Source organism: Amycolatopsis sp. NPDC048633, from assembly GCF_040650695.1.
Lineage (GTDB): Bacteria > Actinomycetota > Actinomycetes > Mycobacteriales > Pseudonocardiaceae > Amycolatopsis.
This window is the reverse complement of record NZ_JBEZHS010000003.1, coordinates 54631-110008: the sequence shown is the minus strand read 5'-3', so window position 1 is coordinate 110008 and position 55378 is coordinate 54631. Positions and strand designations below refer to the sequence as shown.

60 protein-coding genes and 2 pseudogenes (1 of these 62 cut by a window edge) are annotated in these 55378 nt (G+C 71.8%); 19 read left to right on the top strand and 43 right to left on the bottom strand.

The features are described from left to right. Positions 1-126: 126 nt before the first annotated feature. Positions 127-558 carry a phospholipase gene (locus tag AB0C38_RS09180; RefSeq protein WP_360669031.1) on the top strand — a complete coding sequence of 144 codons (432 nt, stop codon included), beginning with the start codon at positions 127-129 and terminating at the stop codon, positions 556-558. A 7-nt stretch (positions 559-565) separates the two neighbouring features. Here AB0C38_RS09180 and AB0C38_RS09175 read toward each other — a convergent pair whose 3' ends face one another. Together AB0C38_RS09175 and AB0C38_RS09170 are read right to left on the bottom strand one after the other, a co-directional pair. Then, on the bottom strand, positions 566-994 hold the full coding sequence (locus AB0C38_RS09175; protein ID WP_360669029.1) for a hypothetical protein: 429 nt from the start codon (positions 992-994) through the stop codon (positions 566-568). Positions 995-1030: 36 nt separating this feature from the next. Then, complete coding sequence (locus AB0C38_RS09170; protein ID WP_360669026.1) at positions 1031-3514, bottom strand: DNA translocase FtsK; 2484 nt, start codon at positions 3512-3514, stop codon at positions 1031-1033. A gap of 221 nt (positions 3515-3735) precedes the next feature. On the opposite strand from AB0C38_RS09170, the gene AB0C38_RS09165 reads away from it, so the two are divergent. From AB0C38_RS09165 to AB0C38_RS09155, 3 genes are read left to right on the top strand one after another with little or no spacing between them, the layout of a single operon-like run. Beyond that, entirely contained in the window at positions 3736-4560 is an 825-nt protein-coding gene (locus AB0C38_RS09165) for a lysophospholipid acyltransferase family protein (protein WP_360669023.1), read from the top strand. Between the two features lie 34 nt (positions 4561-4594). Next, positions 4595-5209, top strand: a complete 615-nt coding sequence (gene wrbA, locus AB0C38_RS09160) for an NAD(P)H:quinone oxidoreductase (protein ID WP_360669020.1) — start codon at positions 4595-4597, stop codon at positions 5207-5209. Between the two features lie 49 nt (positions 5210-5258). Next, positions 5259-6206, top strand: coding sequence for an EamA family transporter (locus tag AB0C38_RS09155; RefSeq protein ID WP_360669017.1), 948 nt, complete (start codon positions 5259-5261; stop codon positions 6204-6206). A gap of 42 nt (positions 6207-6248) precedes the next feature. Here the strand turns inward: AB0C38_RS09155 and AB0C38_RS09150 are convergent, their stop codons facing one another. The 8 genes from AB0C38_RS09150 to thyX form a co-directional block, all read right to left on the bottom strand. Next, positions 6249-7895, bottom strand: a complete 1647-nt coding sequence (locus AB0C38_RS09150; RefSeq protein ID WP_360669938.1) for a VWA domain-containing protein — start codon at positions 7893-7895, stop codon at positions 6249-6251. A gap of 352 nt (positions 7896-8247) precedes the next feature. Continuing rightward, positions 8248-9945 carry a ribonuclease J gene (locus AB0C38_RS09145; RefSeq protein WP_360669014.1) on the bottom strand — a complete coding sequence of 566 codons (1698 nt, stop codon included), beginning with the start codon at positions 9943-9945 and terminating at the stop codon, positions 8248-8250. Continuing rightward, entirely contained in the window at positions 9942-10955 is a 1014-nt protein-coding gene (dapA, locus tag AB0C38_RS09140; protein WP_360669011.1) for a 4-hydroxy-tetrahydrodipicolinate synthase, read from the bottom strand. The genes AB0C38_RS09145 and dapA overlap by 4 nt, the downstream gene beginning before the upstream one ends. A 102-nt stretch (positions 10956-11057) precedes the next feature. Beyond that, complete coding sequence (locus AB0C38_RS09135; protein WP_360669008.1) at positions 11058-12542, bottom strand: serine/threonine-protein kinase; 1485 nt, start codon at positions 12540-12542, stop codon at positions 11058-11060. A gap of 88 nt (positions 12543-12630) precedes the next feature. Next, on the bottom strand, positions 12631-13077 hold the full coding sequence (locus AB0C38_RS09130) for a hypothetical protein (protein WP_360669006.1): 447 nt from the start codon (positions 13075-13077) through the stop codon (positions 12631-12633). 25 nt (positions 13078-13102) lie between these two features. Next, positions 13103-14344, bottom strand: a complete 1242-nt coding sequence (locus AB0C38_RS09125; protein WP_360669003.1) for an Nramp family divalent metal transporter — start codon at positions 14342-14344, stop codon at positions 13103-13105. Between the two features lie 109 nt (positions 14345-14453). Beyond that, positions 14454-14852 carry an ACT domain-containing protein gene (locus AB0C38_RS09120; RefSeq protein ID WP_360669000.1) on the bottom strand — a complete coding sequence of 133 codons (399 nt, stop codon included), beginning with the start codon at positions 14850-14852 and terminating at the stop codon, positions 14454-14456. Then, on the bottom strand, positions 14852-15604 hold the full coding sequence (thyX, locus tag AB0C38_RS09115) for an FAD-dependent thymidylate synthase (RefSeq protein WP_360668997.1): 753 nt from the start codon (positions 15602-15604) through the stop codon (positions 14852-14854). Before thyX ends, AB0C38_RS09120 begins: the two co-directional genes overlap by 1 nt. 122 nt (positions 15605-15726) lie before the next feature. Here thyX and AB0C38_RS09110 point away from each other — a divergent pair, with 122 nt between their 5' ends. Together AB0C38_RS09110 and AB0C38_RS09105 are read left to right on the top strand one after the other, a co-directional pair. Then, the gene (locus tag AB0C38_RS09110) at positions 15727-16239 is read left to right on the top strand and encodes a toxin-antitoxin system HicB family antitoxin (protein WP_360668994.1); all 513 of its coding nucleotides are present in this window, start codon (positions 15727-15729) and stop codon (positions 16237-16239) included. 11 nt (positions 16240-16250) lie between these two features. Next, the gene (locus AB0C38_RS09105; RefSeq protein WP_360668991.1) at positions 16251-17204 is read left to right on the top strand and encodes a DUF4097 family beta strand repeat-containing protein; all 954 of its coding nucleotides are present in this window, start codon (positions 16251-16253) and stop codon (positions 17202-17204) included. 128 nt (positions 17205-17332) lie between these two features. On the opposite strand, the gene AB0C38_RS09100 is transcribed toward AB0C38_RS09105, so the two are convergent. Beyond that, positions 17333-18547: a crosslink repair DNA glycosylase YcaQ family protein gene (locus tag AB0C38_RS09100; protein WP_360668988.1), complete on the bottom strand. Its 1215-nt coding sequence runs from the start codon at positions 18545-18547 to the stop codon at positions 17333-17335. Positions 18548-18606: 59 nt separating this feature from the next. Here AB0C38_RS09100 and AB0C38_RS09095 point away from each other — a divergent pair, with 59 nt between their 5' ends. Beyond that, on the top strand, positions 18607-19164 hold the full coding sequence (locus tag AB0C38_RS09095) for a GNAT family N-acetyltransferase (protein WP_360668985.1): 558 nt from the start codon (positions 18607-18609) through the stop codon (positions 19162-19164). Between the two features lie 66 nt (positions 19165-19230). Here AB0C38_RS09095 and AB0C38_RS09090 read toward each other — a convergent pair. Further along, positions 19231-19533, bottom strand: a pseudogene (locus AB0C38_RS09090) (GtrA family protein); the annotation flags it as partial. 245 nt (positions 19534-19778) lie between these two features. Between AB0C38_RS09090 and AB0C38_RS09085 the strand changes: the two are divergent. Then, entirely contained in the window at positions 19779-20297 is a 519-nt protein-coding gene (locus AB0C38_RS09085) for a hypothetical protein (RefSeq protein ID WP_360668982.1), read from the top strand. A gap of 4 nt (positions 20298-20301) precedes the next feature. On the opposite strand, the gene AB0C38_RS09080 is transcribed toward AB0C38_RS09085, so the two are convergent. The 11 genes from AB0C38_RS09080 to truB form a co-directional block, all read right to left on the bottom strand. Beyond that, positions 20302-20589, bottom strand: coding sequence for a DUF397 domain-containing protein (locus AB0C38_RS09080; protein ID WP_360668979.1), 288 nt, complete (start codon positions 20587-20589; stop codon positions 20302-20304). A gap of 23 nt (positions 20590-20612) precedes the next feature. Next, the gene (locus AB0C38_RS09075) at positions 20613-21533 is read right to left on the bottom strand and encodes a hypothetical protein (RefSeq protein ID WP_360668976.1); all 921 of its coding nucleotides are present in this window, start codon (positions 21531-21533) and stop codon (positions 20613-20615) included. Between the two features lie 19 nt (positions 21534-21552). After that, positions 21553-21999, bottom strand: a complete 447-nt coding sequence (locus AB0C38_RS09070; protein ID WP_360668973.1) for a tetratricopeptide repeat protein — start codon at positions 21997-21999, stop codon at positions 21553-21555. Then, positions 21996-22736, bottom strand: coding sequence for a 4-hydroxy-tetrahydrodipicolinate reductase (gene dapB, locus AB0C38_RS09065; protein WP_360668970.1), 741 nt, complete (start codon positions 22734-22736; stop codon positions 21996-21998). The genes AB0C38_RS09070 and dapB overlap by 4 nt, the downstream gene beginning before the upstream one ends. Further along, entirely contained in the window at positions 22733-24097 is a 1365-nt protein-coding gene (locus AB0C38_RS09060; RefSeq protein ID WP_360668967.1) for a pitrilysin family protein, read from the bottom strand. Before AB0C38_RS09060 ends, dapB begins: the two co-directional genes overlap by 4 nt. 87 nt (positions 24098-24184) lie before the next feature. Beyond that, positions 24185-26428, bottom strand: coding sequence for a polyribonucleotide nucleotidyltransferase (locus tag AB0C38_RS09055; protein ID WP_360668964.1), 2244 nt, complete (start codon positions 26426-26428; stop codon positions 24185-24187). Between the two features lie 232 nt (positions 26429-26660). After that, positions 26661-26930, bottom strand: coding sequence for a 30S ribosomal protein S15 (gene rpsO, locus AB0C38_RS09050; RefSeq protein ID WP_020646025.1), 270 nt, complete (start codon positions 26928-26930; stop codon positions 26661-26663). Between the two features lie 144 nt (positions 26931-27074). After that, on the bottom strand, positions 27075-27578 hold the full coding sequence (thpR, locus tag AB0C38_RS09045; protein ID WP_360668959.1) for an RNA 2',3'-cyclic phosphodiesterase: 504 nt from the start codon (positions 27576-27578) through the stop codon (positions 27075-27077). Then, a complete protein-coding gene (locus AB0C38_RS09040; protein ID WP_360668957.1) occupies positions 27578-28051 on the bottom strand; it encodes a helix-turn-helix transcriptional regulator in 474 nt (157 codons plus the stop codon). Before AB0C38_RS09040 ends, thpR begins: the two co-directional genes overlap by 1 nt. 95 nt (positions 28052-28146) lie before the next feature. After that, positions 28147-29130 (bottom strand): bifunctional riboflavin kinase/FAD synthetase, encoded by a 984-nt coding sequence (locus AB0C38_RS09035; RefSeq protein ID WP_360668954.1) that lies wholly within the window; start codon positions 29128-29130, stop codon positions 28147-28149. A 28-nt stretch (positions 29131-29158) separates the two neighbouring features. After that, positions 29159-30064 (bottom strand): tRNA pseudouridine(55) synthase TruB, encoded by a 906-nt coding sequence (truB, locus tag AB0C38_RS09030; RefSeq protein WP_360668951.1) that lies wholly within the window; start codon positions 30062-30064, stop codon positions 29159-29161. Positions 30065-30129: 65 nt separating this feature from the next. Between truB and AB0C38_RS09025 the strand changes: the two genes are divergently transcribed. Beyond that, positions 30130-30651 (top strand): GNAT family N-acetyltransferase, encoded by a 522-nt coding sequence (locus AB0C38_RS09025; RefSeq protein WP_360668948.1) that lies wholly within the window; start codon positions 30130-30132, stop codon positions 30649-30651. Here AB0C38_RS09025 and AB0C38_RS09020 read toward each other — a convergent pair. After that, positions 30596-31921 (bottom strand): MFS transporter, encoded by a 1326-nt coding sequence (locus tag AB0C38_RS09020; RefSeq protein WP_360668945.1) that lies wholly within the window; start codon positions 31919-31921, stop codon positions 30596-30598. The genes AB0C38_RS09025 and AB0C38_RS09020 overlap by 56 nt on opposite strands. A 130-nt stretch (positions 31922-32051) precedes the next feature. On the opposite strand from AB0C38_RS09020, the pseudogene AB0C38_RS09015 reads away from it, so the two are divergent. Continuing rightward, a pseudogene (locus tag AB0C38_RS09015) lies at positions 32052-32570 on the top strand (SDR family NAD(P)-dependent oxidoreductase); the annotation flags it as partial. Between the two features lie 13 nt (positions 32571-32583). Next, a complete protein-coding gene (locus tag AB0C38_RS09010) occupies positions 32584-32892 on the top strand; it encodes a hypothetical protein (protein WP_360669969.1) in 309 nt (102 codons plus the stop codon). Positions 32893-32999: 107 nt separating this feature from the next. On the opposite strand, the gene AB0C38_RS09005 is transcribed toward AB0C38_RS09010, so the two are convergent. After that, a complete protein-coding gene (locus AB0C38_RS09005; RefSeq protein WP_360668942.1) occupies positions 33000-34352 on the bottom strand; it encodes an MATE family efflux transporter in 1353 nt (450 codons plus the stop codon). Positions 34353-34380: 28 nt separating this feature from the next. Beyond that, positions 34381-35370: a bifunctional oligoribonuclease/PAP phosphatase NrnA gene (locus AB0C38_RS09000; protein ID WP_360668939.1), complete on the bottom strand. Its 990-nt coding sequence runs from the start codon at positions 35368-35370 to the stop codon at positions 34381-34383. Positions 35371-35395: 25 nt separating this feature from the next. On the opposite strand from AB0C38_RS09000, the gene AB0C38_RS08995 reads away from it, so the two are divergent. Continuing rightward, positions 35396-36427: an SAM-dependent methyltransferase gene (locus AB0C38_RS08995; protein ID WP_360668936.1), complete on the top strand. Its 1032-nt coding sequence runs from the start codon at positions 35396-35398 to the stop codon at positions 36425-36427. A 12-nt stretch (positions 36428-36439) separates the two neighbouring features. Here the strand turns inward: AB0C38_RS08995 and AB0C38_RS08990 are convergent, their stop codons facing one another. Next, positions 36440-37588 carry an SPFH domain-containing protein gene (locus AB0C38_RS08990; protein WP_360668934.1) on the bottom strand — a complete coding sequence of 383 codons (1149 nt, stop codon included), beginning with the start codon at positions 37586-37588 and terminating at the stop codon, positions 36440-36442. Between the two features lie 20 nt (positions 37589-37608). Then, a complete protein-coding gene (locus AB0C38_RS08985; RefSeq protein WP_360668931.1) occupies positions 37609-37848 on the bottom strand; it encodes a hypothetical protein in 240 nt (79 codons plus the stop codon). Between the two features lie 172 nt (positions 37849-38020). Here AB0C38_RS08985 and AB0C38_RS08980 point away from each other — a divergent pair, with 172 nt between their 5' ends. Together AB0C38_RS08980 and AB0C38_RS08975 are read left to right on the top strand one after the other, a co-directional pair. Then, the gene (locus AB0C38_RS08980; protein ID WP_360668928.1) at positions 38021-38563 is read left to right on the top strand and encodes a helix-turn-helix domain-containing protein; all 543 of its coding nucleotides are present in this window, start codon (positions 38021-38023) and stop codon (positions 38561-38563) included. Next, complete coding sequence (locus tag AB0C38_RS08975; RefSeq protein WP_360668925.1) at positions 38560-39183, top strand: class I SAM-dependent methyltransferase; 624 nt, start codon at positions 38560-38562, stop codon at positions 39181-39183. Before AB0C38_RS08980 ends, AB0C38_RS08975 begins: the two co-directional genes overlap by 4 nt. 79 nt (positions 39184-39262) lie before the next feature. On the opposite strand, the gene AB0C38_RS08970 is transcribed toward AB0C38_RS08975, so the two are convergent. The 8 genes from AB0C38_RS08970 to rimP form a co-directional block, all read right to left on the bottom strand. Then, on the bottom strand, positions 39263-39742 hold the full coding sequence (locus AB0C38_RS08970; RefSeq protein WP_360668922.1) for a hypothetical protein: 480 nt from the start codon (positions 39740-39742) through the stop codon (positions 39263-39265). 67 nt (positions 39743-39809) lie between these two features. After that, positions 39810-40634: an alpha/beta hydrolase-fold protein gene (locus tag AB0C38_RS08965; protein WP_360668919.1), complete on the bottom strand. Its 825-nt coding sequence runs from the start codon at positions 40632-40634 to the stop codon at positions 39810-39812. 5 nt (positions 40635-40639) lie between these two features. Next, positions 40640-41116 (bottom strand): 30S ribosome-binding factor RbfA, encoded by a 477-nt coding sequence (gene rbfA, locus AB0C38_RS08960; RefSeq protein WP_360668916.1) that lies wholly within the window; start codon positions 41114-41116, stop codon positions 40640-40642. Between the two features lie 9 nt (positions 41117-41125). Then, the gene (locus tag AB0C38_RS08955) at positions 41126-41419 is read right to left on the bottom strand and encodes a DUF503 domain-containing protein (RefSeq protein ID WP_155545954.1); all 294 of its coding nucleotides are present in this window, start codon (positions 41417-41419) and stop codon (positions 41126-41128) included. Between the two features lie 83 nt (positions 41420-41502). After that, entirely contained in the window at positions 41503-44502 is a 3000-nt protein-coding gene (gene infB / locus AB0C38_RS08950; RefSeq protein ID WP_360668913.1) for a translation initiation factor IF-2, read from the bottom strand. A 78-nt stretch (positions 44503-44580) separates the two neighbouring features. Then, the gene (locus AB0C38_RS08945; protein ID WP_360668910.1) at positions 44581-44898 is read right to left on the bottom strand and encodes a YlxR family protein; all 318 of its coding nucleotides are present in this window, start codon (positions 44896-44898) and stop codon (positions 44581-44583) included. 77 nt (positions 44899-44975) lie between these two features. Further along, the gene (nusA, locus tag AB0C38_RS08940) at positions 44976-46022 is read right to left on the bottom strand and encodes a transcription termination factor NusA (protein WP_360668908.1); all 1047 of its coding nucleotides are present in this window, start codon (positions 46020-46022) and stop codon (positions 44976-44978) included. After that, positions 46019-46552, bottom strand: a complete 534-nt coding sequence (gene rimP, locus AB0C38_RS08935) for a ribosome maturation factor RimP (protein ID WP_360668906.1) — start codon at positions 46550-46552, stop codon at positions 46019-46021. Before rimP ends, nusA begins: the two co-directional genes overlap by 4 nt. 122 nt (positions 46553-46674) lie before the next feature. Between rimP and AB0C38_RS08930 the strand changes: the two genes are divergently transcribed. Next, complete coding sequence (locus AB0C38_RS08930; protein ID WP_360668903.1) at positions 46675-47607, top strand: ferritin-like domain-containing protein; 933 nt, start codon at positions 46675-46677, stop codon at positions 47605-47607. A 66-nt stretch (positions 47608-47673) separates the two neighbouring features. On the opposite strand, the gene AB0C38_RS08925 is transcribed toward AB0C38_RS08930, so the two are convergent. From AB0C38_RS08925 to AB0C38_RS08900, 6 genes are all read right to left on the bottom strand, one after another. Beyond that, complete coding sequence (locus tag AB0C38_RS08925; RefSeq protein ID WP_360669935.1) at positions 47674-48270, bottom strand: hypothetical protein; 597 nt, start codon at positions 48268-48270, stop codon at positions 47674-47676. 112 nt (positions 48271-48382) lie between these two features. Then, positions 48383-49396 carry an aminotransferase class V-fold PLP-dependent enzyme gene (locus AB0C38_RS08920; protein ID WP_360668900.1) on the bottom strand — a complete coding sequence of 338 codons (1014 nt, stop codon included), beginning with the start codon at positions 49394-49396 and terminating at the stop codon, positions 48383-48385. A 40-nt stretch (positions 49397-49436) separates the two neighbouring features. Continuing rightward, positions 49437-50198: an isocitrate lyase/phosphoenolpyruvate mutase family protein gene (locus tag AB0C38_RS08915; protein WP_360668897.1), complete on the bottom strand. Its 762-nt coding sequence runs from the start codon at positions 50196-50198 to the stop codon at positions 49437-49439. Between the two features lie 149 nt (positions 50199-50347). Continuing rightward, positions 50348-50719 (bottom strand): helix-turn-helix domain-containing protein, encoded by a 372-nt coding sequence (locus AB0C38_RS08910; RefSeq protein ID WP_360668894.1) that lies wholly within the window; start codon positions 50717-50719, stop codon positions 50348-50350. Between the two features lie 37 nt (positions 50720-50756). Beyond that, positions 50757-51332, bottom strand: coding sequence for a TetR/AcrR family transcriptional regulator (locus tag AB0C38_RS08905; protein ID WP_360669932.1), 576 nt, complete (start codon positions 51330-51332; stop codon positions 50757-50759). Positions 51333-51398: 66 nt separating this feature from the next. Beyond that, entirely contained in the window at positions 51399-51839 is a 441-nt protein-coding gene (locus AB0C38_RS08900; protein WP_360668891.1) for an SRPBCC family protein, read from the bottom strand. A gap of 23 nt (positions 51840-51862) precedes the next feature. Between AB0C38_RS08900 and AB0C38_RS08895 the strand changes: the two genes are divergently transcribed. From AB0C38_RS08895 to AB0C38_RS08885, 3 genes are all read left to right on the top strand, one after another. After that, the gene (locus AB0C38_RS08895; protein WP_360668889.1) at positions 51863-52396 is read left to right on the top strand and encodes a TetR/AcrR family transcriptional regulator; all 534 of its coding nucleotides are present in this window, start codon (positions 51863-51865) and stop codon (positions 52394-52396) included. Positions 52397-52406: 10 nt separating this feature from the next. Continuing rightward, positions 52407-54128, top strand: coding sequence for a CocE/NonD family hydrolase (locus tag AB0C38_RS08890; protein WP_360668886.1), 1722 nt, complete (start codon positions 52407-52409; stop codon positions 54126-54128). A gap of 65 nt (positions 54129-54193) precedes the next feature. Continuing rightward, complete coding sequence (locus tag AB0C38_RS08885) at positions 54194-54613, top strand: hypothetical protein (protein WP_360668884.1); 420 nt, start codon at positions 54194-54196, stop codon at positions 54611-54613. Here AB0C38_RS08885 and AB0C38_RS08880 read toward each other — a convergent pair. Then, positions 54606-54845, bottom strand: a complete 240-nt coding sequence (locus AB0C38_RS08880) for a hypothetical protein (RefSeq protein WP_360668882.1) — start codon at positions 54843-54845, stop codon at positions 54606-54608. The two genes, AB0C38_RS08885 and AB0C38_RS08880, sit on opposite strands and share 8 nt — an antisense overlap. Here AB0C38_RS08880 and AB0C38_RS08875 point away from each other — a divergent pair. After that, positions 54844-55378 carry the 5' portion of a response regulator transcription factor gene (locus AB0C38_RS08875; protein WP_360668879.1) on the top strand. It continues 152 nt past the right edge of the window, so 535 of the gene's 687 nt are visible here — the first part of the coding sequence; its start codon is at positions 54844-54846; its stop codon lies off the right edge, out of view. The two genes, AB0C38_RS08880 and AB0C38_RS08875, sit on opposite strands and share 2 nt — an antisense overlap.

Genomic DNA, 55378 nt, shown 5'->3' with positions numbered 1-55378 from the left:
GACCCCTATACGCCCGAAATCTGAAAGTTTCCCGACAACATTCTTTCGGGCGGTGACGCGCGCCACCCGAAGCCCGATGCTGATCACGCACATTCATCCCCTGATCAGCGAGGAAACACCACAACAATGGGCACTTTGCGGAACCTGGGGGCCACCATCGCGGTGGCCGCGACCGTCGGCGGAGGTGCCCTCCTGGGCGCCGGCACGGCGGCGGCGGTCGACATCCCGACCGTCACCGACCAGTACCTCTTCAGCACCTCCCTCTCGAGCTTCGAGACGATCCGCGGCCAGGCGCCGTACAACGGCCAGCTCGACTGGTCCTCGGACGGCTGTTCGTGGGCGCCGGACAACCCGTTCGGCTGGAAGTTCCTGCCCGGCTGCCACCGGCACGACTTCGGCTACCGCAACTACAAGAAGCAGGGCCGGTTCTCCGAGGCGAACCGCCTGAAGATCGACGACAACCTGTACTCGGACCTCAAGGGCGTCTGCGGCTCCAACGTGGCCTGCAAGGCCGCGGCCTGGACGTACTACCAGGCCGTGCGCAAGTTCGGCAGCTGACGCACGCTCAGCCGACCCGGACCGTCGCCTCCAGGCCGTCCTCGCTCACCGACACCAGCTCGACCCGGCTGGCGGCGAACGAGGTCGCCTGGGGGCCGGTCCGCGGTCCACTGTGCAGCTCGGCCGTCGTGCTCTCGCCGCGGCCGGGCTCGCTCAGCAGGAACGCGAGCGTCGCCTCGCCCTGCCAGATGCAGGTCATGTTCGGCCGGCACCGCGAGTCGGAGACGACCCGCAGGTAGCGGACGGTCAGGTCCTTCCCCTGGATCGCGGCTTCCTGACCGAGGTTTAGGGTGACGTCACCCTGCGGCGCGGTGCTGACGGTCGACGGCGCCGCCGGCCGGGCCGGGACGGGCTGCCCGGAGGCCACCGAGCTCCCGGCGCCCACCGCGACGACGGCGAAGGCGAACAGTCCGGCTGCGATTCGCTGCAGGTCCATGTGCTCAGGACGGACCGAGCCCGCCGGCGGGTTGCACTACTCGTCGTCCGGGTCGGCCGGGACCGGGTCGCCGCCGCGGATCATGAACAGCACCGACTCCAGCTCCTCCGGCTTGATCATCACGTCGCGGGCCTTGGAGCCCTCCGACGGGCCGACGATCCCCCGGCTCTCCAGGAGGTCCATCAGGCGGCCCGCCTTGGCGAAGCCGACCCGGAGCTTGCGCTGCAGCATCGACGTCGAGCCGAACTGGGACGTCACGATCAGCTCCGCCGCCTGCAGCAGGACGTCCAGGTCGTCCCCGATGTCCGGGTCGATCTCCTTCTTCTCGCCGGCCTTCTGCGCGGTGACGCCGTCCTGGTAGTCCGGCTGCGCCTGCTCCTTGGCGTAGTTGACGACCGCGGAGATCTCCTCGTCGCCGACGAACGCGCCCTGGATGCGGACCGGCTTGCCGGCGCCCATCGGCAGGTAGAGCGCGTCGCCCATGCCGATCAGCTTCTCCGCGCCCGGCTGGTCGAGGATGACCCGCGAGTCGGTCAGCGACGACGTCGCGAAGGCCAGCCGCGACGGCACGTTCGTCTTGATCAGGCCGGTGACGACGTCGACCGACGGCCGCTGCGTCGCCAGGACCAGGTGGATCCCGGCCGCGCGGGCCTTCTGGGTGATCCGGACGATCGCGTCCTCGACGTCGCGCGGGGCGGTCATCATCAGGTCGGCGAGCTCGTCGACGATCGCCATGATGTACGGGTACGGCCGGTACTCGCGCTCGGACCCGGGCGGCGCGGTGATCTCGCCCGACTTGACCTTCTTGTTGTAGTCGTCGATGTGCCGGACCTTGTTGACCTGCATGTCCTGGTAGCGCTGCTCCATCTCCTCCACCAGCCAGGCCAGCGCGGCGGCGGCCTTCTTCGGCTGGGTGATGATGGGCGTGATCAGGTGCGGGATGCCCTCGTACGGCGTCAGCTCGACCATCTTCGGGTCGATCAGGATCATCCGGCACTCGTCCGGCGTCGCCCGCGCGAGCAGCGACACCAGCATCGAGTTGACGAAGCTCGACTTACCGGAACCGGTCGAACCGGCGACCAGGAGGTGGGGCATCTTCGTCAGGTTCGCGGTGACGAAGTGGCCCTCGATGTCCTTGCCGAGGCCGATCACCATCGGGTGGTTGTCCTTGACCGTGGTCGGCGCGCGCAGGACGTCACCCAGGCGGACCATCTCGCGGTCGGAGTTCGGCACCTCGATGCCGACCGCGGACTTGCCGGGGATCGGCGCCAGCAGCCGGACGTTGTCGGTGGCCACCGCGTACGCGATGTTCTTGGTCAGCGCGGTGATCTTCTCGACCTTGACGCCCGGGCCGAGCTCGACCTCGTACCGGGTGACGGTCGGACCGCGGGTGAAGCCGGTGACCTGCGCGTCGATGCTGAACTGCTCCAGCACGCCGGTGATCGCCTCGATCATGGCGTCGTTGGCCTTGCTGCGGGACTTCGGCGCGTCGCCGAGCTTCAGCAGGTCGGGCGGTGGCAGCTGGTAGTCGCCCTCCACCGTCCGGGTGACCGCCAGTGGGGGTTCCGCGGCCTTCTTCGGCTTCTTCTCGGGCACCTCGGCGGGCGGTTTGGGCAGCGCCTTCGGCGGCTTGATCGGCGTCGGCAGCTCGGCGAGCGCGGCGTCGATGTCCAGCTGCTCGGGGTTCGCGTCGCTGGCCTGGCGGCGCCGCGACGGCTTGCGCAGCCGCGCGGACTTCGGGTCGGCCTCGGTGACGGCGTCTTCGTCGGTCGCGAAGCCGGCGCCCTCGGCCTCGGCGATCTCTTCCTCGTCGAGGCCCCAGTTGCGCAGCCGGTGCGGGATCTCGCGGACCGGGGTGCCGGTGAACACGAGCACGCCGAAGACCAGCGCGAGGATGAGGATCGGTACGGCGACCCAGGTGGTGACGCCCATGGTCAGCAGGCCGCCGGAGAAGGCGCCGATGACACCGCCGGCGTACATCCGGCCGTCGTTGGTGGCCGGGAGCGCGGTGAAGATGTGCAGCATCCCGAGCACGGACAGGACGACCATGATCGTGCCGATGACCATCCGCGGCCGCGTCTCGGGGTGCGGCTCGGAGCGCATCAGCGCGACGGCCACGACCACGAGGACCAGCGGAAGCGTCACGGCCCCGGCACCGAGAACGGACCGGGTGGCGATCTCGACCCCGGCCCCGATCGGCCCGGCGGCCCGCCACCAGACCCCGACGGCCGCGACGATGGCCAGGGCGATCAGGCCCAGCGCCAGGCCGTCACGGCGGTGTTCGGCCTCGAGCTCGCGGCTGCGGCCGACCGTCCTGGCCAGCGTGCCGATGCCCTTGGCCAGCAGGTTCCAGGTGCCGCGGAGGCCCTTCCCGAAGATCCCGGGCGTCTTGCGGCGCGAGCGGGGGGCGGGCTTGCGAGCGGACGACGTACGTGGCTTCGCGGGTGTACGCGGCTTACGCGCCGCTGCCCCCTTGGCGCCGCTTCCCGTGCTTCGCTTCCTCGTCGCCGACCCAGCCATGCCCTCAACGTTAACTGGCATTGCCAGTTAGCCCCATGCGCCACTCTCAGCGCAGGGTGAACTTCTGCCTCACATCCGGGCACGCGCGGCCATCCGGGTGAACGCCCCCAAGGCCGCCTTGGGTGCGTCAGACGCACCGAAGGCCACCTTGGGGCGCTTGGGGTGAACCGATCCGGCCAGTGCACATCCGGGTGAATCCGGCGTCTGCCATGCTCTGCCCCATGGTCGCGCTGCACTCCGACAACACCTCTCGCCGGGCCCCCGCCATCTGGCGGACCATGCTGAACATCGACCGGGGGCTGGTGAACCTGGTCGGCCGGCTCACGGTGTCCGGCCGGATCCCGGCGCAGCTGCGCGGCCGGCCGCTGCTCATGACCGCGAACCACATCGGCGTGTTCGACGCGTTCGTCCTGATGGCCGCGTGCAAGCGGATCGGCATCAACCCGCGGTTCATGCTGGCCGGCGGCATCCTGGACGCCCCGGTCATCGGCCCGGCGCTGCGGGTCAGCGGCCACCTGCGGGTCGACCGGAAGGTGGCCGCGACCGCCGTCGGGCAGTTCACCGAGGCCGTCGAAGCGCTCAAGACCACGCGCGAGCCGATCATCGTCTACCCGGAGGGCCGGATCAGTCACGACCCGGGCCTGTGGCCGGAGCGTGGCAAGACCGGCGCGGCGCGGCTGGCGCTGGCGGCGGGCGTGCCGGTGATCCCGATCAGCCAGTGGGGCGCGCACGAGGCCGTCTACTGGGGCACCGAGACCGTCAACGGCCCGGCCGACCTGCTCCCGCTCGCCCGCTCCGGGCTCAGCGCGCCGCTGCGGCGGCCGAAGTTCCGGGTGCACTTCGGCGACCCCGTCGACCTGTCGGAGGTCGAGCCGGAGCGGCCCGGCGCCGGGGTCCGGGCGCACGCGAAGATCATGCAGGCGATCACCGACGGCCTGATCCCGCTGCGCGCGGGCGAGCTCGACCGGCCCCGCTTCCACGACCCGACGCGGCCGACCGACACCGTCAGCCCGTGGAAGCCTCAGCAGCCGAAGTCCGGATCCTGAGACGCCGCCGCGGCTGCCCCTAGAGTCGGCGGACGTGAGCACACGGATACTCGTCGTCTACTACAGCTCGACCGGGAACACCGCCGCCCTCGCCGAAGCTCTTGGTGCGGGGGCCCGCGAGGCCGGCGCCGACGTGCGGGTGCGGACCGTGCCGGAGACGGCGCCCGCCGAGGCCATCGCGCAGAACCCGCGCTGGCAGGCCTGGATCGACTCGGGCCCGCACCACGCGCTGGCCACGCTCGACGACCTCGTGTGGGCCGACGGGCTCGCCGTCGGCAGCCCGACCCGGTTCGGCGGCCCGGCCGCCCAGCTGAAGTCCTATTTGGACAGCACGGGTGGGTTGTGGGCGCAGGGAAAGCTGGCCGACAAGGTCGCGACGTCGTTCACGACGGCGTCCACCCGGCACGGCGGCCTGGAGTCGACGCTGCTGGCGATCAACAACGTCTTCTACCACTGGGGCGCGATCGTGGTCCCGCTCGGCTACACCGACCCGCACCTGATGGAGTCCGGCAACCCGTACGGCGGCTCGTTCGTGTCCCGCAAGTCGGCGGCGCCGGACGAGCTGGCCCTCGGCGCGCTGCGCGTGCAGGGACGGCGGCTCGCGACGATCACGACGCACGTCGCGACCGGGCTGAAGCGGACCGAGTAACCGCGAAAACCGTTTTGGCAGTGATGCGCCGGGCCCTACAGTCGCGGTGGTGACCACCGAGCTGCCCGTCCTCGCACCTCCCCGGGTCGCCCACCGCGGCCGCGGGACCACGCTCGTCCTGCTCGCGGCGCTGTTCTTCAGCACGTCGGGCACGCTGGGCAAGTCCGCGATGTCCGCCGGCTTCAGCCCCGAGCAGGTGGCCGCGATGCGGATCGGGCTCGCCGGGCTCGTGCTGCTCGCCGGGGTGGCGCTGGTCGCGCCGAAGAAGCTGCGGGTGCGCCGGGCCGAGCTCCCGGTACTGGCCGGTTACGGCCTGCTCGGCGTCGCCGGCGTGCAGCTGCTCTACTTCGTCGCCGCGGGCCGGATCCCGGTCGGCATCGCGATCCTGCTGGAGTTCATCTCGCCGGTGCTCATCGCGCTGTGGGTGCGGTTCGTGCGGCGGCACCGGCTGCCGCGGTCGGTGTGGGGCGGCATCGCGCTGGCGATGGTGGGGCTGTCGCTGGTCGCCCAGGTCTGGCAGGGCGTCACGCTGAACGGCGTCGGGCTGCTGGCCGGCTTCGGCGCGGCACTGTGCTCGGCCGGGTACTTCCTGCTCGGCGAGCGCGCGGTGGCCGACATCGACCCGCTGGGCCTGGTCACCTGGGGCATGGTGATCGGCGCGGTCCTGGTCAGCCTGGTCGCGCCGCCGTGGACGTGGCCGGTCGAGCTGCTCGCCGTGGACGTCGAGTTCGGCGCCTGGCACCCGCCCGTGTGGCTGCTGATGGTCCTGCTGGTCCTGGTCGCGACGGTGCTCGCCTACGTCTGCGGGATCTCGTCGCTGCGGCACCTGCCCGCATCGGTGGCGAGTGTGCTCGGCCTGGTCGAGCCCGTGATCGTCACCGTCACGGCGTGGGCGCTGCTGGGCGAAGAGCTCACTTGGCTGCAGCTGCTCGGCTCGGCGATCCTGCTCGGCGGCGCGTACCTGGTGCAGCGGAAGTCGGAGATCCTGACGAGCTGATGTCCGCGTTGCGCTGCCCAGGCTGGGCCCCTTCGTGGATAGTCAGCCGCCCGCGATCCGGCTCAGCGCCCCGAAAAACACGTCCGTGATCTTCGCCGGGTCCGGGGCCAGGAACGCCTGGCCACCGGTCGCCGCGGTCAGCTGGTCCAGTTCCGCCTTGTCCGCGTCCGGGCCGACGCCCACGCCGATCAGCGGGATCGGGCGGCGGGGGTCCTGCAGCTTCGCGAGCTCCGTCAGCAGGTCCGGGCGCGAAATCCCGCGCGGGTCCTCGTTTTTGCCGTCCGTCAGGACGATCACCAGGTTGAGCCGGCCCGGCTCCCACTCGCGGCGCGCCGTCCGGTACGTGTCCAGCACGCTGTCGTACAGCCCCGTCCCGCCGTCCGGGGTGGCCTTCACCTGGGCGAGCTTGTCCAGCGCACCGCTCGCCAGGTGCTGGGCCACCGGGGCCATCGGCAGCAGCTCGCGGTAGTCCTTGTCGCCGTCCAGGCGGGTCGAGAACGCCAGCATCCGCAGCTGGGTCGTGGGCTTGAACAGGTGCAGCGCCTTCGCCGTCGCCTGCATCGAGAGCTGCATCCGGTTCAGCCCGGTCCCCGGCACCTGCGCGTTCATCGACCCCGACACGTCGACGAGCACCTGCACCCGCGCGCTCAGGTTGATCCCGGCCCACTGGTTGAGCAGCTCGTCGACAGTCGCTGCGGGCGGCATGTTCGCGGCCCGGAAACCGGCGGGCGACACCCGCGGGTCGTCGGCGTGCTCTCGCAGGGCCTGCCCGCCCGCCGCGCGCAGGCCCGTCTTCGCGATGGCCTCCGCGCCCGCGTCGCCGAGCGCCGCTTCCCGCAGCGCGGTGACGATCGGGCGCTGCTGCGGTGTGATCCCGCCCAGCTCGGCGAACGGGTAGTCCAAAGTCGGCACCGCGGTCGAGTAGGCAGCGACGAGCGGCGAGGTCGCGTCCTCGATGTTGTGGCGCAGCAACGAGTTCTCCGACACGGGGAAGGTCGACACCGTGGCCGTGCCGCCGCTGCCGCCCGACCCCGGCAGCCGCGCGATCAGGTCCGTCTCCGCGCCGAGCGTGTTGGCCGAGAACTGCCGCAGCAGCGCGACGTACGCGCCCGCCGGCTCGGCGGCCGTCTTGACCGTCTCCTTCAGGCCGAGCAGAGCCAGGGCGCCGACCGACTCGCGCGCCGGGTCGGGCATCCCCGGGACGGCACCCTGCGCGCCCAGGACCTCGGCCCAGGTGGGCGGGTGGTCGGGCCAGCCGATGCCCTTCGCGACGTCCTCGGCGACGGCCAGCACCACCGGCGAGCTGGCCACCGACGCGCCGGTCTCGGGGACGTCCGCCGCGCCGAGCTCGCGGGCCCGGCGCAGCGCGAGGGTCGAGTCCGGCACCCACACCTGCGGCCGCGGGCTGCCGTCGGACATCGCGAGCCGTTCGGCGGCCGCGGCCGCCTCCCGGCTCTGGACTTCGACGCTGCCGCACCCCAGGTCGAGATCACGCGCGACGAGCGAGAGCGCGGGTGCGACGTCGGCGGACGCGGTGACGAGGACTTTCGCCGGGTGCTCGCAGGTGGGCCGGGACTTCACGACCGAAACGGTGATCCACGCCGCGGCCCCGAGGACGACCACGAGACCGGTCGCGACGGTGGGCAAGAGCAACCGGCGTCGCCGTCCGTCCGGCGAGTGACGTCCCATCGGCACGGCCTCTCTTCCCGAGGCGGGATGGGATCAAGGCTAGTCCCCGGTGAAGCGGCGGTTCGTGGTCCAGACGGCGTAACAGGCGGCCTCATACCTGAGGGGGAGGCGGTCCGTCCCGGAGTGGGATGTCCGCGCCCGGCTCGCGCGGAACACTGGGGGCCTGACCGCTTGGGGGTACGCGTGAAACCGACACGAACCGACCAGCGCCGGGCACGCCGGGCGCTGATCCGCCAGACCGTCTCCGTGGCCGTCGCCCTGCTGCTGGCCAAGGGGAAGCGCTAGAAAGCCGTGAAGGCCACCTTGAGGGACTCTGAGTCCCTCAAGGTGGCCTTCACGGCTTTGGCCGGAACTAGACCGGGATGACCGTCGGGACGATCATCGGGCGGCGGCGGTAGGTGTCGGCCACCCAGCGGCCGACCACCCGGCGGACCGCCTGCGCGATGCGGTGGGTGTCGGTGATGCCCTCGGACTCCGTGCGCGCCAGCTCCATCTCCACCAGCGGCACGACGGCGTCGAGCGCCTTCGGGTCGTCGGAGAAGCCGCGGCCGGACACCGTCGGGGCGCTGACCGGGCGCCCGGTGGCGGATTCGATCGCGACGCTGATCGAGATGAACCCGCCCTCGCCGAGGACCAGCCGGTCGGACAAGGTCGACTCGCCGACGTCGCCGACCGAGAGGCCGTCGACGTAGACGTGCCCGACCTCGACGCGGCCGGTGCGGGACGCCTTGCCGTCGATCAGGTCGACGACCACGCCGTCTTCGGCGATCACCACGTTGTCCGCCGCGACGCCGGTGCGGATCGCCAGCTCGGCGTTGGCCTTCAGGTGCTTCCACTCGCCGTGGACCGGCATCACGTTGCTCGGGCGCACCGCGTTGTACAGGTACAGGAGCTCCCCCGCCGACGCGTGACCGGACACGTGCACCTTGGCGTTGCCCTGGTGCACGACGTTCGCGCCGAGCCGGGTCAGGCCGTTGACCACGCCGAACACGGCGGTCTCGTTGCCCGGGATCATCGAGCTGGCCAGCACGACGGTGTCGCCCGCGCGGATCGAGATCTGCCGGTGCTCGCCGCGCGCCATCCGCGACAGCGCCGAGAGCGGCTCGCCCTGGGACCCGGTCGAGACGAACAGGACCTTGCTCTCCGGCAGGTTGCTCGCCTGGTCGAGGTCGACCAGCAGGCCGTCCGGCACGTTGAGCAGGCCCAGCTCGGCCGCGATCCCCATGTTGCGGACCATCGACCGGCCGACGAACGCGATGCGCCGGCCGTGCCGCTGGGCGGCGTCGAGCACCTGCTGGACGCGGTGGACGTGGCTGGCGAAGCAGGCCACGATCACGCGCTGGTCGACGCGGCGGATGACGTCGTCGAGGACCGGGCCGATGTCGCGTTCGGGCATGACGAACCCGGGTACCTCGGCGTTGGTCGAGTCGACGCAGAAGAGGTCGACGCCCTCGTCGCCCAGGCGGGAGAAGCCGGCCAGGTCGGTGAGGCGCCCGTCCAGCGGGAGCTGGTCGAGCTTGATGTCACCGGTGTGCAGCACCACGCCCGCCGGGGTGCGGATGGCCACGGCCAGCGCGTCCGGGATGGAGTGGTTGACCGCGAAGAACTCGAGGTTGAACACGCCGACGTCGCGGCGCTCGCCCTCGCGGACCTGGATCAGCTTGGGCCGCTGCCGGTGCTCCTTGGCCTTCGCCGCGAGCAGGGCGTTGGTGAACTTCGAGCCGTAGATCGGCAGGTCCGGCCGCAGGCGCAGGAGGAACGGGACGGCACCGATGTGGTCCTCGTGCCCGTGGGTGAGCACCAGTCCTTCGATGTCGTCGAGGCGGTCCTCGATCGCGCGGAAGTCGGGCAGGATCAGGTCGACGCCGGGCTGGTCGTCCTCGGGGAAGAGCACCCCGCAGTCGACGATGAGCAGCTTGCCGGCGTACTCGAAGACGGTCATGTTGCGCCCGACCTCGCCGATGCCGCCCAGCGCGACGACGCGCAGGGCCCCGGCGGGCAGTTCGGGCGGGGCGTTGGTAGGGCCTGGACCTGGGGGAAGTGAGCTCACCGAGGCAGGGTCCCAACGCTGGTGTGCGAGGTCGGCGCCACGTAGGCGGCCCTCGAATCTGCTTGTGCCACCCGCTCACCATGCCAGTCCTGGGCCGCCGTGTCGCCCAGCGGCACGCCGCCCTGCCCCAGATCGCCGGCGATCAGGGCGGCCTGCTCGGCCGTCGGGGCGACGATCGGGAGCCGCGGCTCGCCGGCGTCGAAGCCGCGCAGGCGCAGCGCTGTCTTGCTGAACGCGACCCCGCCGACCCGCGACATCGCGCGCAGCACCGGAAGCATGCCGCGGTGGTTGGTGCGCGCGGTGGACGTGTCGCCGTTCTCGTAGGCGTCGATCATCGCGCGGATCCGGCCCGCGACGACGTGACCGATCACACTCACCACGCCGGTGCCGCCGACGGAGATCCAGGGCAGGTTCAGCCCGTCGTCGCCCGAGTAGTACGCGAGGTGGGTGTTGGCGATGACCTCGGAGCCGGCGATCAGGTCGCCCTTGGCGTCCTTGACCGCGACGATCCGCGGGTGCTCGGCCAGCCGCAGCAGCGTGTCGACCTCGATCGGCACGACCGAGCGCGGCGGGATGTCGTAGAGCATCACCGGCAGCCCGGTGGCGTCGGCGACCGCCGTGAAGTGCGCGTGCAGGCCGGCCTGGCTCGGCCGCGAGTAGTACGGGGTCACGACCAGCAGGCCGTGCGCGCCGGCCGCTTCGGCCTGCTTCGCCTGCTCGATGCTGTGCGCCGTGTTGTTGGTGCCCGCGCCGGCCACGACGGTCGCGCGGTCGCCGACGGCCTCGACCACGGCGCGGATGAGCTCCTGCTTCTCCGCGTCGCTCGTGGTCGGGCTCTCGCCGGTGGTGCCGTTGATGACGAGGCCGTCGTTCCCCAGCTCCACGAGGTGCTCGGCCAGCTCCTGCGCCCGCTTCACGTCCAGCGCGCCTTCGGCGTCGAAGGGGGTGACCATCGCGGTGAGCACGCGCCCGAAGGGCCTTCCGGGCGCGGCGGTAGGTGGGTTGGACATGCTGAGACGGTACCCCGTCACGCGGGCGAAAACCGCGCCGACCTGGTCACGTCCGGCGAAGTGCGGAGGATTTCCGTGAGCTTGCCGCTCGTCGCGGAACTTCTACTTGACCTTGGTCACGATCGGCGCGGAGATGGGGCCGCCGTCGGCCTTCGCCAGCACGCAGTAGAACTCGCGCGTCGGGTACTCGCCGCTCTCGGCCGGCATGCTCTGCCACTGCGCCTGCGTCGGCACGAGCGCCCGGTACGTGAGGCCGTCGCGCTTGGTGTCGGGGACGATCGACGAGCGAAACGATGCCGCGCAGCGGGCTTCGGCGGCGGCGGTGACGGCGGCCAGGCCCGGGTAGGCGGCGATCGTCGCGTCGCTGTCGGACCAGTTCGTGGTGCCGATGGCGTCCCCGCTGTCGTAGATCTCGAGGGTGTGGCTTTCCTTGCAGTCGCCGTCGTTCGCGTCGCTGATGACGCCGCCGTCCTGGACCGGGGCGTTGTAGCAGAGGTAGCTCGAACTGGCGTCGACCCGCATCTGCCCGCCGAGGCCGAAGGTCATCGTCGGCAGCTTCTGCTCGTCGGCGGCCGGGGCCTCGAACGCCTTGCCCGCGAAGAACCCGCCGACCAGGGCACCGACGACGAGCACCGCGGCGAGCGAGATCCACAGCGCGCGCAGGTTCTTCTTCGGCGGCTGCGGTGCGATCCGGGTCATGGGGTGGACCATCGCGGTGCCGTTCGGCGGCGTCGGGCGGACGCCCTGCGCCGTGGTCAGCAGGTTCTGCGTCTGGGCGGCGGTGAGGCGCGCGTCGGGGTTCGCGACGAGCAGGCCGAGGATGGCCGCGGCGATCGGGCCCTGGCCGCGGGTCAGGTACGGGATCTCGGTCATGATCGCGTGCAGCGTCGCGGCGGTGGTCGCGCGCTCGAACGGGATCGAGCCTTCGACGGCGAAGAACAGCGTCGCCCCGAGGGACCACAGGTCGGACGCGGGCAGCGCTTCGCGGCCCTCGACGCGCTCCGGCGCCATGAACGCGGGCGAGCCGACGATCATGCCGCTGGTGGTCAGGCGCGGGTCGTCGACGGCGTGGGCGATGCCGAAGTCGGTGAGCTTCACGCGGCCGTCCGGCGCGACGAGGATGTTCGCCGGCTTGACGTCGCGGTGCACGATCCCGGCGGCGTGGGCCGCCTGCAGCGCGGCCAGGACCCGCTCCCCCATCAGCGCGGCCTGCGCGGCGGGCATCGGGCCGCGCTGGCGCACGAGGTCGGCCAGCGAAGGCGCCTCGACGAGCTCCATCACGATGAACGTGGTGCCGCCGTCGGTGACGACGTCGTAGACGGTGACGACAGCCGGGTCGTTGAGCCGCCCGCCGGTGCGCACCTCACGCAGCGCGCGCTCGGAGAAGACGGCGGCCGACTCGGCGTCGGGCAGCCGAAGCTCCTTGACGGCGACCTGCCGGCCGATCACCTGGTCCTGGGCCCGCCACACGACGCCCATGCCGCCCCGGCCGAGCTCACCGAGGAGGGCGTAACGGCCGGCGACAACCCGCTGACCAGGCGTGGCGGGCGCCTGCGGTGGGTACGGCCGGGTCTGTTCGTCGGTCACGGTGCTCCTTCAAGCGGCGGTCGCGCAGATGCTAGTCGGACCGCTCCGGAGCGTTCGGGGTTCCGTGGAATTCGTGACTCAGCGGGGTTCAGCGGGGTGACTTGTACGCCTCGCCGCGGTACGGGATCCACCGGTAGCCGGGGGCGAAGTCGCTGAACGCGGCCCGCTTGCCGGTCGCGGACCAGATGTCTTCGCTGACCACGAGCCCGGGGAAGCGCGTCAGGTCGTTCTCGGCCATCAGCTCGTCGTACGTGCGGAACCCGTCGGTCTCGACCCCGGCGAGCGCGTAGCGGTAGACCGGCGGCGCCGTGCGGAGCATCCAGTAGAGCCGGCGCCCGGCGGCGGTCAGGTTCGTCGCGTCCTCGGCGGACTCGATCCCCTTGTCGCCGAGGTCTTCGGGCGTGACGCCGCACCACCAGCCGGCGCCGCTGTCGGAGAAGATGCGGGTAGACCAGCCCCGGAAGTGGCGCGCGAGGTCCCGGGCGTGGGTCTCCCGCCCGCCGCATTCGGCGTTGAGGGCGAAGATCCAGGCCATGGCCGCGGCCTCCCTGCTCGTGGGCTCACCCGGTGAAGGTCAAGTAGATCAGCACCAGGTTGAGCGCGATGATCACCACCGCGATCAATGATGCCGCGATGGTCGTCAGCCTGCGGTTGGCGTCCGCCCCCATCAGATCACGGTCCGCTGTCAGCCGGATCAGTGGCACCAGTGCGAAGGGGATCCCGAACGACAGCACCACCTGCGAGACGACCAGTGCGGCACTCGGATCGGCGCCGAGGGCGAGCACCACGATCGCCGGGGTGAGCGTCACCAGACGGCGCAGGACCAGCGGAATCCGCTTGTGCAGCAACCCTTGCATGATCATCGCGCCCGCGTACGCGCCGACCGAAGTCGACGCCAGGCCCGAGGCCAGCAGGCCGATCGCGAACATCAGGGCGATGCCCGGGCCGAGCGCCACCCCGACCGCGCGGTGCGCGCCCTCGATGCTGTCGACGCCCTCCTGGCCCTGCAGGTTCGTCGCGGCGAGCAGCAGCATGCCGAGGTTCACCGCGCCGGCCAGCAGCATCGCCAGGCCGACGTCGGCGCGGGTGGCGCGCAGCAGCCGGCGGCGGGTGGTGACGTCCGGGAGGCCGTGCCGGTCGCGGACCAGGCCGGAGTGCAGGTAGACGGCGTGCGGCATGACGGTCGCGCCCAGCATCGCGGCGGCGATCAGGACGCTGCCGGCGCCGTCGAACTTCGGCACCAGTCCGCCGAGCGTGCCCGCCGCCGACGGCGGCTCGACGAACAGGCTGGCCAGGAAGCCGACCGCGATGACCAGCAGCAGGCCGGTGACGACGCGCTCGAACGTCCGCTGCCCGCCGCGGTCCTGGACCGCCAGCAGCGTCAGCGAGACGGCGCCGGTGATCAGGCCGCCGAGGACCAGCGGCAGGTCGAACAGCAGGTAGAGCGCGATGGCGCCGCCGACGACCTCGGCGAGGTCGGTGGCGATGGCGACCACCTCGGCCTGCAGCCAGTAGGCCAGCCGCGCAGGCCGGGACAGCCGGGCGCGCAGGGCCTCCGGCAGCGACATCCCGCTGACCAGGCCGAGCTTCGCCGACAGGTACTGCACGAGCACGGCCATCAGGTTCGCCGCGACGATCACCCAGACCAGCAGGTAGCCGTAGCGGGCGCCGGCGCTGATGTTGGAGGCGACGTTCCCGGGGTCGACGTAGGCGATCGCGGCGACGAACGCCGGGCCCAGCAGGGCCGACCCGGTGCGCAGGCGCGTCGCGAGTCTCGGCCGGTCAGCCTCGGTGACCGCCATGGCGCCTGCCTCTCAACCGGATGTCGGGGACCCCAAATCGAAGTTTAGGCATGCCGAACTTTCGATTTCAAGGGTGACGGCTCCCACCCTCGCCTCCGGGTACCCGAGCTCAGGGGTGCGCGACCTCGTGGCCGGACTCGCGCAGCGCCTTCACCGCGTGGCCGAGGTCGGTGGCGCGGACCAGGATGTGGTCGGTGTCGAACGTCGACATCGAGAACAGCGCGACCCCGGCCGCGGCCAGCTCCGAGGCCAGCGCGGCGATGATGCCGGTGAGCGTGAACTCCAGCGGCCCGCGGACCGACAGCAGCCGCCAGCCGTCCTCGGAGGCCGTGCCGCCGGACGGTTCACGTCCGGCCGGGCAGATCACGGACAGCTCTTCGGGCGTCCGGGTCACCGAGACGAACGCGGGCTCGCCGGGGGCGAGGAGCTCGGCGGGCACCGGGGCGTCGGCAGGCAGCCGCACGACCGCGTACTCACCGGGCCGGACATCGATCGCGAGACGCTTCATCAGCCTTCGAACACCTTCGGGCTCGTAGCGATCTCGGTGCCGTCCGGCAGCGTCGAGATGGTGAAGTCGGCGAACACGTTCGCCGCGGCCTTCTGCAGGTGCCGCAGGCACTCCACGGCCAGTTCGCGGATCTCGACGTCGGCGTGCTCGGTGGCGCGCATCGCGACGAAGTGGCGCCAGGCCCGGTAGTTCCCGGTGACGACGATGCGGGTCTCGGTCGCGTTCGGCAGCACGGCCCGCGCGGCCTGGCGGGCCTGCTTCCGGCGCAGGGTCGCGCTCGGGACGTCGGCGAACTTCTCTTCGAGGCCGGCCAGGAGCTCGGTGTAGGCGTCGACGCTCGCCTGTGCCGCGGCGAGGAACTTCTCGTGCAGCACGGGGTCGTTCGCGATGACGTCCGGTTCGACGATCTCGGCCTCGCGCTCGGGCACGTACCGTTGGGAGAGCTGCGAGTACGAGAAGTGGCGGTGCCGGATCAGCTCGTGGGTCAGGGAGCGCGAGATGCCGGTGATGTAGAAGGTCACCGAACCGTGTTCCAGCACCGAAAGGTGGCCGACGTCGATGATGTGCTCGAGGTAGCCGGCGTTGGTCGCGGTGGCGGGGTTCGGCTTCTTCCAGGACTGGTAGCAGGCGCGGCCGGCGAACTCCGCGAGTGCCTCGCCGCCGTCCGCGTCGGTCGTCCACGGGACGTCCGCGGGCGGGAGGAACTCCGTCTTCGCGATCAGCTGCACCCTCGGTGACACGGTTTCGGCCACGTACGCACTTCCTTCCGCAGGCTCCCCCGGCAGCCTAACCGCGCGGAGGCGCCCACTCCCGGGGGACACGTGACAGCACCGGCCTCCTTGACTGACACCACGAATGACGTCATAGTGGCGTCATGGACCTGACGCCGTACATCGCCAACCTTCGCGAGGACCTCGCGAACACGGCTGCCGCCGGGGACGAGCACACCCGGCGGGCGGCCGCGCTGCTGTCTTCCGCGCTCGAACCCGCCGTCCGCCTGACCCTGATGAACGCCCTCGCCGACCTCGCCGCCGAGGTCACAGCGGCTTTGCCCGGCCAGGTGGTCGACGTGCGGCTGGACGGCCGGGACGTCCGCGTGGTCGTTTCGGGAGCCGCCGAGGAGGCGGCGCCGCGCGCGACACCACGTGACACCACGCCGCCACCACCGATCGACACCGGTGACATCTCGCGCATCACGCTGCGCCTGGTCGAGCAGATCAAGGGCCAGGCCGAGCGCGCGGCGCAGGCGCAGGGCGTCTCGCTGAACACGTTCGTCTCCCAGGCCGTCCAGGGCGCACTGGGACACGGTTCGCTCGGCGGCGGCAGCAAGCACCACGGCAAGGGCGAGCGGCCCGGGTCGCACCTGCACGGCTGGGTCGAAGGCTGAGGGGATCGAAGATGAGTGACGAAGAGACGACACCGGCCGAAGAGACGGCCACACCCGCGGAGGAGCCCGCTCCCCGCGACGACCTGGTGCGGATCGACGAGTTCGAGACCGGCGTCCCGCTGGAGCTCGACATCGGCGTGACGATCGGCCGCGTCGAGGTCGTCCTGGAAGGCGACTCCGGCGCCCGCGTCGAGCTGCGGCACGACCAGGGCGAACAGCAGCCGTGGGTCGCGGGGGTCAACAGCCTGCTGTCCTGGGTCGGCGAGCGCTTCGGCGACCAGCTCGGGGTCGACCCGTCGGGGGCCAACCCCGCCGACGCGGTGCGGCAGAGCCGGATCGAGAAGCTCGGCAACCGCCTGGTCGTCCAGGCTCCGAAGGCGTGGCAGCTGCGCAACGTCGCGCTGTCGGTGACCGTGCGCGCCCCGGCGGGCTCGCACGTCGAGGTGCGGGCCGGCGCGGCGGACGTCACCGTGACCGGCTCGGCCGGCCGGGTCGACCTGCTGACCGGCTCGGGCGAGGTCAAGCTCGACCGCGCCGACGGCTCGGCGACGGTCCGCACCGGCAGCGGCGGCATCAAGCTCGGCCCGACGCTCGGCGGGCTGCAGCTGCGCAGCGGCAGCGGCCACGTCGAGGCGTCGTCGATCGCCGGCTCCGCGACGCTGGCCACCGGCACCGGCGACGTCTGGCTGGGCGCGGTGTCGGGCGAGGTGATGGCCCGCACGGGCAGCGGCGACCTGTCGGTGGCCGACGCGGGGTCGGGCTCGCTCGACCTGATCACCGGCTCCGGCGAGGTCCGCATCGGCATCCGCGGCGGCACGGCCGCCGAGGTCGACCTGACCTCCAGCGGCGGCCGGGTGTCCAGCGAGCTGGACGTCGCCGACAGCGCCCCCGATGGCGGAGTGAAGCTGAAGGTGCGAGCCCGCACGGGCTCCGGCAACGCCGTGGTGACGCGCGCGGCCGGCTGAGGAAAAGGGGGTGACGGGCCGTTCCCGGTGGGGGTTTCCGGGAACGGCCCGTTTCTTTGCGGTCGTGCGGTCCGGCGGAGTTTTTCGGCCGGGTCCGGCTCACGCACCCAACGCCACATCGGGGCGCTTCAGCGCACCAGTTTCGCCAGCGGCCGAGCCAGTTCTCCGCGGGTACCCACCGCAACACCGGACAGGCCCAGCCACTCCGCCATGTGCCGCAGCTCCGCCGCCAGCTCCGGGAGCACCCGCGCCACGTCCGCGCCCTCCTCGGCGAATGCTCCCTGGACCCGCAGTACCCCCGCCGCGCGGTCGGACTTCAGGTCCACCCGCGCCACCAGTGAACCGTCCAGCAGGAACGGGAACACGTAGTACCCGTACACCCGCTTCGGCTCCGGGACGTAGATCTCGATGCGGTAGCGGAACCCGAACAGCCGCTCCGTGCGGGCGCGTTCCCAGATCAGCGGGTCGAAGGGGCACAGCAGCGCCCGGCCCGTCACCGCGCGCGGCGTGCGCGCCTCCGTGTGGCGGTACGCCGTCGCCTTCCAGCCGTGGACCGCCAGCGGCTCCAGGACTCCCGACTCCACCAGCTCCGACACCGCCTGGCGCGCCGGGGCCGGGCCGAGGCGGTAGTAGTCGCGCAGGTCCGTCTCCGTCGCCACGCCGAGCGCCCGCGCCGAACGCTCTATCAGCCCGCGCGCGCCTTCCTCCGCGGAGACCGACCGGGACAGGATCTCCGGCGGGACCACCCGCTCGGTGAGGTCGTAGAGCCGTTCGAACGAGCGGCGCGTACCCGTCGTCAGCTGGCCGATGCCGAACAGGTACTCGCAGACGCGCTTGACCTCCGAGCGCTCCCACCACGAGCCCGGGCCGCGGTGCTGCGCGTCCGCCGCCACCTCGCGCTCGATGCCGCCCGCGCCGATCGGGCCCAGCTCCTTCACCACCGACAGGATCTCCTCGACCAGCCCGGGCGACTTCTCGATCAGCGGCCCGTAGTGCTTCCACCAGCCGTCACGCTTCGCGCCCGAACGGATCAGCGGCCAGTCCTCGACCGGCAGGAGGCTCGCCTCGTGCGCCCACGTCTCGACCAGCATCCTGGGCTGGCGAGCCGAATGCGACCACGCCGCGCTGTCCAGCAACGCGGGCTCGTACGCCCCCAGCCGCGAGAACACCGGCATGTAGTGCGCCCGGACCGCGACGTTCACCGAGTCCAGCTGCAGCAGTTGGACGCGCGAAAGCACGCGTTTCAGGTGCCGCCGGGACGGCTCGCCGGCGGGACGCGGATCGCTGAAGCCCTGCGCGGCCAGGAAGGTCTTCCGGGCCGTCGCCACACTGATCGTTTGCATGGTCCCGTCATGGTGCCACCCACCACCGACAAAAACGCGTCCCGCTAGATTCAGGACCCATGAGCGACGCCGCCGTCCGCCCCGCCGACCTGTCCGACGCCGCGGAGATCGCCCGCATCCAGCGCGAAACCTGGCACGCCGCCTACGAGGACCTCCTCGGCAAGAACGCCCTGGCCGAACTGGACGCCGCCGACCTCGTCGGCACCTGGACCGAGACCATCGACTACCCCGGCAGCCAGGTCTACGTCGCCACCGAAGGCGAGTTCACCGTCGGGTTCTGCGTCGCGGGCCGAGCGCCCGAAGGCGAGGTCGCCGCTGCCGACGGCAGCCTGCCCGAGGACGCGGAGACCACCGGCCTCGTCGCCACGCTGCTCGTCGAGCCGCGGTGGGGGCGCCGAGGGCACGCCGGACGGCTACTCGCGACGGCCGCCGCGGGCCTGCGGGCCGACGGCGCCACCCGCGGCATCGCCTGGGTCGCCCAGGGCGACCACGCCTCCCTCGGGTTCTACCGCCGGGCCGGCTGGAACCCCGACGCCACCGTCCGCACCCTCGACACCGGCGACCGCATGGTCCGCGAGGTCCGCCTCACCGGCACCCTCGACCTCGGGCTCGCCTGAGTCGCGGAAGATCACCCACCGCATCACGGCGTACATGAACACGCCCTCGCACGCGCCCGCGAGGACCCGGGACAGGTGGTATTCGACGCCGAGCGCCGTCAAGCCCGCGCCCACACCCAGCAAGAACGCCGCGTAATTGACAGCAATCGCGCCGATGTAAAGCGCCAGCTGGATTCCGACGGCGGCGTGGGAATGGAAGTTGAACGTCCGGTTCAGCGCGAAGCTCAGCCCGAACGCGCAGACGTAAGACAGGGTTATCGCGAGCCACACGGGCCAGCCGAGCACACCGTGGAAAACGGACAGCAGCCCCAGATCGATGCCGAACGTGCAGCCGTTGATGAGGCAGAAGCCGAGAAACGTCGGCGCCACGACCCGCGACAGACCCAGTGGCAGTACGCGCACGATCGCCCGGCAGAGGGCGCCGAATCGGTCAGCGGGCGTTCGGGAAAGGTCGGCGGCCACCCGCTCAGCGTGGCAAGGGAAGGTGACCGGAGGCCGTCTTGCAGGTGATCTTCTGGGGCGACCCCCCTACCGCATAGGGGGGTTAACCCCCGTGACTCCGCGTTTCGAACTGATAACTTGGAGGAACACGAAAGAGCGCGGGAGGTGACACGATGAGCTGGATCCTGCTGACGCTAGGGGTTGCGTTCGGTTCGGCCATCGTGCCGCTGATCAACGCCGAAGTGTTCCTGATCGGGCTGTGCGCGAGCCAGCCCGGGCTGCACTGGCTGTGGCTCGGCGCGGCGGTGGCCCTCGGGCAGATCGCCGGGAAGACGCTCTATTTTCTCGCCGCGCGCGGCACGATCAAGCTGCCGAAGCCGCTGCACGACCGCCTCCACCGCGAGCGGCCGATGACCGCCCGGCGCGTGCGCTGGGAACTGCGGACCAAGCGGCTGCGCGGCTGGATCGACCGGCTGCGCGAGCGCTGCCACCGGCACCCGCACTGGATGGCCGGCACCTACGGGGTGAGCTCGCTGGTGGGCCTGCCGCCGTTCATGGCGACGAGCGTGCTGGCCGGCGTGGTCCGGATGCGGCTCGTGACGTTCCTGACCACGGGCTTCGCTGGAAGGTGGATCCGCTTCAGTTTGATAGCCGCTTCACCCGCGGTGTTCGCGGGCTGGCTGCACCACTGAAATTTCAGTGGTGTTGCGCTGTCCAGGCCGCGCGGGCGACGGTGCATTCGCTTAGGTGACGGACTTTCGTGTCCCGCACGCCGACGGCTTCGGTGAGCAGAACCTCAACGCATTCGTCTTTGGCGGGGTCCGCCGGGAAGTCGTAGAGGGCGAACGTGCCGATCTTGCCCGGGTGATAGCCCACATCGGCTGGCACAATGCGAACGCGCATCCTGAATTTCCGCGCTTCGCGTGCTTCGCGCAGCGAAGCAGACAACGCCCGCGCACCAGGGGAAGCAGAGGTCGGTTTCATGCGGGAGATGGTGCGAAGAGCCGTCATTTCCCGAATGAACGGCAACTGTAAGCGAATTGCCCCACCAAAGCACCGCAGGCCGCGACCGCGAAAGCCCACCCGCCGATCGGTTCGGCCAGCACGGCCACCAGGAAACAGAAAGCCGCGAACCCGCCGAGTCCGCGGAGCACGCCCCGCATCGTCGCGGCCGCCGCGCGCGGGCCGCCCTGCGCCAGCGTGAACACCGCCACCACGCTCAGCGCGGTCGGGAACGGCGCCAGCACCCCGGTGAGGCCGGGCCCCAGCCGCCCGGCGGCGGCGGTCACCGCCAGGACGAGTCCCGCGGTCACCACCGCCCGGGCGGGCAGGTCCCACCACGGCAAGGTCACCGGCCCGGCCCCACCCGGCAACGAACGGCCCTCGCCGGGCACCGGCCCGACCTCGCGCGGCACCAGCCTGCCCTCGGGAGGGACCGACCCGATCTCACCCGGTACCGGCTCGCCCTCACCCAGCACCGGCTCAACCACGCCGCGCGCAGGCCCAAAGTCACCCGCCACCGGCCCAAAGTCACCCAGCACCGGCAGAAGCCGCGAACCCGCCCAAGCCGCAGCCAGGGCCAACCCCAACGCGACCCACGCAGGCACCGGCACATAAGACAGCGCCAAGTCCAACGACAAGCACACCAGCCAACCCAGCAGCACCGTGCCCGTCCAGCTCCGCACCCGCGCCACCCGCGCGAAGACCACCGCGAACGCGGCCAGCGACACCAGCCCCAGCAACGACGCCGACGCCGCCCGTGCCACGAACGTCCGGCCGTGCTCCAGGTATGTGATCAGCAGGATCGGCCCCGCCACCAGGGGCAACGCGACCAGCAAGCCGGTCAGGCCCGGCCCCCAGCGCCGGCCGGCCAGGGATGAGCCGACCACCAGCAGCGGTGCCAGGACGAGCTTCAAAAGCAGCGTCACCGGGTCCAGTCTGCCGGACTCAGCGGTCGGCGGCTTCCAGCTCCACGGCCTTCTTCATCGTCTCGCGGGCCCGTCGCCGGTCACCCGCGATGTCGTAGGCGTACGCCAGCTTGTACCACGTGCGCCAGTTCTCCTGGTCCGCCTCGACCTCCGCGCGGCGGTCCTGGAACCACGCGTCGGCCGCGTCGCGGTCCACCCGGCCGGATGGCCGGCGCGGCAGGTCCGAGACGTCCGGGAGCGCGTTCTCCTCGTCGAGCCGGCGGGACAGCCGCTGGATCTGCAGGCCGTTGCGCCAGGTCACGACGACGATCCAGATGCCCAGCAGCGGCAGCAGCAGCACGCCGATCCCGAGCGCGATGCCCGCCGCGGTCCCCGACCGGAACAGCGCGAACGCCCGGTCGGCCAGCAGGACCAGGTAGACGACCAGCGCCGCCGTCATCAGCAGCGCGACGTTACGAGCCTTCACAGGTCGAGGACGTTTTCCAGCCCGACCGTCAGGCCGGGCCGCGCCACCACCGTGCGCACGCCGAGCAGCACGCCCGGCATGAACGACGTCCGGTCGAGCGAGTCGTGGCGGATGGTCAGGGTCTCCCCCTCGCCGCCGAACAGGATCTCCTCGTGCGCCACGAGTCCCGGCAGCCGGACCGAGTGCACCCGGACGTCCTCGACCGAGGCGCCGCGGGCGCCGTCCAGCTCGGACGTCGTCGCGTCGGGCCCCGGCGTCACGCCGGCCTCCGCGCGCGCCGCGGCGATCATCCGCGCGGTGTGCGCGGCGGTCCCCGACGGCGCGTCGGCCTTGCGGTTGTGGTGCAGCTCGATGATCTCGGCGGAGGCGTAGAACTTCGCCGCCTGGGCCGCGAACCGCATCGCCAGAACCGCGCCGAGCGCGAAGTTCGGCGCGATCAGCACGCCCAGCGACGGAGACGGCTCCAGCATCGAACGCAGCAAAGCCAGCCGCTCCTCACTGAAGCCCGTCGTGCCGACCACCGCGTGGATGTCGTGCGAGATCAGGTACTTCACGTTGTCCATCACCGCGTCGGGGTGCGTGAAGTCGACGACGACCTGAGCCCCGGCCAGCGCCGCGAAGTTGTCACCCGCATCGAGCGCGGCGATGAGCTTCATGTCCGGAGCGCCTTCGACGGCCTTCACCACCGTCGCACCCATCCGGCCGCGCGCACCGAGCACACCGACGTTGATGGTCATGAAGCGATCACCTCGTGCAGATCGTCCGGAAGGTCGTCGGCGTGAGCGTACGGCCCCACGACCGCCGCCGCCGAGACCCCGCCCGGCCGCGCGAACAAAGTGCGAGCGAGCGCACACACCTCGTCGGTGGTGACGGCGTCGATGCGCGCGATCGTGTCGTCGACACCCAGGTAGCGGCCGTAGTTGAGCTCGCTCTTGCCGATCCGCGACATCCGCGACGACGTGTCCTCCAGGCCCAGCACGAGCCCGCCGCGCAGCTGGCCCTTGGCGCGGGCCACCTCGGCGTCGGTCAGGCCGTCGACGCCGACCTTGTCGAGCACCTCGCGGATGACGCCGGCGACGTCCCCGAGCTTCTCCGGCTGGCAGCCCGCGTACACGGCCATGTGCCCGGTGTCCGCGTAGCTCGCGACGGACGAGTAAACCTGGTAGGCCAGACCGCGCTGCTCGCGGATCTCCTGGAACAGGCGCGAGGACATGCCGCCGCCGAGCGCCGCGTTGAGCACCGAAAGCGCGAAGCGACGGTCGTCGTGGCGCGACAGCGACCGCAGGCCGAGCATGACGTGCGCCTGCTCGGTGTCGTCGGTGTGCAGGGCGAGCTTCGGGACGGTCTTGATCCGGGCGCGGCCCTCTCGCGGCGCGAGCGGCGTGGCATCTCCCGCCAACCGGTCGCGAAGAGCCTTGCGCACCAGGCGAAGCACCTGGCCGTGGTCGACGTTCCCGGCCACCGCCAGGACCATCCGCGGCAGCGTGTAGCGGCGCTTGTAGAAGCCCCGCAACGCCGTCGGCGACATCTCGATGATCGACTTCTCGGTGCCCAGCACCGGGCGGCCGAGCGCGTGGTCGCCGAGGATCGCGCTGACGAACGTCTCGTGCAGCAGGTCTTCGGGGTCGTCGTCGCGCATCGAGATCTCTTCGAGGACGACGCTGCGTTCCATGTCCATGTCGCGGTCGGTGCAGAGCGCCTCGAACACGACGTCGGTGACCAGGTCCACGGCCAGCGGGAGGTCGGCGTCGAGCACCTGCGCGTAGTAGCAGGTGTGCTCCTTCGCCGTGAAGGCGTTGAACTCACCGCCGACGGCGTCGACCTCCTCGGCGATCTGCATGGCGTCGCGGTTCTTCGTGCCCTTGAACAGCAGGTGCTCGAGGTAGTGCGCGGCGCCGGCCACCGTGGCCGGCTCGTCGCGGGAGCCGATGCCGACCCACAGCCCGACCGTGGCCGAGCGGGACGCCGGGACGTGCTCGGTGATCACGCGCAGACCGCCGGGCAGGACACTGCGCTTGACGACCGCGCCGTCCGGAGTGGACTCGAGCGTGCGGGTGGTGCCGACGGGCTGCTCGTGCCCGGAAACCTGCCGTGCCATGGGTTCCTTACTCACGAATGCCGTGAAGGCCTCCTTACCGGCCATAGACGCCGATAAGGAGGCCTTCACGGACCAACGAGCTTCTTACTACGCGTCGGCCTTCTCGGCGTCGGCGGCGGGCGCCTCGGCCGGGGCGGCGTCGTCTTCCTTGACCACGATCAGGCTGATCTTGCCGCGGTTGTCGATGTCGGCGATCTCGACGCGGAGCTTGTCGCCCACGTTGACCACGTCTTCGACCTTGTTGATCCGCTTGCCGTTGCCCAGCTTGGAGATGTGCACCAGGCCGTCCTTGCCCGGCAGCAGCGAGACGAACGCGCCGAACGCGGCCGTCTTCACCACGGTGCCGAGGAAGCGCTCGCCGACCTTGGGCAGCTGCGGGTTGGCGATGGCGTTGATCAGGTCGATCGCCGCCTCCGCCGACGGGCCGTCGGCCGCGCCCACGTAGATCGTGCCGTCGTCCTCGATGGAGATGTCGGCACCGGTCTGCTCGGTGATCGAGTTGATCATCTTGCCCTTCGGGCCGATGACCTCGCCGATCTTGTCCACCGGGATCTTCACGCTGGTGACGCGCGGCGAGTACGGGCTCATCTCGTCCGGGCCGTCGATCGCCTCGGCGATGACTTCCAGGATGGTGAGGCGAGCGTCCTTCGCCTGCTTCAGCGCGGCGGCGAGCACCTCGGAGGGGATGCCGTCGAGCTTCGTGTCCAGCTGCAGGGCGGTGATGATGTCCTTGGTGCCGGCGACCTTGAAGTCCATGTCGCCCATGGCGTCCTCGGCACCGAGGATGTCGGTCAGCGCGACGTAGCGGGTCTCGCCGTCGACCTGGTCGGAGATGAGGCCCATCGCGATGCCCGCGACCGGCGCCTTCAGCGGCACGCCGGCGTTGTACAGACCCATCGTGGACGCACAGACCGAGCCCATCGAGGTCGAGCCGTTGGAGCCCAGCGCCTCGGAGACCTGGCGGATCGCGTACGGGAACTCGTCGCGCTTCGGCAGCACCGGCACGAGGGCGCGCTCGGCGAGCATGCCGTGGCCGATCTCGCGCCGCTTCGGCGAACCGACGCGGCCGGTCTCGCCGGTGGAGAACGGCGGGAAGTTGTAGTGGTGCATGTAGCGCTTGTGCGTCTCCGGGGACAGCGAGTCGATCTGCTGCTCCAGGCGAAGCATGTTCAGCGTGGTGACACCCAGGATCTGGGTCTCGCCGCGCTCGAACAGAGCGGAACCGTGCGCCCGCGGGATCACGGCGACCTCGGCCGCGAGGGACCGGATGTCGGTGAGGCCACGGCCGTCCATGCGGATCTTGTCCGTGAGGACGCGCTTGCGCATGACCTTCTTGGACAGCGCCTTGAACGCGGCGCCGATCTCCTTCTCGCGGCCTTCGAAGGCTTCGCCCTCGCCGACGCCGACCTTCTCGAGCACGGCGGCCTTGACCTGGTCGGTCGCGTTGTCGCGGTCCTGCTTGCCGGCGATCTGGAGCGCGTTCGCCAGGTCGTCGGTCGCGATCGCGGCGACGGCGTCGAAGGCGTCCTGCTCGTAGGCCAGGAAGACCGGGAACTCGCCGGTCGGCTTGGCGGCCACGTCGGCCAGCTTCTGCTGGGCGTCGCACAGCACCTTGATGAACGGCTTGGCGGCCTCGAGGCCCTCGGCGACCGAGACCTCGTCCGGCGCCTTGCCGCCCGCGGCGATCAGGTCGAGCGTGTTCTCGGTGCCCTCGGCCTCGACCATCATGATCGCGACGTCTGCACCGACGGTGCGGCCGGCGACGACCATGTTGAAGGTCGCCTTCTCCAGCTGCGACCAGGTCGGGAACGCGACCCACTGGTCCTCGATCAGCGCGACGCGCACGCCGCCGACCGGGCCGGAGAACGGCAGGCCGGCGATCTGGGTCGACGCCGACGCGGCGTTGATGGCCAGCACGTCGTACGGGTCGTCCGGGTTGAGGCTCTGGACGGTGATGACGACCTGGATCTCGTTGCGGAGACCGTCGGTGAACGACGGGCGCAGCGGCCGGTCGATCAGGCGGCAGGTCAGGATCGCGTCGGTCGAGGGACGGCCCTCGCGACGGAAGAACGCGCCCGGGATGCGGCCGGCCGCATACATGCGCTCCTCGACGTCCACCGTCAGGGGGAAGAAGTCGAAGTGGTCCTTCGGGTGCTTCGACGCGGTCGTCGCCGAGAGCAGCATGGTCTCTTCGTCGAGGTACGCGACGACGGAGCCGGCGGCCTGCTTGGCCAGGCGGCCCGTCTCGAAGCGGACGGTGCGGGTGCCGAACCGGCCGTTGTCGATCACGGCTTCGGTCTCGTGCACGGTGACTCCGGTGGAGTCGGTCATAGGGTGTTTCTCCTCTTTAGTTCCTTCTATACGGCGCGAGTCTCCCACCCTGGGACCCGCTTCGCTGAGGACGCTCGAGGAGTGATGCCGGTCTTCGATCGAAGTCCCCGGGACTCTTCCCGGGAACCACTACCGAGGACCGGCGGACGGTTCCCCGGGCGCGCTCGCGCCGTTTCTTTCTCCTGCTGGACCGAGGGGGAGCGACCGGCGGTCACTCCCCCTCGGGCAACAGCTATCGGCGCAGGCCGAGGCGCTGGATCAGCGCACGGTAACGCTCGATGTCCACCTTCATCACGTAGTTCAGCAGCCGGCGGCGACGGCCGACCAGCAGCAGGAGCCCGCGACGCGAGTGGTGGTCGTGCTTGTGTTCCTTGAGGTGTTCGGTGAGGCCGACGATCCGCTTGGTCAGCAGCGCGACCTGGGCCTCGGGGGATCCCGTGTCCGAGTCGTGCACGCCGTACTCGGCCAGGATCGACTTCTTCTCTTCGGTGGACAGCGCCACTTGTGTTGCTCCTCGAAATGATCAGTGCCGTGCGGCCCCGGACGCGGAATGAACGCCGGGAAGTCGGTCACGGCCGCCACGGACTGCAGCCGGACCCGACCTTGACGTTAGCATTCTGCTAACGTCCGGCTCTGAGCAGGGCCTTCAGGCACGGTCCAGCTCGAACGCCCGGGCCACCCGGTAGCGGGGCCCGGCCGGTTCGCGCTCGCTGGTCATCAGCACCACCTGCGTGGCCGTCCACCTGCGGCTGCGAAATTCCGACAACGCCCTGGTCCAACGCCCGGCGAGCCCCGGATCTTCCCGGGGGAACCGCGCCAGCGTCAGGTGGGGCACGTACGGCCTCGCCTCGGCACCGGCCCCCGCGGCGAGCGCGAGCGGCGTCAGCTCCGTTCCGGCGACAGTCAACCACAGCACCCCGGGGAACGTCGCGGCCTTTTCCAGCCGGACGTCGACGCCCGCCCGCCCGGCCAGCCGGTCCGCCAGCCAGGCTGCGCGGGTCTCCGGGTCGTCCGGCCCGTAGTAGGCGAGGGTGACGTGCCAGCGCTCCGGCGGCTCCCAGCGCAGGCCGTCCCCGGGGTCGCCCAGGGCCTCGGCCACCGCTTCGGCGACGTCGTCCGGCGGGACCAGCGCGCTGAACAGGACCGGCATCAGGCGCCGTGGCCCGCCCGGCGCAGCAGGTCGGCGATGGCCGGGAACTCGTCGTCGAGCCGCTTGGCGGCTTCGCCCAGGTCCTCGTCCTCGGCCAGGTCGCGCAGGTAGGCGAGGACCTTCTGGTCTTCGTTGACCACCGGGATGTTGTCGCGGCCGACGGTGGGCCGGGAGTCGCGGACGTCCTCCATCGCGGCCAGCATCGCGTCACGGTTGCCGGCGGCGACCTCGGGCACCAGGATCTTGCGCTCGAGCATGATCATCCTGGCCAGCACGACCGGGTTGCCGATCTTCGCCCGCCGCCCGCTCATCACCTGGCTGAGCATGGGGGCGCTGATGCCGAGGACCTCGGCCAGGAACGCCTGCGAAACATCGAACGCGACGACGAGGCGGCGCACCCGGTCACCGAGCGGCTCCCCGTACCACTCGCGCTGCAACGCGATGTTCCGCTGGACGATCTTGTGGTCCTCCACCAGTCCCGCTCCCCTAAACTGCTTCGTGCCGCTTGCGCACACACTGTCCGTGAGCATCTTGCCATCGCTGTCACGTGCGTGAACGCGAAATCCCGCTATTCGCCCCCGGTCGGGGCGTCCGGGGGCACGTCCAGTGCCTTTCTCGTCTCGACGACGTCGTCGTCGATCTGCGTGACCAGCCCGGCCGAGTCGGCGAACCGCACCTGGTCGCGCAGCCGGGTCACGAAGTCGATCGCCACGTGCTGGCCGTAGAAGTCCTCGTCGACGTCGAGGACGAAGGCCTCGACGGTCCGCTCGCGCCCGGAGAACGTCGGGTTCGTGCCCACCGAGACCGCGGCGCGCAACCGCCGGCTGGGGTCGGCCGAGCGGGTGAACCAGGCACTGTAGACGCCGTCGGCCGGGACGGCGGCGAAGCGCGGCGTCGACAGGTTCGCCGTCGGGTAGCCGAGTTCGTGGCCCCGGCCGTCACCGCGGACGACGATGCCCTCCAGGCGGTGCGGGCGGCCGAGCGCCTCGGCCGCGGCGACGACGTCCCCGGCGTCGATGCACGACCGGACGTAGGTGCTGGAGAACGTGATGGCCGACTGGTCCTCTTCGGACAGTTCCTTGCCCTGCAGTTCGGCGCCGTACGCGGCGAAACCGAACCGGCGGCCGAGGGTGCGCAGCATCGCGACGTCGCCCGCGGCCTTGGCGCCGAAGGTGAAGTTGTCGCCGACGATCACCGCGGCCGCGTGCAGCCGGTCGACGAGCACCTCATGCACGAACTCCTCCGGCTGCAGCCGGGACAGCTCCAAGGTGAAGGGCAGCACGCAGAAGACGTCCATGCCGAGGCCTTCGACGATCTCCGCCTTGCGCCGCAACGTGGTCAGCTGCGCCGGGTGGCTCCCGGGGCGCAGCACCTCCGACGGGTGCGGGTCGAACGTCAGCATGACGCTCGGCAGCCCGCGTTCGGCCGCCGCGGCCACGGTCCGGCTCACCAGCTCCTGGTGTCCGCGGTGGACACCGTCGAACACGCCGATGGTGACCACGCACCGGCCCCAGCCGCCGGGAAGGTCCCCCAGCCCACGCCACCGCAGCACGTCAGACTCCCGTCTCTCAGACGCCACCCTAGGCGGGCAGCAACACGACCACTGCTCGGGACACGCCTTCTTCGTCGGCCGCCAGGGCGAGCACCCGGCCGTCGGGGCCGAAGAGACCGTAGGTGCCCTCGACACCGGCGGCCGGGATGCGCTGCCCGTGGCGGATCGCCTTGGCGGACGCCGCGTCGAGGTCGCGTCGCGGGAAGGCCGCGGCGACGGCGGCGTCGAGGTCCAGGCTCAGCTCGGGCTGCTCCTCGAGCACGTCGAGCGTCTTCGCCTTCGCCAGCGTGAACGGGCCGACCGTGGTGCGCCGGAGCGCCTGGAGGTGGCCGCCGACGCCGAGGTCCGCGCCGAGGTCGCGGGCCAGCGCGCGGACGTAGGTGCCGGACGAGCACTCGACGACGGCGTCGACCTCGACGTGGTCGTCTTCGTGGCGGACGGCCAGGACGTCGAAGCGGTAGACGGTGACCGGGCGCGGCGGGAGGACGACGTCCTCGCCGGCGCGGACGCGGGCGTAGGCGCGCTTGCCGTCGATCTTGACGGCGCTCACCGCGCTGGGCACCTGCTGGATGGGGCCGGTCAGCTTGGCCACCCCAGCGGCGATGGCGTCGTCGGTGACGTCCTGGGTGGCCGCGGTCGTGAGGACCTCGCCCTCGGCGTCGTCGGTCGTGGTGCTGCTGCCGAGGCTGAGGGTGGCCAGGTACGTCTTGCGGTCCAGCGCCAGGTGGCCGAGCAGCTTGGTGGCGCGCTCGATGCCGAGCACCAGCACGCCGGTCGCCATCGGGTCGAGCGTGCCGGCGTGCCCGACCTTGCGGGTGCCCATGATCCGGCGGGCACGGGCGACGACGTCGTGCGACGTCATGCCGGCGGGCTTGTCGACGATCACGAGACCAGGCGGCGGGGCGGGACGGCGGGGCGGTTTGGGGCTCGACACGCGGCAACCCTAGCGGCCACACGTCGTGGTTCGATCAGGCCGCTCGGCCGGGCCACCATGGAGGGGTGACGGAGATCGAAGTCCGGGCCGCCCGGCCCGCCGAGCTCGAAGCGGTCGCCGCGCTCCGGTGGCGCTGGGTGGCCGACCGGGACGGCCTGCCCGGTGCCGGCCGCGAGGCGTTCGTGCGGGAGTTCGCCGCGTGGGCACGGGAGAACGCGGCCACCCACCGCTGCCTCGTCCTGGTGCGCGACGACCGGGTGCTCGGGATGGCGTTCCTGGCGGTCACCCCGCGCGTGCCGACGCCGTCGGCGTTGTCGCGGGCCGCCGGGGACGTGCAGAGCGTGTACGTCGTCCCGGAAGCCCGTGACGGCGGCCTCGGCGGGCTGCTGATCGAAGGCGTCCTGCGGCTGGCCGGGGAGCTGGGGCTGGAGCGGGTCACCGTGCACTCGTCGCCGCGGGCCGTGCCGGCCTACGAGCGGCGCGGGTTCTCGCCGGCACCGCAGCTGCTGCAGGCCGAACCGCCTGGGCCGGTCAGGCCGCCACGATCGGCGTCTCCGGCAGGGCGGCGTCCCAGCGGCGGCGGGTGATGCGCACCGGCAGCTCCTCGCCGCGGGCTTCGGCGAGGAACAGGTGCGCGCGCGTCCGGCGCCACCAGACGAGCATCCGGGACGTGCCCAGCGCCAAGATCGCGACGATCGCCAGCAGCGAGATCCGGAAGCTCCCGCCGGTCCACTGCAGCAGCACGCCGACGGCGAGGGCGGCGATGGTCGTCGCGACGAAGCCGCCGACGTTGACCACGCCGGTCGCCGTGCCGACGCGGGACAGCGGGTTGTAGTCGCGGGCGAGCGCGAAGCCGATCATCGACGCCGGGCCGCCGAGGGCGAGGAAGGCGAACGCGGGCACCAGCAGCGCCACCGGCACCTGCCCGGGCCAGCTCAGCAGCACCGCCCACAGCAGCGCGGCCCCGCCGATGTACCCGCCGACCAGCGGCATCCGCAGCGACGGGTGCCGGCCGATCACGCCGCCGAGCAGCGGCCCGCCGGCCATCGACCCGAAGACGAACACCGTGAGCAGGGCACTCGCGGTGGCCATCGACTGTCCCTGCCCCTGCACCAGCCAGGGCACGCCCCACAGCAGCGTCAGGGCGTTGGGGGCGAACATCGTGCTGAAGTGGACCCAGAAGCCCAGGCGCGTCCCCGGCGTGCGCCAAGCCTCGGCGACCTGGTGGGCGAGCTGGCGCGGGCGGACGGCTTCGCGCGCCGGCTGGACGACGCCGGCCGGGACGTCGCGGACCCGGAGCGTCACGACCACGGTGTAGAGGACCGTGACGGCGCCGGCCGCGAGGAAGGTGGGGGTCCAGCCGGCGCTGTCGAGCACCAGCGAGAGCGGGACCGTGGCGGCGAGGTTGCCGATGTAGCCGACGGCCGCGGTGAACGACGTCAGCAGCGCGTACTGGCGGCCCGGGAAGTGGGCGGCGACCAGGCGCAGCACGCTGACGAAGGTGAGCGCGTCGCCGAGGCCGAGCACGCCGCGGGCGAGCAGGCCGAGGCCGTAGGAGTGGGCGACGCCGAGCAGGAGCTGGCCGGCGCCGAGCACCAGCACCGCGACGGTGAGGACGCGGCGGGGGCCGTAGCGGTCGACCAGGACGCCGGTCGGGATCTGCATCGCGGCGTAGACGCCGACCTGCAGCACGGTGAACGTCCCGAGCGCGGCCGCGCCGACGCCGAAGCGCTCGGCCGCCTGCAGCCCGGCGACGCCGAAGGAGGTGCGGTGGAAGACCGCGAGGAGGTAGACGGTGACGGCAGCGAGCCAGATGAGCCAGGACCGGGCGGTGGCGCGGCCGGTGGCGGGCGGCACAAGTTCCTCCAGGGATTCGGCGTTCGGGGCGTGCGGACGCCTGCGCTGCCGTCCTTACTACTTGTAGCGCCTAAGCAACGACGAAACATAGCCGTTATCCCGGTGGCGTTCACCACATGGTTGTATCTGAATGTTCTTCACATTCGGGGGTGGTGTCGTGACCGGGCTGCACGGGGCGCACGCGGTGATCACGGGCGGGTCCAGCGGGATCGGCCTGGCGACGGCGGCGGCGCTGGCTTCGCGCGGCGCGACCGTGTCGCTGGTGGCGCGCGACGAATCGCGGCTGCGGAAGGCCGCGGTGTCGCTGAAGTCACGCGGGGCTTCGGTGCGGACCGCCGTCGCCGACGTCTCGTCGCAGGCCGAGGTGGAGGAGGCGTTCTCGGCTCTGGAGACGGCGGCGGGCCCGTGCGACGTGCTCGTGACGTGCGCCGGCCAGGCGCGGCCGGGCGAGTTCCTGGAGCTGGACGACGAGGTCTTCCGGCGGATGGTGGAGGTCGACTACTTCGGGACGCTGCACGCGGTCCGGGCGGTGGCGCCGTCGATGGTCCGGCGGCGGAGCGGCTCGATCGTCGCGATCTCGTCGGCGGCCGCGGTGCTGGGGATCTACGGCTACACGGCGTACGCGCCGGCGAAGTTCGCGGTGCGCGGGCTGATGGAGGGCGTTGCGGGACGAGCTGAACCCGGCCGGGGTGCACGTCGCGTGCGTGTACCCGCCGGACGTCGACACGCCGCAGCTGGCGGAGGAGAACCGCTGGAAGCCGGCGGAGACCGCGGCGATCAGCGGGACGATCCGCCCGATGGCGGCCGAGGCCGTGGCGTCGGCGATCGTCCGGGCGGTGGAACGGGAGCGGTACGCGGTCTACCCGGACCGCTCGGTGGCGCTGCTGGCGGCGCTGGGCCCGTTGGCGGCCCCGTTCCTGCGTCGCATGGTGGACCGCCGGGTCCGCCACGCCCGCCGGTCCCGCGCCTGAACCCGTCACTCACGTGTCTGGAGCCGGAACTCGCGTGATTGAGCCCGGAACTCGCGAGTTCCGGGCCTGATCACGCGAGTTCCGGGCCTGATCACGCGGGTTACGGGTTACGCGGGGCGGATTGCGCCGGTGATCGCCCAGTTTCCGGAGCGCCAGCGGACCAGCACGAACGCCAGGCGGAGGACCATGAACAGGGACAGGCCGGTCCAGATGCCCGTCAGGCCCCAGCCGAAGCCCAGGGACGCCCAGATCAGCGGCAGGAAACCCAGCGCCGCGCTGCCGAGCGTCGCGTTGCGGAGGAACGCCGCGTCGCCCGCTCCCAGCAGGACCCCGTCCAGTGCGAAGACCACCCCCGCGATCGGTTGCAGCGCCACGAAGAACCACCACGCGTGCGGGATCTCCGCCAGCACGCCCGGGTCGGACGTGAACGCGTGCGGCAGCACCCACGACAGCGCCGCGAACACCACGCCCAGGAAGCAGCCCAGCAGCAGGCCGTACCCGGTGATCTGGTTGGCGACCCCGCGCGCCTGCCGCGCCGCGTTCGCCCCCAGCGCCGCCCCCACCAGGGACTGCGCGGCGATCGCCACCGAGTCCAGCACCAGCGCCAGGAACGTCCACAGCTGCAGCACCACCTGGTGCGCGCCCACCGCCTCGGTCGACGTCCGGGCCGCGACGGCCGCCGCCGAAATGAAGCACGCCTGGAACGCCAGGCTGCGCAGCACCAGGTCGCGGCCGAGGCCGAGCTGCGCGCGCATCACCTTGAAGTCCGGCCGCAGCCCGACCTTCTCCTTGACCAGCGCGGCGAAGAACAGCGCCGCGGAGATCACCTGCGCGACGACGTTCGCGATCGCCGAGCCCTCCAGCCCGAGCCCGGCCCAGTAGACCAGCACCGGGCAGAGCACGGCCGAGATCCCGTTGCCCGCCAGGACGTACCGCAACGGCTTCGCGGCGTCCTGCACCCCGCGCATCCAGCCGTTGCCGGCCATGGTCACCAGGATCAGCGGCGCCCCGAACAGCGCGATCCGCACCCACGACACCGCCGCGCCCGCGATCTCGTCGCTGCCCGAGAGCACCCGCGTGATCGGCCAGGCCAGCAGCTGCCCGGCGACCAGCACGAAGAGCCCGACGAACACCGCCAGCCACGTCGCCTGCACGCCCTCGCGGACCGCGTCGGCCCGGCGGCCGGCACCGTGCAGCCGGGCGGTGCGCGACGTCGTGCCGTACGACAGGAACGTCAGCTGGCTCGACACCTGGGCCAGCACGACGCCGCCGAGCGCGAGCCCGGCCAGCGGCAGCGCGCCCAGGTGGCCGACCACCGCGGTGTCGACCAGCACGTACAACGGCTCGGCGGCCAGCACCCCCAGCGCGGGCACGGCCAGGCCGAGCACGCGCTTCGCCGGGATCCGCTCCGGCTCCTCCACGTTCACCACGAACCGGACTCTAACCGCCGGCACCGACATTCCTGACCGGTGGGAACCCGCCGTCGGGTCACAGCAGCGGTGCCCGCTCCAGGGCGGACCGCAACCCGGCCAGTACCTCCTCGGCGGGGCCCGCGATCGTGCACCCGGCGGCCTGCCGGTGCCCGCCGCCGCCGAACTCCGCCGCCACCGCCGAGACGTCGATTCCCACCGACCGCAACGAGATCTGCCACTGTCCCGGATTGGCCAAGTCCTGTTTGAGCACCGCCGCGACGGCCGCCTCGCGCACCGAGCGGATGACGTCGATCACCGACTCGACCTCTTCGGCGCGCACCGTCCGGGCCGCGTCCTCACGCACCACCGCGTGCACGAAACCCCGGCCCTGCGCGGCTTCCGGCTCCAGCTCGGCCTCGCGTAGCACCGACGACAGCATCGGCAGCCACGTGAACGGCCGCTCGTCGACGATCCGCCGCACCACCGCTTCGGCGTCGACGCCCGCCTCCAGCAGCCGCGCCGCCATCCGGTGCGTCTCCGGGCTCGCCCGCCGGAATCCACTCGTGTCGGTGACGATCCCGGCGTAGATCCCGCGCGCGATCGGCTCGTCGAGCTCGACGCCCAGCGCGTCCAGGATCCGGAACACGAGGATCGCGCTGGCTTCGGCGGTCTCGTCGACCACGTTGCAGCCGCCGTAGAACGAGTTGGTCGCGTGGTGGTCGATCACGAGCACGGCGCCGGCGAGCTCGACGCGCCCGGCGAGCCGGCCCAGCCGCTTCGGCACCGGCGTGTCGACGCAGACCAGCAGCGCCTCGGTGTCCGGCAGGTCGTCCGGGTGGGTCAACAGGCCGTCCTCGTCGAGCCACCGCAGCGTCTCCGGGGCCTCGTCCGGCTCGCCGAAGGAGACGCGCACCTTCGCGCCGCGCTTGAGCAGCGCCCGGCCGAGGGCGAGCGCGCTGCCGAGGGCGTCCGCGTCCGGGCGGACGTGGCCGAGCACGGTCACGTCGGTGGCCGACGCGAGCAGCGCGGCCGCGTCCCGGATGTCCTGCGCCGAAGTAGGGGTCACGGTGCGTCACGCTACGCTCTGCGGGATGCCTGAGTACGTGATCCTGGTCCACCCGTCCGCCAATCGGGTCTACGCCGCCTCCTCCCCCGCGCTGCTGCGCGCCGAGCTGGCGGTCTTCGGCGCGGCGCTGTCGGTGGAGCTGTCCGGGATCGAGGAGCTCGAGCTCGGCGGCGTCGGCTACGTGCGCTTCACCAGTTCGGCGCCCCTGGGTGAGCGCGACCTCGCGCTGTTGTCGAACCTGTCGTCGCTCTACGCGCTGTTCGAACTGGGTGACGGCGTCCTGCGCCCGGTCACCGTGACGCCACTGGCGAAGGCCGACTCGGACCTGCTGACGATCCAGAAGTACGCGGGCAAGACCAACGAGTCGTTCACGAAGCTCCTGCTGAACGTCACGCTGCTGGCCACCGCCGATCCCTTCTCGGACCAGCCGAAGTACCTGCTCGACCCGCTGTGCGGCCGCGGCACCACGCTCAACCAGGCGATGATGTACGGCCTGCACGCCACCGGCCTGGACGTCGACGCCAAGGACTTCGAGTCCTACGAGGCGTTCATCAAGACGTGGCTGCGGAACAAGCGCGTCAAGCACACCGCCGGCTCGGGACAGCTGCGGCGCAACAAGGTCCGGCTCGGGCGCCGGCTCGACATCGAGTACGCGCTGAGCAAGGAAGACTACAAAGCGGGCGACACCCGCAAGCTCACCTACTTCCAGGCCGACACGCTGACGACCGACGAGGTGCTGCGGGCGAACTCCTGCGACGTGATCGTCACCGACGCGCCGTACGGCGTGCAGCACGGCAGCCACGGCGAAGCCGGCCTGCAGCGCAGCCCGCTCGACCTGCTCGCGGCGGCCGTCCCGGTGTGGACGCGGGTGCTGCGGCCCGGCGGGGCGCTCGGCATCTCGTGGAACACCACCGTGCTCCCGCGCGAGGACCTCGTCGAGGTGCTCGGCAAGGCCGGGCTCGACGTCCGCGAAGGCGGCCCGTGGGCGGAGTTCACCCACCGGGTGGACCAGGCCATCCTGCGTGACCTGGTCGTCGCGGTGAAGCCCGCCTCCTGAGTCGACAAGGCGCTACTGGGTGAGCTCACCCTTCACCGGCGCCTGCCCGTTCTCTTCCGGCGCCGCGGTGGGAGCGGGCGGCGGCGTGGTCAGGCCGCGCTTCACCGAGTCCAAGATGGACAGTCCCTGGCCGACGAGCCCGGCGGCCATCTCGCCCAGGCCGTCGGCGCCGTTGAGGATGTTGACGTTCGCGCCGGCCAGGCCGCGCCCGGCCTCCTTGACGATCTGCGGCAGCTGGTCGATGAGCATCCGGTCGAGCGCGACCCGGTTGTTCGACGCGGCCGCCTCCGCCTGGACGCGCATCTTCTCCGCGTCGGCCAGCGCCAGGATGCGGATCCGCTCGGCCTCCGCGTCGGCCGGCTTGATCACCTCGGCCACCAGCTGCTGCTGCCGCAGCTCCGCCTCGCGCTGGGCCAGCTCGGTGCGCGCGTCGATGACCTCCTGCTGCGCCTTCGCCTGCGCGAGCGGCCCGGCCTGCGCCGCCTGGGCCTGCGCCGCCTCGACCTCGGCGCGGTACTGCGCCTGCACGATCGACGTCTGCCGGGCGTACTCCGCCTGCGTCCGCTGCGACTCCTGCTCGGCCTCGGCCGCCCTCTTGTTCGCCACGGCCTGGGCGATCTGGGCGTCCCGCTGGATGGCGGCGTTGTGCGGCGCGGCCATCGCGGCGATGTAGCCGAGCTTCATGTCGTCGATCGACTGGATCTGCAGCGCGTCGACGGACAGGCCGATCTTCGCCATCTCCACCGCCGAGCCGTCCAGCACCTCGGTGGCGAGCTTCTGCCGCTCGGTGATGATCTCTTCGACGGTCATCGACCCGATGATCGAGCGCAGGTGACCGGAGAAGATGCGGCCGGTCAGCACGGACATCTGGTCCTGGTCGGAGAGGAACCGCTGGCCGGCGTTGACGATGCTCTCGGTGTCGTTGCCGACCTTGAACGCGATCACCGCCCGCACCGTGAGCGCGATGGCCTGTTTCGTGACGCACACTTCGGTCACTTCGGCCTCACACATGGAAAGCGTGAGGAACCGGACTTTCCGGAACACCGGCATGACGAACGCGCCGTGTCCGGTGACGACCCGGAACGGCGACGCGCCCTTGCTGCTCTTGCCGCCCGAAATCAGCATCGCCTCGTTGGGGGCCGGCACGCGATAACCGAACATCGACTGTCCTTAGACGAACACTAGGAAGTGGGTTCTGGCGTGGTTTCCGGGACGTCCCACGCCACGACGTCGACCGTGCGCCGTCCGCGGGTTTCGACGACCAGGACGGTCGTCCCCTTCGGCAGCTCCGTGTCGGACCAGGCCAGGAAGGTTTCCAAGCCACCCCGGATCCTGATCAGCACCTCCCCGGGTCCCCGCTGCCCGCGGGTGCCGACCAGGAGGACTCCGGTGCGGCCCGACGGCGACAGGTCGGAGTGCATGTGCCGGCCTCCCTCGTCCGCCCGCCTCGACGCGGGGCACCCCCGCTACCCCATTGTGCTCCCGGCGGGCGGGGCGGCGCGGCACTGTGAGGTTCCGATCAGGGGGCAACCGGACAGAGCGCCCAAGCGTGAGGAATCCGGGATCGGCACCGGCTTGGCTATACTCCGGGCCGTGACGGTCGAGCAACGCCCCCTGCGCGCGGACGCCCGGCGCAACCGGGAGGCGCTGGTCGCGGCGGCGCGGGAGGTGTTCGGCGCCAAGGGCGTCGACGCCCCGCTCGACGAGATCGCCCGCCGCGCCGAGGTCGCGATCGGCACGCTCTACAACCGGTTCCCGACGCGGACGGACCTCGTCGAAGCGGCGTTCCTGCCGACGCTGGTGGAAGCCCAAGCCGTCACCGAAGAGGCCCTCGCCCTCGACGACCCCTGGGACGGTTTCGTCCTCTTCCTCGAACGGTCGATCCTGATGCAGGTCAGCGACCGAGGCTTCACCGAGGTCTGCTCGCGGGTCTTCGACCCGGCGTCCGGGCTGGAGAAAGCCAAGCAGGCCAACGCTTCCCGGCTGAACCGGATCATCACCCGGGCCCAGGAGGCCGGGGCGTTGCGGCGGGACTTCCGCGGCGAAGACCTGGCGATCGTGTTCGCCGCGGCGACGGCGTCCCCCGACTGGCGGCGCGCGCTCGGCATGGTCCTCGACGGGCTGCGCGCGCGATGACCTGGCTCGCGGACACCCGCACGTCCTACGACACGGTGGCTTCGAGTTATGCCGAATTCGTGGCGGACGCTCTGTCTTCACAGCCGCACATGAAGGCGGCGCTGACGCTGTTCGCGGCCGAGGTCGACGGACCGGCGGTGGACGTCGGCTGCGGACCGGGACAGTTCACGGCGTACCTGGACTCGCTGGGCGTCGACGCGTCCGGCATCGACCTTTCGCCGGCGATGATCGAGATCGCGCGCCGGAACCACCCGGGGCCGCGGTTCGAGGTCGGCTCGATGACGGACCTGCCGCTGCCCGACGCGTCGATGGCGGGCGTGCTGGCGTTCTGGTCGCTGATCCACGTCCCGGACGACGACGTCCCGGTGGCCCTCGCGCACTTCCGGCGCGTGCTGCGGCCGGGCGGGCTGCTGGTGATCGGCTACCACGTCGGCGCGGGAACGCGGCTGAAGACCGAAGGCTACGGCGGGCACCCGATGCGGGTCCACGTCCACCTCCGGCAGCCGTGGTGGCTGGCCCGGCGGGTGCGGAAGGCGGGGTTCACGATCGAGGCGGAGTGGGCGCTCAACCCGGAAAAGGAAGTCTCGCAAGCGATCCTGTTCGCCCGCGCGTCTGCCTGAATAGGTGACCGCGAGCCTTCGACGACCTCGCGTTCGCCGAAGGCCGGCGGTCACCGGCCCGATGCGGGCCGCGTACCGGTCAGATGCATTCCCAGCGACTGCAGTTCTGGGTGATCCCGGAGGCGAACATGCTGGACGGGTAGTTGTAGACGTAACCGTGCGACTGGTAGGTGATTCCGGTTTCCGTCGAGCCGAAGTACCCGGTGTAGCAGCTGGTCTGCCCCTGGGAGACTTCGGCGTTCCCGCCGTCGGCACTCGCGCAGGTCAGGCGGCCTGCCATGCTGCCGTGCAGGTAGACGTCGATGAAGGCGTTGGCCCACTGGCCCGCCCCGAGCGCCTTGTCGAGTTTGAGCTGCGCCCAGTACTGGTTGCACGAGTTGACGTAGGTGTAGACCTTGCCGATCACGGCGCCGTTGCCGTGGTTGACGACGTCGGCCGACCGCAGCACCCAGCCCGCGGTCGCGCAGCTGCCCGGGGCCGCGGACGCGGTGGAACCCGACAACAGCAGGCCGCCCAGCGCCACCGCGAGACAGAGCCAGACATGCAGGATTCTCTTCATGGGTAGAGTCCTTCCGTTGCCGACATTCCGGTGTTGCACGCTTGGCGGCACCCGGTGGTTTAGTCGGTCAGGACAGCCGCTGTCCCACGAACTTCAGGACCTCCGGCAGGATCCCCCGCCAGTACTCGTCCTCGTGCTTGCCCGGCGAAAACCTCGACACCGCCGGGTTCACCGCCTTCACCAGTTTGCGATCCGCGCCCAGGAACGGGTCCGACTCGCCGCACCAGACGCCGAGCTGGCCCGCGCGCAGCTCTCCCGTGTGCAGCAACGGTTCCTCCGCACGCCAGTTGTCCTCGCCGGAGAACACCTTGCGGCTGCGAGCATCCGGCCAGCTGACGAACAGCGCCGCGCTCGCCGTGGCGACCGCCTTCAGGTCGGGGTGCGCGCGGGCGAAGCGCAACGCGCCGAAGCCGCCCATGGAAATGCCGAACACCGCCGAGGCCGGACGCAGGTCGCGGCCCGCCAGCCAGCCCGGGACCTCTTCGGTGAGCATGCGCTGCGGGTCGTCGCCGGAACCGACGTCGACCCAGTAGTGGTCGCCGTCGACCGCGGCCACCGCGAACGGCGGAACACCCGCGCGGACCGCCGCCGTCAACGCCGAGGGGACGCCCAGTTCGATGAAGGTCCGGGCGCGAGCGCCGCGGCCGTGCAAGGCCACGCACACCGGCAGCCCCGACGACGGGACGCCTTCGGGGGTGATCAGGACCAGGTCGACGTCCGTGCCGCGGGCGGCCGAGCGCATGCGCTGGACCGTCACCGGGTCGCGCAACGCCGCCGGGTGGGTCGGCACCGGCACCGCCGGCGGGCCCGGTGGCGGCCCGGACGGCGCCGACGAGCAGCCCGCCAGCAGCGCGAGGGCGCTGCCGGCGAGCAGGCCGCGGCGGGAGAGCACGGGGGTCAGCCCCGGCTCTCCTCCTCCGCGAGCTCGTCTTCGTCTTCGGTTTCGCGGGGGGCCTTGTACGGGTCGGGTTCGCCCGCGTGCTGGGCCCCCGCCGAACGCCGCGCGACCTCCGCGTCGGCCTCACGGGCCTTTTCGAGCAAGGCCTCGATCCGCTTCGACTCTTCGGGGATCGTGTCGGCCACGAACGTCAGGGTCGGCGTGTAGCGGACCCCGGTGCCCTGCCCGACCATCGTGCGGAGCATGCCGCGCGCCGATTCGAGCGCGGCGGCGGCACCGGCGAAGTCCGGGGGGACGTCCAGCTTCTCGCCGAGCACCGTGTAGTACACCGTGGCGTCGTGCAGGTCCCCGGTGACCTTCGTGTCCGTGACGGTCACGTAGTCCAGCCGAGAGTCCTTGACCTCGTGCTCGATCGCGGACGCCACGATCTGCGAGATCCGCTTGGCGAGCTTGCGGGCCCGAGCAGGATCAGCCATGTCTTTCTCCTAGTCTTCTGGACCGAGCAGCCGGCGGCGCGCGGTGAGCAGCTCGAACTCCGGCCGGCTGGCCACGTACCGCTCACACGAGTCGAGCACGTCACGGACGTGCTCGCCACCTTCGGCGACCACGGCCACCCCGATGAGGGTCCGGCGGTGCAGATCGGTGTGACCGGCTTCGGCCACCGACACGGCGAAGCGCTTGCGCACCTCGGCCAGCACCGGGCGGACCACGGATCGCTTCTGCTTCAGCGAGTGAACGTCACCGAGCAGGATGTCGAGCTCCAAGGCTCCGACGAACATAAGCAATGTGGTGGTGTCGTAGGGAATGGGAAGCGAAGACCCCGGGTGCGCGGTGCGAAACCGCACACCCGGGGACACTCGCCTTACGCGCGGGGCTTCTCGCGCTGCTCGTACGTCTCGATCGAGTCGCCGACCTTGAGGTCGCCGTACGAACCGAGCGTCAGACCGCACTCGTAGCCCTCGCGGACCTCGACCACGTCGTCCTTGAACCGCCGCAGCGAGCTGACCGGCAGGTTCTCCGCGACGACAGTGCCGTCGCGCAGCAGCCGGGCGCGCGCGTTGCGCCGGATCTCGCCGGACATGACCAGGCAACCCGCGATCGTGCCGATCTTGGAGGACTTGAAGACCTCGCGGACCTCCGCGCGGCCCAGCTCGACCTCTTCGTACTCCGGCTTGAGCATGCCCTTGAGGGCCTGCTCGATCTCGTCGATCGCCTGGTAGATGACCGTGTAGTACCGGACGTCGACGCCCTCGCGGGTGGCCCGCTCGGTCGCCTTGCCCTGGGCCCGGACGTTGAACCCGAGGACGATCGCGTCGGACGCGGTCGCCAGGTCGATGTCCGACTCGGTCACGCCACCGACACCGCGGTGGACCACGTTCAGCTCGACCTCGTCGCCGACGTCCAGCTGCAGCAGCGAGGCTTCGAGAGCCTCGACGGTGCCCGAGTTGTCACCCTTGATGATCAGGTTGAGGCTGTTCGTCTCCTTCAAGGCGGAGTCGAGGTCCTCGAGGCTGACCCGCTTGCGGCGCGACGCGTTGAGCGCGTTGCGCGTACGAGCGGCACGGCGCTCGGCGATCTGCCGGGCGACGCGGTCCTCGTCGACCACCAGGAAGGTGTCGCCCGCACCCGGCACCGAGGTGAACCCGATGACCTGGACGGGACGCGACGGCAGCGCCTCGGTGACGTCGACGTTGTGCTCGTCGACCATCCGGCGGACGCGGCCGTAGGCGTCACCCGCCACGACCGAGTCACCGACGCGCAGCGTGCCGCGCTGGACCAGGACGGTGGCCACCGGGCCGCGGCCGCGGTCGAGGTGCGCCTCGATCGCGACACCCTGGGCCTCCATGTCCGGGTTGGCCCGGAGGTCCAGAGCGGCGTCGGCGGTCAGCAGGATCGCCTCGAGCAGACCATCGATGTTGATGTTCTGCCGCGCGGAGATCTCGACGAACATCGTGTCGCCGCCGTACTCCTCGGCGACCAGGCCGTACTCGGTCAGCTGCTGCCGGATCTTGTCCGGGTTCGCGCCTTCCTTGTCGATCTTGTTGATCGCGACCACGATCGGGGCCTTGGCGGCCTGCGCGTGGTTGATCGCCTCGACCGTCTGCGGCATCACACCGTCGTCGGCCGCCACCACGATCACCGCGATGTCGGTCGAGTTGGCACCACGGGCACGCATGGCGGTGAACGCCTCGTGGCCCGGGGTGTCGATGAAGGTGATCAGGCGCGGGTTGCCTTCGAGCTCGGTCTCGATCTGGTACGCACCGATGTGCTGCGTGATGCCGCCGGCCTCGCTCTCGCGGACCTTCGTCTTCCGGATCGTGTCGAGCAGTCGGGTCTTACCGTGGTCGACGTGACCCATGATGGTCACGACCGGCGGCCTGACCTGCAGATCCTCTTCGCCACCCGCGTCGTCGCCGTAGGTGATGTCGAAGGTCTCCAGCAGCTCGCGGTCCTCTTCCTCCGGCGAGACGACCTGAACCGTGTAGTTCATTTCGCCGCCGAGCAGCTCGAGGATGTCGTCCGACACGGACTGCGTCGCGGTGACCATCTCGCCGAGGTGGAAGAGCACCTGCACCAGCGAAGCCGGGTTGGCGTCGATCTTCTCGGCGAAGTCGGTCAGCGAAGCACCCCGCGGCAGCCGGATCGTCTCGCCCTGCCCCTTGGGCAGGCGGACGCCGCCGACGCTGGGCGCCTGCATGTTGTCCATGTACTCCTGGCGCTTCTGCCGCTTCGACTTGCGGCCCTTGCGCGAGGGACCACCCGGGCGCCCGAAGGCACCCGCGGTGCCGCCACGGCCACCGGGGCCACCACGGCCACCGCCGCCGCCACGGAAACCGCCGCCGCCCGCCGGGGCACCGGTGCCGCCACCCGGGCGGAAACCGCCACCGCCACCGCCACCGGCACCACCGGGACCGCCGCGGAAGCCACCGCCGCCGCCACCGCCACCGGGACCGCCGCGGAAACCGCCACCGCCACCGCCACCGGGGCCGCCACGGGCGCCGCCACCAGGGCCGCCCCGAGCGCCGCCGCCGGGACCACCGCGGGCGCCGCCGCCGGGACCGGCCGGGCGCTGCGTGCGGCCCGGCATCATGCCGGGGTTCGGCCGCGGGGGCATGTTGCCCGGGCTCGGCCGGTTGCCACCCGCGCCACCACCGGGCCGCGGGGCCGGACGGTCACCGCCGCCACCGGTACCACCGGGACGCGGCGGGCGGTTGTCGCCGCCCTGGCCGCCACCGGGACGCGGTCCCTGCGGACGCGGCGGGGCGCCGGAACCGACGCCGAACGGGTTGTTGCCGACCCGCGGGGTGCGCGGACCGGGCTTCGGGCCGCCGGGCTTGGGGCCCTGCGGCTTCGGCGGGACGACCGAACCGGTGTTGCCCGAGGGCGCGGCCGGGGTCTCCTGCTTGGGAGCGGCAGGCGTCTCGGCTTTCGCCGCCGGGACCTGCTCCTGGGGAGCGGGCGCGGCGGGCTGCTGACGCGGGCCGGGCCGCGGGCCGGGACCCGAGGGACGGGAACCCGGTGCGGCGGCCGGCTTCGAAGCCGGTGCCTGCTGCTGCGGAGCCGCCGGAGCGGCCTTCACCGCGGGCGCCTCCTGCGGGGCGGGCGTCGCGGGCTTGGCGGGCGCCGAAGCGCCCGGCTTGGCGGCCGGGGGCCCGGGACGGGCCGACGGACCGGGGGTCGGTGCGGGCTTCTTGGCGCCCTTCGGCGCGTACGCGTCCCGGAGACGGCGGGCGACGGGCGCCTCGACCGTGGACGACGCGGACTTCACGAACTCGCCCTGTTCCTTCAACTTGGCGAGAACGTCCTTGCTGGTGATGCCGAGCTCCTTAGCGAGCTCGTGTACGCGGGCCTTGCCTGGCACAGCTCTCCTCATCTAGGGGAGGCCAGGCGGAGAACCCGCTGACCTCGTCCTTATTGTCTCGCGTTCATGGCTTCAGCTTCACGGCTGACTCATGACGGGTCGACCTGCTTCCTTGGTTCCTCGCGAAGCCGGGCATGTCCCGGCTTCGTGGTGCGAAGTGGTGCGCCCGACGTGCTCGCGGACCTCGCAAGCGTCGAGCGCCCCGGGAGCCCGCAAGGCTCTCGGGAAGGCTCGCCGCCGTTCGGCCTTGGCCAGGCAGTCCGGATCGGGGTGCAGCCATGCTCCCCGGCCCGGCAGCCGCCGACGCTCGTCGACGACCACCCGCCCGGCCACCGCGACCACGCGCAGCAGCTCACCGATCAATGCCCGCCGCTTGCAGCCGACACAAGTCCGCACCGGAGGATTCCGGTGGGGCTGGTGCTCGGCTACCCGCCGCGGGCGTTGAACCACTCCTGAGTCTAGCGCTTCGACCTTCACTCAGCCGAACCGGTTGTCGCGGCGGGCCGCGACGGACTGGCGTGGTCTTGATCACCCTCGTCGTCCACCGGTGCGGCGTCGCTGCGGATGTCGATCCGCCAGCCGGTCAGCCGGGCGGCGAGACGGGCGTTCTGGCCCTCCTTGCCGATCGCCAGCGACAGCTGGAAGTCCGGCACCACGACGCGGGCGGTCTTCGTCCGCTCGTCCACCACTCGAACCGAAACAACCTTCGCCGGCGACAGGGCATTCCCCACGAACCGGGCCGGGTCCTCCGAGTAGTCGATGATGTCGATCTTCTCGCCGGCCAGCTCGCTCATCACGTTGCGCACGCGCGCGCCGACCGGGCCGATGCAGGCGCCCTTGGCGTTCACGCCCGCCACGGTGGACTTCACGGCGATCTTCGTGCGGTGCCCCGGCTCCCGAGCGATGGCGGCGATCTCGACCGTCCCGTCGGCGATCTCCGGGACCTCCAGCGCGAACAGCTTGCGCACGAGGTTGGGGTGCGAGCGCGAGAGCGTGATCTGCGGGCCGCGGTTGCCGCGCGAGACGGTGACCACGTACGCCTTGATCCGGCTGCCGTGCTCGTACGACTCGCCGGCCACCTGCTCCGCCGACGGCAGCACGCCCTCGGTGTCGCCCACCTGGACCACGACCATGCCGCGGGCGTTGGCGCGGGCGTCGCGCTGGATCACCCCGGCGATGATCTCGCCCTCCTTGGTGGAGAACTCGCCGAAGGTCTTCTCGTGCTCGGCGTCGCGCAGCCGCTGCAGGATGACCTGGCGCGCGGTGGTGGCAGCGATCCGGCCGAACCCCTCGGGGGTGTCGTCCCACTCCTCGTCGGTCTCGCCGTCGTGGGTCAGCGTGCGCGCGAGCACGCGCACCAGACCGGACTTGCGGTCGATGTCGATGCGGGCGTGCGGCTGGTGGCCCTCGGTGTGCTTGTACGCGGTGAGCAAGGCCGTCTCGATGGCCTCGATCACCGTTTCGAAGGGGATGTCCTTGTCCCGTTCGATCGCCCGCAGCGCGGCGATGTCGACGTTCACTTCGACCCCTTCTCCGTCTCGGCGGCGATCATGCCGGACGCGTCGTCTTCGAGCAGTTTCAGGTCCTCGGCGGGCGGCTGCTTGAACTCGATCTCCACGACCGCCTTCGCCACTTCGGCGTAGCGGACGTCGCGGAGCTTGCCGCCCTCGAGGACGCGAGCGGCGGCCGCGCCCGCGTGGCCGACCCGGCCGATGAAGGCCTCGCCCTCGGCCGGGGTCACCTTCACCAGGCGGAAGCGCGCGCGGCGCCAGTGCCGCCGCTCGGTGAGCGGCCGGTCCAGGCCCGGCGACGTGACCTCCAGCGTGTACGCGCTCGCGAGCACGTGCTCGTTTTCGTCGAGCGCCGCCGCGACCTTGCGGCTGACCTCGGCGACCTCGTCCAGCCCGATGCCGTCGTCGGAGTCGACGACGACCTTGACCAGCTGCCGCCGGCCGGCCTGCTGCACCTCGAACGAATCGAGGTCGAAACCCGCGGTGGTGACGGCTTCGGCCACTATCGGCTGAAGCCGGCTGGCGAGTTCTCCTGGCACGTGGGGCTCTCCTTGTTCGAGCGGTGTCCGTCTTCCGGGCGGTGGTGGACCAGCTTATCCGGTCGCCCGCTCACCCCGCGCGAGCGGCGGGGGCGCCCGGGGGCCTGGCAGGATGGGCCGACGTGACCGGAAGACCGACCGACCTGACCCGTCGAGCCGCCCTCCGCGCGGGGGCGCTGGCCGTGCTGGCCGTCCCGCTGGCCGCGTGCGGGCCCGGCTACGACGAGAGCCCCGACCCGCTGCAGCCGCTGCTGGCCGCCGCCGAGGCGGACGCCGCCGCCGCGCGAGCGCTGGCCAAGGGCGACGACGCCGACGCCGCCGGCCAGCTCGCCGACGCGCGGGCGGCCCACGCGGCCGCGCTGAAGTCCGAAGTGGACCGGCTGAACCGGCCGAAGCCGTCGTCGTCCCCGACACCCCCGGCGCCGGGCGCCCTTGGCGACCTGAAGGAGCGGCTGGCGACCGCGCGCAAGCAGGCCGAAGACCTCGTCGGCGGGCTGCCGCGTTACCGCGCCGGGCTCGTCGCGGCGGTGGCGGCGGGCTGCGCGGCGCTGCAGCGCACGGCCCCGGCGCTGGGCCCCGGCGAGGACGCCCCGGCGCTCGCCGGGACAGCCGGTGCCGCGCCCGCGGAGGCGGTGGACCCGTTGCAGACCGCGCTCGCCGCCGAGCACGCGGCCGTCTGGGTGTACGGCCTGGTCAGCGCGTTCCTGCCGGCCGATTTCGGCGAGGGCGAGAAGGCCGGCGCGGCGGAGCACGCCGTGCGCCGCGACCTGCTGCAGACGATGCTGTCCGCCGCCGGGGCGACGCCCGTCGCGCCCGAAGCGGCGTACGTGCCGAAGAAGCCGGTGACGGACGCGAAGTCGGCGTCGCTGGTGGTCGCGACGGCCGAGGCCGACTGCGCGTCGGCGTGGCTGGCGGTCGTGAACCACACGGACGACGCGGGTCTGCGCACGATGGCGCTGCACGCGCTGGTGGCGGCTTCGCGGCGCGGGACGCCGTGGCGGTCCGAGGCGGGCGAGAAGCCGGTCGCGATCGCGATGCCCGGCCAGGCGAGCTGAGCGCCCCAAGGCGGCCTTGGGTGCGTCTGACGCACCGAAGGCCGCCTTGGGGCGCTCGGGGCCGGGTCAGCCCTTGAGGTCGGCCGAGAGGCGGAGGGCGTCGTCCGCGATCGCCTCGATCAGGTTCTTGTCCTTGTGCTTGGCGTAGAAGTCGGCCAGCACGATCGTCGTGTTCGTGCCGTCCACCTTCGACGCGTACGCCGCGTCCGCGCCGCTCACGCTCGGGACGTCGGCGCCGGCGAACGTCTTGTCCTTCACCAGGTCCGTGACGTTGCCGGTGCCGTCCTTCTCGGTCAGCGTCTTGAGCGCCTTCGCCTTCGTCGAGTCCGGCATCCCGACCAGCACCACCGACACCAGCGCCTTCGCGCCGCCCGACTCTGTCGAGTAGAGCGCGCGGACCAGCGACTGGCACTCGTTGTCCTGGAAGAAGTCGTGCGTCTTGCCGTACGACTTCTGAGCGCACTCGTTGGACCTCGCCGGCCCGGAGACCAGCGTGAACTGGTACTTCCCGGTGTTCTGCGCCGGCGGCTGCGCGAGCGGCTCGTCCGGCCCCGAGTCGTGCCGGATCAGGAACCACAGCAACCCGGAGACGACGGCGATCGCGACCAGCCCGGCGCCCCTGAGCAGCAGGGTCCGGGTGTCGCGCGCCGGCGGTCCCGGCACGGGCGGCCGGGGCTGCGGGGGCACCGCGCCCAGCGGGGCCGTGTCGGACGGGCCTGGGGTGAAATGCGCACCAACCACGGGGCCATACGGTAGTTCACCGTCCCGGCGGCCTTCACTCGAATGCGGATAAGACGCGTTCGACGTCGTCAGCGGTGTTGTAGAGGTGGAAGCCGACGCGCACCCGGCCGCCGCGGACGCTCGAGACGATCCCGGCCGCCGCGACCCGCTCCGGGCCGGCGTCGAGCGAGACGATCGCGGTGCCGCGCGGGGGCAGTCCGAGCTTCTCGAGCAGCTGGTCGGCCAGGCCGGTGTTGTGCGCCTCGACCTGCGCGAGGTCGAGGCCGCCGAGGTACTCCAGCGCGGCCGCCGCGCCGACCTGGGCGAGCCAGACCGGCGAGAGGTCGAACGCGCGGGCGTCGCCGGCCAGGCGCAGCGGGAGGCCGTAGACGGTGGTCCACGGGTCCTCCCCCGCGTACCAGTTCGCCGCGACCGCCCGGGTGCGCTCGTGCGCGTCCGGCCGCACGGCGAGCCACGCGCAGCCGCGCGGGGACAGCAGCCACTTGTAGCCCGCCGCGACCACCCAGTCCGCCCAGGCGACGTCCAGGGGCAGCCAGCCCGCGGCCTGGGTGGCGTCGAGCAGCACCGCCGCCCCGGCGGCCTCGGCGGCGGCCCGCAGCGCGGGGAGGTCCACGAGCCGGCCGTCGGCGGACTGGACGACGCTCACCGCGACGACGTCGTGGCCGTCGACCCGCTCGGGCAGCAGCTCCAGCGGCACCTCGGTCACCGTGACGCCGGGGGTGGCCGCGAACGGGAAGGTCACGCTGGTGAAGTCCCCTTCGGCGGCGAGCACGCGGGTGCCGGCGGGCAGCGCGGCGGCGACGTTCGCGACCAGCTGCGAGACCGACGCGCCGCTCGCGACGCGCCCGGGTTCGACGCCGAGCAGCCGGGCGAACCCGGCCCGCGACCGCGTGACGTACTGGTCGAACTCCGCCGGCCGGGTCGCGCCGGTGCGCCACCGTTCGACCGACTCCGCCACGGCCGCGGCCACCGGCGCCGGCGGGATGCCGACGCTGGGGGTGTTCAGGTAGCCGGCAGGGACGGCGAAGTCGGTTCCGAAGGCGCGCATGCCTTCGAGCCAAGCAGACCCGCGCGGGACGGTTCACCCCTTACAGCAGCGCCACGACGTCGGCGTAGCTCGGCGGGCTCAGCGGCAGCTCGCCGCCGTCGCGGACCGCCAGCGCCGTCCCGGCCGCCGCCTGGAGGGCCATGCGGTACGGCAACGAGCCCAGGCTGACCCGGGCGACGCCCAGCTCCGCCAGCCCGGCGAAGGTGACCTTCCCGGGCAGGAACAGCAGGTTGACCGGGAGCCCGGCGGCAACGATCCGCTCGACGTCCCCCGGGTCGGCCAGGCCGGGCACGAAGACGCCGTCGGCACCGGCGGCCGCATAGGCGTTGACGCGTTCTTCGGCGGTTTCGATCGCGCGGTCGCCGGACCAGTGGGTGTCGGTGCGGGCGTTGAGGAACAGCTCCGGGACGCGGTCCTTCACCGCCTCGACCAGCGCGACCTGGACGTCGACCGGGGCGAGCGAGCCGTCGGCCCGGCCGTCCTCGAGGTTGACGCCGACCGCGCTGGCGTCGGCGAGCTCCGCGGCGAGGTCGGCGACGGCGGCGGGGTCGGCGCTGAAGCCGTCGGCGATGTCGACGCTGACCAGGACGTCCAGCCGGGCCAGGCGGCGGGCGAGGGCGACGGTGGCGTCCCGCGTCGACGGCGCGCCGTCGGGCTCACCGGCCGCCGCGGACACGCCGAGGCTGGTGGTGCCGAGGGCGCGGAACCCCTGCGTCGCGAGGAAGGCGCCGACGCCGAACTCCCACGCGTTCGGCAGCAGCAGCGGGGAACCGGGGACGTGCAGGGCACGGAATTCGTCCATGACCCGAATCTAGGCGGCCGACGCTTCGGCGGGCACCGAACGGACGCGCTCAAGTGCCGGGCGGGGCTGCCGCGGCGTCATGAAAGGGTCGTTCACCTCGCCCGACGTCATGAACGACTCTTTCATGACGTCCGGGCCGCCACCGCACCTCAGGCCGAAGCGGGAGTGTGCTCCGCGTCGTAGGCGTCGCGGGACTCCTGGACCGCCGTCATGTGCCGCCTCGCCCACTGGTCCAGCATCTCCAGCGGCTCGGACAGGTTGCGGCCCAGCGTCGTCAGCTCGTACTCGACCTTCGGCGGGATCACCGCGTACGCCGTGCGGGTCAGGATCCCGTCGCGGACCAGGCTGCGCAGCGTCTGCGTCAGGACCTTCTGGGAAATCCCGTCCACCCGGTGCCCGATCTCGGTGAACCGCAGCGCCCCGTCCTTCAGGGCGCCGACGATCAGCACCGTCCACTGGTCGCCGATGCGGTCGAGCAGCTGGCGGGTCGGGCAGTTGCGGTCGTACGGGTCCGGTCCCAAGAGACACCTCACTCTCCCGGGGAGAGTAACACGCCGTTCAGGCGGTAGCTGCCATCAACGTCGTGAACAGGATGCGCAGGTGCCGGCGGCCGCGCTCCCAGCGGGCCTCCAGCTCCTCCTGGTCCCGCGTCGCCCAGCTCGCGATGAGGATGCCGCGCACCACGTCCATCGCCGTGTACACCGCGTGCAGGAACTCGTGGTGCGCCGCGTGCTCCGGCAGCAGCGCCTTGCCGAACTCCACGAGACTCGACGTCGCGATCGGCTCGACCACCGCCATCTGCCGGCGCAGCTCGGCGTCCGTGCGGGAGGCGACCCACAGCTCGACCGTCGCCGAGAACACCGGCCCCTGGTGCATCTCCCACATCAGCTGCAGCGCGTCGCCGACCGGGTCGCTGGACGCGCGGAGCCGGTCGATTTCGGCCATCGCGACCTCGGTGCGCTTCTCCGCCAGGTGCCGGATCGCCGAGGTCACCAGGTCGGCCTTCGTCGGGAAGTGGTGCACCTGCGCGCCGCGCGTGACGCCGGCCCGGTCGGCCACCCGCGTGGTCGTCGTGCCCGCGTAGCCGTACTCGACGAGGCAGTCGATCGTCGCGTCGAGCAGCCGGACGCGCATCGCCGCGCTGCGTTCCTCCTGGGTGCGGCCGGTCGGTCCCCGTCGTGGCGCTGACATGCGCCCACTTTATGGGGCCGCGCGCACCCCGGCCGCGTCGACCAGCCCGGCGACCACCTGCCCGATGAAGCGGCCGAGGAACCGGCGGTAGAACCAGCCGGTGCCGGGAATCTTCGCGGTGAACGTCGAGTGCCAGTGGATCTCCGTGCCGCCGTCCACCGGGGACAGGTCGACGTAGGCGGCGTAGTCCCGCAGCGGCAGGCCGTGGTCCAGCGCGTAGCCGAACCGGCGGCCGGGCTCGAGCGCGACGATCTTCTCGTACGAGCGGATGCCGCCGGTCCGGAACAGCCGGATCGCGCCGAGACCTTCCGGCTCGCCGTCGCCCTCGCGGACCAGTTCGAAGGACCCCAGGGGCGACCAGCGGGGCCAGCTCGCGCCGTCCCGCAGCAGCGCGTACACGGTGTCGGCGTCCGCGGGCGTCACGCGACGGACCGAGATTCTCTGTACCATTTGGTACGTGTACCATCTGGTACATGATCGACGCAAGCCCGCGCGCGAAGCTCCTCGACGCGGCGATCGACCACATCGCCCACCACGGCGGCGCGGACCGGAGCCTGCGGGCGCTGGCCACCGCGCTCGGCACCAGCCACCGCATGCTGATCTACCACTTCGGCTCCAAGGAAGGCCTGCTCACGGCGGTGGCACGGGAGGTCGAGGCCCGGCAGCGGGCGGCGCTGGCCGACCTCGACCCGGCGGAGTTCTGGCGCCGGCTCACCGCGGACGACCTGCGCGCCAACGAAAAGCTCTTCTTCCAGCTCTACGGCCAGGCCCTCGGCGGCACCCCGGGGACCACCGAGTTCCTCGACGGCGTCATCCACGACTGGCTCGGGCCGGTCGAGGCGCTGCTGGCGGAGCGCGGCGTCCCCGAAGCCGACCGGGCCGCCCACGCCCGGCTCGGCCTGGCCGTCACGCGCGGGCTGCTGCTCGACCTCGTCACGACCGGCGACCGCGACGCCGTGGACGCCGCGATGGCGCAGTTCCTGGCGATGTCCGAGAAGCTCACGTGATACTGGGGAAATGCGTCTGCTACTGGGGTTTCTGGCCGCACTGATCGCCACGACCGGGTTGACGCCCGTGGCCGCGGCCGAAAGTGGGCCCGTCCGGGAAACGGCCTGGGTCGAAACCGGCACCGACCACGACCGCGACGGCCGGATCGACCGCGTCGCCGCCGACGTCATCCGGCCGGACGCGCGTGTCCGCGTGCCGGTGATCCTCGACGTCAGCCCGTACTACGCGTGCTGCGGCCGGGGCAACGAATCGCAGAAGAAGACCTACGCGCCGGACGGCACGCCACAGCAGTTTCCGCTGTTCCTCGACAACTACTTCGTGCCGCGCGGGTACGCCGTCGTGCTCGCCGACGTCGGCGGGACGAACCGGTCGTCGGGCTGCTTCGACGACGTCGGCTCCGGCAACGCGGTCGTGAACTGGCTCAACGGCCGCGCGAAGGCGTTCGACGCCCCCGAAGGCGGCCGGCCGGTGAAAGCGGACTGGGCCACCGGGGATGTCGGTGCGATCGGCAAGTCCCAGGACGGCGCCACCGCGATCGGCATGGCCGCCTCCGGCATCCGTGGCCTGAAGACCGTGGTGCCGCTCGAGGGCGTCGCCGACAACTACAGCCAGCTCGTCGCGAACGGCGCACCGCTGGCCACGCCGGAGAACACCGGCTCGGCCTTCACCTACAACGAGCGCGCGGCCGAGCTGTGCCGGCCGTTCGAAGCGGACCTGAAGGCGCGGATGGGCACGAACGGCGACTACAACGCGTACTGGCGGAGCGTGCACTACGTGCCGCGACCGGGGCACGCGAGCGTGCTCATCGCGCAGGGCTTCGGGGACGGTGCCGTGGCGCCCAGCCAGTTCGCCGCTTACTGGGACGCGCTCGGCCGGGCGGGCGTCCCGCGCAAGGCGTGGCTGAGCCAGGCCGGGCACGTCGACCCGTTCGACCTGCGGCGCGCGCAGTGGGTGGCGACGCTGGACCGCTGGTTCGACCGGTGGCTGCGGGGCGTCCGCAACGGCGTCGAGCACGAGTCCGCGGTGCACCTCGAAACCGCTCCCGACCGGTGGACGGACGTCCGGAGCTGGCCGCCCGCGACCGCCGCGACGACTTTCCGGCCGTCCGCCGATGGCACCCTGGGCCCACGCGGCTCCGGCACGGCCACGGTCGTCGACGATCCCGCCGTCGGCCGCGAAGCCTGGGCTGACGGGGAGTCGGCCGCACGGTTCACCGGCGCTCCCCTGACCTCGGCGGTGCGGCTCGCCGGGGCGCCTTCGGTGACGATCACGGCGTCGTCCGACAAGACCGCCGCCCGGCTCGGCGTCGCCCTCGTCGACTACGGCCCCGCCGACGTGCGGAACACCGCGAACTACGGCAGCGGGATCCGGAACCTGACGACGAAGTCGTGCTGGGGTGTGAGCTCACCCGGGGATTCCGCCTGCTTCCTCGACACGGCGACCGACCTGGTGCGCGTCGACCACGAGATCGTCGCCGCCGGCTGGGCCGACCTCGGGCACCACGCGTCGCTGCGCCACGGCGAGCCGCTCGTGCCGGGCCGGGCGTACTCGATGACGTTCACGCTGACCGCGCTCGACCACGTCGTCCCGGCCGGGCACCGGCTCGGCCTGCTGCTCGGCGGCACCGACGGGCAGCTGTTCGACCCCGCGCTGCCGGTGCTGGGCGACACGCTGACGTTCGACCTCGCGCGGACGTCGGTCACCGTCGGCCTTACAAAGCCCGAACACTAGGCGGACGCCCTCCGAACACCGCCCGGCCAGAGTTCTCCTCGTAAGCACGACACGAGGGAGACACGATGCGAGGAACCACCTGGACGCGGCTGGCGCTGGCGGGCTGCGGGAGCGCGGCCTGCCTGCTGGTGGCGGCGCCGCTGGCCTCGGCGCAGACGACGTCGCCGGCGCCGGTCGCGCCGATCACGCTCAGCCCCGAGGAGTCGCAGCAGGTCTGCGGCGACTGGGTGCCGAAGCTGCAGAAGAAGGCCGACAACCTGCAGAAGCGGATCAACGGCGGGCCCGAGGTAGCCGGCTCGGTCGCCAACCTGAAGGCGCGCGCCCAGGACCAGCGCACGGCCGGGCACGAGGACCGCGCCAAGAAGCTCGACGACCGCGCCACCAAGCGCCAAGGCAGGGTCGGCGAGCTGACCACGGCGAAGCAGAAGCTCGACGCCTTCGCGTCGGCGCACTGCAAGCCCGCGGCCCCGGCGCCGACTAAGTGAGGGCGGCGAGGATCGCGGCGGCGGTCGGGGCCGCCGCGCTCATCGCGCTCGGCTGCTCGGCCTGCCGCGACAACCTGATGGGGTCGCCGGACTCCGGTTCTTCCCCGGCGTCTTCGGAGCTCAGCGGGATCGAGTCGACGCTCAACGGCGTCGAATCCGACATGAACAGCGATGGCTCACCCTGACCGGCTAGCGTCTCCCCGCACACGACGGCGGCGACGGGAGTAGGCATGGGGGCACCGGGACGCGGCCTCGTCCTCGTGGTCGAGGACGAGGCCGCGATCGCCGAGCTGGCGGCGCTCTACTTGAAGCGCGACGGCTTCGGCGTGCACGTCGAAGCCGACGGCGGGCGGGCGCTCGACGCCGTCCGGCGGCTCAAGCCGGTGGCGATCGTGCTCGACATCGGACTGTCCGGAATGGACGGTATCGAGATCTGCAAGGCGCTGCGCGCGGCCGGGAACTGGACGCCGGTGCTGTTCGTCACCGCCCGCGACGACGAGCTGGACCGCTTGCTGGGCCTGGAGATCGGCGCCGACGACTACCTGACCAAGCCCTTCAGCCCGCGCGAGCTGGCCGCCCGGGTCCGGACGGTGCTGCGCCGCGCGTCGGGAGCGACGCCGGCCGCGGAGACGTTCACCGTGGGCGGCGCGCGCGTCGACCTCACCAGCCGCCGCGCCTGGGCCGGTGAAGCGGAGATTTCGCTGACGTCGACCGAGTTCGACCTCCTCACGCACCTGCTCCGGCACCCGGGACAGGTGCTTTCGC

Bases quoted from the DNA above. Each gene is read 5' to 3' on its own strand.
- AB0C38_RS09180 (WP_360669031.1), top strand. From the start codon at position 127: ATGGGCACTTTGCGGAACCTGGGGGCCACCATCGCGGTGGCCGCGACC.
- AB0C38_RS09175 (WP_360669029.1), bottom strand. From the start codon at position 994: ATGGACCTGCAGCGAATCGCAGCCGGACTGTTCGCCTTCGCCGTCGTC.
- AB0C38_RS09170 (WP_360669026.1), bottom strand. From the start codon at position 3,514: ATGGCTGGGTCGGCGACGAGGAAGCGAAGCACGGGAAGCGGCGCCAAG.
- AB0C38_RS09165 (WP_360669023.1), top strand. From the start codon at position 3,736: ATGGTCGCGCTGCACTCCGACAACACCTCTCGCCGGGCCCCCGCCATC.
- AB0C38_RS09150 (WP_360669938.1), bottom strand. From the start codon at position 7,895: ATGGGACGTCACTCGCCGGACGGACGGCGACGCCGGTTGCTCTTGCCC.
- dapA (WP_360669011.1), bottom strand. From the start codon at position 10,955: ATGTCCAACCCACCTACCGCCGCGCCCGGAAGGCCCTTCGGGCGCGTG.
- AB0C38_RS09130 (WP_360669006.1), bottom strand. From the start codon at position 13,077: ATGGCCTGGATCTTCGCCCTCAACGCCGAATGCGGCGGGCGGGAGACC.
- AB0C38_RS09125 (WP_360669003.1), bottom strand. From the start codon at position 14,344: ATGGCGGTCACCGAGGCTGACCGGCCGAGACTCGCGACGCGCCTGCGC.
- AB0C38_RS09120 (WP_360669000.1), bottom strand. From the start codon at position 14,852: ATGAAGCGTCTCGCGATCGATGTCCGGCCCGGTGAGTACGCGGTCGTG.
- AB0C38_RS09110 (WP_360668994.1), top strand. From the start codon at position 15,727: ATGGACCTGACGCCGTACATCGCCAACCTTCGCGAGGACCTCGCGAAC.
- AB0C38_RS09105 (WP_360668991.1), top strand. From the start codon at position 16,251: ATGAGTGACGAAGAGACGACACCGGCCGAAGAGACGGCCACACCCGCG.
- AB0C38_RS09100 (WP_360668988.1), bottom strand. From the start codon at position 18,547: ATGCAAACGATCAGTGTGGCGACGGCCCGGAAGACCTTCCTGGCCGCG.
- AB0C38_RS09095 (WP_360668985.1), top strand. From the start codon at position 18,607: ATGAGCGACGCCGCCGTCCGCCCCGCCGACCTGTCCGACGCCGCGGAG.
- AB0C38_RS09085 (WP_360668982.1), top strand. From the start codon at position 19,779: ATGAGCTGGATCCTGCTGACGCTAGGGGTTGCGTTCGGTTCGGCCATC.
- AB0C38_RS09080 (WP_360668979.1), bottom strand. From the start codon at position 20,589: ATGAAACCGACCTCTGCTTCCCCTGGTGCGCGGGCGTTGTCTGCTTCG.
- dapB (WP_360668970.1), bottom strand. From the start codon at position 22,736: ATGACCATCAACGTCGGTGTGCTCGGTGCGCGCGGCCGGATGGGTGCG.
- AB0C38_RS09060 (WP_360668967.1), bottom strand. From the start codon at position 24,097: ATGGCACGGCAGGTTTCCGGGCACGAGCAGCCCGTCGGCACCACCCGC.
- AB0C38_RS09055 (WP_360668964.1), bottom strand. From the start codon at position 26,428: ATGACCGACTCCACCGGAGTCACCGTGCACGAGACCGAAGCCGTGATC.
- thpR (WP_360668959.1), bottom strand. From the start codon at position 27,578: ATGCCGGTCCTGTTCAGCGCGCTGGTCCCGCCGGACGACGTCGCCGAA.
- AB0C38_RS09005 (WP_360668942.1), bottom strand. From the start codon at position 34,352: ATGTCGGTGCCGGCGGTTAGAGTCCGGTTCGTGGTGAACGTGGAGGAG.
- AB0C38_RS08995 (WP_360668936.1), top strand. From the start codon at position 35,396: ATGCCTGAGTACGTGATCCTGGTCCACCCGTCCGCCAATCGGGTCTAC.
- AB0C38_RS08990 (WP_360668934.1), bottom strand. From the start codon at position 37,588: ATGTTCGGTTATCGCGTGCCGGCCCCCAACGAGGCGATGCTGATTTCG.
- AB0C38_RS08985 (WP_360668931.1), bottom strand. From the start codon at position 37,848: ATGCACTCCGACCTGTCGCCGTCGGGCCGCACCGGAGTCCTCCTGGTC.
- AB0C38_RS08975 (WP_360668925.1), top strand. From the start codon at position 38,560: ATGACCTGGCTCGCGGACACCCGCACGTCCTACGACACGGTGGCTTCG.
- AB0C38_RS08970 (WP_360668922.1), bottom strand. From the start codon at position 39,742: ATGAAGAGAATCCTGCATGTCTGGCTCTGTCTCGCGGTGGCGCTGGGC.
- rbfA (WP_360668916.1), bottom strand. From the start codon at position 41,116: ATGGCTGATCCTGCTCGGGCCCGCAAGCTCGCCAAGCGGATCTCGCAG.
- AB0C38_RS08955 (WP_155545954.1), bottom strand. From the start codon at position 41,419: ATGTTCGTCGGAGCCTTGGAGCTCGACATCCTGCTCGGTGACGTTCAC.
- AB0C38_RS08920 (WP_360668900.1), bottom strand. From the start codon at position 49,396: ATGCGCGCCTTCGGAACCGACTTCGCCGTCCCTGCCGGCTACCTGAAC.
- AB0C38_RS08915 (WP_360668897.1), bottom strand. From the start codon at position 50,198: ATGGACGAATTCCGTGCCCTGCACGTCCCCGGTTCCCCGCTGCTGCTG.
- AB0C38_RS08905 (WP_360669932.1), bottom strand. From the start codon at position 51,332: ATGCGCGTCCGGCTGCTCGACGCGACGATCGACTGCCTCGTCGAGTAC.
- AB0C38_RS08900 (WP_360668891.1), bottom strand. From the start codon at position 51,839: ATGGTACAGAGAATCTCGGTCCGTCGCGTGACGCCCGCGGACGCCGAC.
- AB0C38_RS08895 (WP_360668889.1), top strand. From the start codon at position 51,863: ATGATCGACGCAAGCCCGCGCGCGAAGCTCCTCGACGCGGCGATCGAC.
- AB0C38_RS08890 (WP_360668886.1), top strand. From the start codon at position 52,407: ATGCGTCTGCTACTGGGGTTTCTGGCCGCACTGATCGCCACGACCGGG.
- AB0C38_RS08885 (WP_360668884.1), top strand. From the start codon at position 54,194: ATGCGAGGAACCACCTGGACGCGGCTGGCGCTGGCGGGCTGCGGGAGC.
- AB0C38_RS08880 (WP_360668882.1), bottom strand. From the start codon at position 54,845: ATGCCTACTCCCGTCGCCGCCGTCGTGTGCGGGGAGACGCTAGCCGGT.